Genomic DNA, 56,909 nt, shown 5'->3' with positions numbered 1-56,909 from the left:
TTCACCTGAAACGATTGACGAGGGTCAAACGATTTCGCCCGGTCTCGCACCAGAATTCTTTTACGTAATCCTCGCGAAGGGGTATTCGATGACCGATTTCCGCCAGCACCAGAAGTACGACGCGCTGATTGCGCGTTGCCGCTCGCTACGCCCGGTGACGGTCGCGGTTGCGCATCCTTGCGACGAGGTATCGCTGCGCGCGGCCGTCGCCGCCGCTCGGGCCGGTATCGTCGTGCCCATCCTGGTCGGACCGACGGCGCGCATCACGGCGCTTGCCGCGACGCTCGGCGTCGACCTGTCCGGCTACCGGCTCGTCGATGCGCCGCACAGCCACGCGTCGGCCGCGCGCGCCGTCGAGCTGGTGCGCGCGGGCGACGCGCAGGCGCTGATGAAGGGCAGCCTGCACACCGACGAGTTGCTGGAGGAGGTGGTGCGCGCCGATACGGGGCTGCGCACCGGGCGGCGCCTGAGCCACGTGTTCATCATGGACGTGCCGACTTACCACAAGCCGTTGTTCATCACCGACGCGGCGGTCAACATCCGTCCGACGCTCGAGCAGAAGGCCGACATCGTGCAAAACGCGATCGATCTCGCGCACGCGCTCGGCATCGGTCAGCCGAAGGTCGCGATCCTGTCGGCGATCGAGACGGTCAGCTCGAAGCTGCCGTCGACGCTCGACGCGGCCGCGCTGTGCAAGATGGCCGAGCGCGGCCAGATCACCGGCGCGCTGCTCGACGGGCCGCTCGCGCTCGACAATGCGATCAGCCCCGAAGCCGCGCGGCTCAAGCATCTCGGTTCGGCGGTCGCGGGCGACGCGGACATCCTTCTCGCGCCCGACCTCGAGGCGGGCAACATGCTCGCGAAGGAGCTGACGTTCCTGGCGAACGCCGATGCAGCCGGCATCGTGCTCGGCGCGCGCGTGCCGGTGATCCTGACGAGTCGCGCGGACAGCGAACGCACGCGCCTGGCGAGCTGCGCGGTCGCGGCGCTCGTCGCGGAGGCGGCGCGCACCACGGCGGCGCTCGCTGCCGCGCCGGCCGTTGCGGCCGACGCACACTGACGGGGCCGCGATGCGACATCCCGTTCTGGTACTCAATGCCGGCTCGTCGAGCCTCAAGTTCTCGGTCTACGACACGCGCGAGGATCGCTCGCTCGATGCGGGCCTGCACGGGCAGGTCGAGAACCTGCATGGCACCCCGCATCTGTTCGTGTCCGACGCGCACGGCGCGACGCTCGCCGACAGCCCCGTCGCGCGGCCGGGGCACCAAGGTGCGATCGAAGCGCTGCACGCGTGGTTCGCAGCTCACGTCGGGCGGGAGGCCGCGTTCGACGGCGTCGGGCACCGGGTCGTGCACGGCGGCCCGTATTTCACCGCGCCGGTGCGGATCGACACGCGCGTGCTCGATGCAATAGCGTCGCTTTCGCCGCTCGCGCCGCTGCACCAGCCGCATCACGTCGACGCGATCCGCGCGGTCGCCGCGGTCGCGCCGAACCTGCCGCAGGTCGCGTGCTTCGACACGGCGTTCCATTCGACGATGCCGGCGCTCGAACGGGAGTTCGCGTTGCCGCGCGCGCTGACCGAACAGGGGATCGTGCGCTACGGTTTCCACGGGCTGTCGTACGAATACATCACGACGGCACTCCCGGCGCTCGATCCGTCTTGGGCGCAGCGCCGGACCGTCGTCGCGCACCTCGGCAACGGCGCGAGCCTGTGCGCGCTCGCGAACGGCCGCAGCGTGGCGACGACGATGGGGTTCACGGCCGTGGACGGGCTGCCGATGGGCACGCGCACAGGCGCGCTGGACCCGGGCGTGATCCTTTACCTGCAGCGTCACGAGGGCCGGTCGCTCGACGAGGTCGAGCATCTGATCTATACGGAATCGGGTTTGCTCGGCGTGTCCGGCGTATCGAGCGACATGCGCACGCTGCTCGCGAGCGACGCGCCGTCGGCCGCACACGCGGTCGAGCTGTTCGCGTACCGCGCGGCTCGCGAACTCGCCGCGCTGGCCGGCGTGCTCGGCGGTCTCGACATGCTCGTGTTCACGGCGGGCATCGGCGAGCACGCGCCGCGCGTGCGTGAACGGATCTGCAGCCGCGCGGCGTGGCTCGGCATCGCGCTCGACGACGCGGCGAACGCCGCCGGCCTGCCGGTGATTTCGAGCGACGCGTCGCGCGTGACGGTGCGCGTGATCCCGACCGACGAGAACCTGATGATCGCGCGGCACACGCGCCGCGTGCTGGACGACGCGATCCCTTCCACGCCGTATCCGACCCGGTGAAACCTTCCATGACAGCACGCGACACGTCTTCCCCTGCCGTCAGCGCCCCCGCGCTGCCGATGTTCTGGCCGATGGCCGCCGCCACGGCGATGTTCGCGGCCGGCTCCGAGATCGCCGCGCGCAATCTCCGCTTCCTCGCGGAAGAGGAGAAGCTGCATTTCGAAGTGCATCCTGCGCTGGCATCGACGAACCGGCCGTTGCTGGAGCTGCGGACGATGACGTTTCGCGATTATTCGGCCGCGCCGGCGCACGGGCTGCCGACGATCGTCGATGCGCCGTACGCGGGGCACAGCGCGATGATCGCCGACTACCAGCCGGGGCAGAGCCTGATGCAGACGCTGCGCGAGCACGGCGTGACGCGCCTGTACCTGACCGATTGGCGCTCGGCCACCGAGGACATGAAGGACCTCGAGATCGACCAGTATCTGGCCGAGCTGAACGTGTGCGTCGACGAGCTCGGCGGCCGCGTGAATCTCGTCGGGCTGTGCCAGGGCGGCTGGATGTCCGCGATGTACGCGGCGCGTTTCCCGCACAAGGTCGCGAGCCTCGTGCTGGCTGGCTCGCCGATCGACACCGACGCGGGCGACGGCCCGATCAAGCGGATGGTGCACACGTATCCGACGTCGTTCTACGAGGAGCTCGTGGCGATGGGCGGCGGGCTGATGCGCGGGCGCTTCATGCTGCGCGGCTGGAAGAACATGCATCCCGACCAGCACTATCTTGCCGAGCACGTCGACCTGTACGAGCATCTCGACGATCCCGAATACCTGCGCAAGCGCGAGGTATTCGCGAACTGGTACGAAAGCCCGATCGACCTGCCGGGACGCTGGTACCTGCAGGCGATCGTGCAGATCTTCAAGGAGAACCGGCTCGCGAAGGGCACGTTCGTCGCGCTCGGGCGCACGCTCGACCTGAAGGACGTCGCGTGCCCGGCCTATCTGCTCGCCGGCGAGGCCGACGACATCACGACGCCGGAGCAGGTGTTCGGGGCGCGCGACCGGCTCGGGACGCCCGCGTCGCGGATCGAGAGCCGGCTCGTGCCGGGCGGCCATATCGGCCTGTTCATGGGGTCGCGCACGCTGAAGACGGTGTGGCCGGACATCGCGCGCTGGATCGCGGCGCAGCGCTAGGCCGGCGCGGATCGACACGGGGGGCGGCATGACGTTGCGACACAAGCGGGGGCTCGTCGTCGGCATCGCGAACGAGCAGAGCATCGCGTGGGGATGCGCGCGTGCGTTTTGCCGGGCGGGCGCCACGCTCGCGGTGACCTGGCAGTCGGAGAAGACCTTGCCGCACGTCGAGCCGCTGTTCGCGCAACTCGACGCGCCGATCCGGATGCCGCTCGACGTCGGGCGGCCCGACCAGATGGCGGCGGTGTTCGACGCGATCGCGATGCAATGGGGCGCGATCGACTTCGTGCTGCATTCGGTTGCGTATGCACCGAAGGCCGATCTCCAAGGCCGCGTCGTCGACAGCTCGCCGGAAGGCTTCTCGTTGGCGATGGATACCTCGTGCCATTCGTTCATCCGGATGGCGAGGCTTGCCGAGCCGCTGATGACGCAGGGCGGGAGCCTGATGGCGATGAGCTATCTCGGCGCGGAGCAGGTCGTCGCGAACTACGGGGTGATGGGGCCGGTCAAGGCCGCGCTCGAATCGAGCGTGCGGTACCTGGCGGCCGAACTCGGCGGCACGGGCATTCGCGTCAACGCGATTTCGCCGGGCGCGCTGCCGACGCGCGCGGCATCGGGCCTGCCGGACTTCGACCGCCTGCTCGACGACACCGCGCGCCGGGCGCCGCTGCATCACGCGCTGGACATCGACGACGTCGGCGCATTCTGCGCGTTCCTTGCGAGCGACGGCGCACGGGCGATCACGGGCGGCACGCACTATATCGACGCCGGCATGCACATGCTCGGCTAGCGTGCCGGCGGCACGCGGCGTCAGGTGCGCGCGAATGCCTGCACGAGGGCGGGGGGCGCGTGTGCGACCGCGACCTCCGGCGTGCCGTGCCACGCCGCGAGCTTCTTCACGGCCTTCGCGACGTCGGCCGCGAGCCCCGTGCCGAACCGCACGCCCGGCTCGACATGCACGGCCTTCAGTTCGAACGTGCCGAGCGAGCGGTGCGCTTTCGCGTCGACGCGGCCGACCAGCCGGCCGCGATGCAGCACGGGCAGGCAGAAATAGCCGTAGCGCCGCTTGTGCCCGGGCGTATAGCACTCGATCGTGTAGTCGAAACCGAACAGCGTCGATGCGCGCCGCCGGTCCCATACGACGGGATCGAACGGCGACAGCAGCGTCGTGACCGTCGAGCGCAGCGTGTCGGCCGCGGCGGCCGGCAGCAATGCGTCGAGCGAGCGATGCACGTAGGCCGGTTCCTTCCAGTCGTCGATCTGCACCGGAATCAGGTCGCCCGCATCCGCGAGCCGTTCCAGCTCGTCGCGATACGAACGGCGCGGCAGCCGATAGTAGTCGGCCACCCAGTCCGCGCGCACGACGCCGAGCGCGCGGCACGTGTAGTCGAGCAGCGCGGGCAGCACGGCTTCGCGCGGCGGCAGGTCGCGCGTGTCGTCCCAGCCGGGCAGCACGCGCTCGCGCACGTCGTACACGCGCTGGAAATTGCGGCGTTCCGACACCATCAGGTCGCCCGTCGTGAACAGCACTTCCAGGTGGCGCTTCTCGGGCTTGCGGTCCCACCAGCCGTTGCCCTTCACGCCATCTTCGCGGACGAAATCGGCCGATCGCACCGGGCCGTCGTCGCGAATCCGCGCGAGCAGCCGCTCGATCTCGTCGCGATTCTGCGCGTGCCACTCGGCCGCGTATTTCCAGCCCATCCCCGACGGATCGAGCATCTTGTAGCGCATCAGGCCGAACTGCTCGATCGGCAGGAAACACGCTTCGTGCGACCAGTATTCGAACAGGCGCGCCTCGGCGAGATGTTCGTCGAGCCACTGCGGCGAGAAATCGCCGAGACGGCTGAACAGCACGAGATACGGGCTGCGCGCGACGACGTGAATGGTGTCGATCTGCAACTGCGCCATCCGGCGGATCGTGTCGAGCACGTCGGCCTTGGTCGCCTTGCGGCGGGGCGGCGTCAGCAGACCTTGTGCGGCGAGATGCAGCGCGCGGGCGGCGGCGGGCGAGAGCGTAAGCATCGGAATGGCGGCTGAGGGTGGCGGTCGGCGATCACTTTAGCGCGAAAGCGGCGCGCGCGTGCGACGCGCCGATGCAACGCGTCTGACAATGCTTGACAGATGCGTTTCGCAAGTTTCCCTATAGTGCAGAGCATGGCGCGACGACAAGTGCGCGCAACGATTCCGCTTCCGACGCACATATGTCCATGGCACGCAGGAAGCGAATCCGGGATTCTCAACCCCCATCGGGAGACCCGGAGCCCTGAGCGGACATCCATGCGGCTGTGCACCGGCCCCGTGTGGATGTCCGCTGATTTTTTTGTTTTTCCGGTTTTTCGCAGGCTGCCGCGCGACGTGTGATGCCGCGGCGCGCGTTTCCCCAGGCCGTAGCGTGCGGAACAGGCCGTCGTGTCTTGCTGCGCCGCAACGCGGCGAACCGAAGTGCTTGCCGCTTATTGCCGCTTGCCGCGCGCGACTTCGTCGCCGGCGCCGGGAGGCAGCCGCCGCGTGATCGGAATCGACGCGAACGAGCACAGCCCGACCACGACGAACGCGGGCCAGAAATCCGACCAGACCATCGTCTGGTGGCCCTGCAGCCAGTGCGACACGTGCAGCACGATGCCGGCCACCGTCACGCCGAGCCCGAGCGACATCTGCTGCACGACGCTGCCGAGGCTCGTGGCACGGCCCGCGTCGCGCGGCGAGATGTCCGCGTAGATCATCGAGTTCAGGCTCGTGAACTGCAGCGCGGGGAAGATGCCGCCGACGAGCACGATCAGCCAGATCGCCCAGGTCGCCATGCCGGGATGGAATACACCGTACGCGGCGATCGCGAGCCCCGCGAATGCCGCGTTGTAGATCAGCACCGTGCGAAAGCCGAAGCGGCGCAGCGTGTGCGTGGCCGTCGAGCGGCTCATCGCGCCGCCGAGCGCGGACGCGCACGTGATGAGCCCCGAATGGAACGCGCTCATGCCGAGCCCTTCCTGCAGCGCGAGCGGCAGCAGGAACGGCACCGCGCCGAGGCCGATGCGGAACAGCGACCCGCCGACGACGCTCGCGTGGTAGGTCGGGATCTTCAGGAAACTGAGGTCGAGCACCGGGCGCTCCTTGCGGCGCGCGTACGGCACGTAGAGCGCGAGCAGCACGGTGCCGGCCACGCACATCACGATCGCGTTCGAGCGCGAGGTGAGCGAGCCGTCGAGCAGCGTGAGGCCCATCAGCAGCAATGCGGCGCCGCTTGCCGACAGCAGGAAGCCGAACCAGTCGAGCGGACCCGGATCGGGCTCGTGCGTGTTCGCGATGTGCTTGCTCGCGAGATAGATCCCGTAGATGCCGATCGGCACGTTGATGAAGAAGATCATCCGCCAGTGCAGGTAGGTCGTGATGAAGCCGCCGACGAGCGGCCCGACCGTGGGCCCGAACAGCGCGGGAATCGCGAGGTAGTTCATCGCGCGCACGAGATCCGAGCGCGGCACCGCGCGGAAGATGATGATGCGGCCGACGGGCACCATCATCGCGCCGCCGACGCCTTGGATGAAGCGTGCGAACGTGAGCACGCCGAGGGAACTGGAGGCCGCGCACATCAGCGAGCCGACGACGAAGATGCCGATTGCCGTACGGAAGACGGAACGTGCGCTGAAGCGGTCGGCGAGCCAGCCGCAGATCGGGATGAACACGCCGAGCCCGACCACGTAGGCCGTGATCGCAACGTTCAGCGTGACGGGGTTGTGCCCGAAGTCCCTCGCCATCGCGGGCAGCGCGGTGACGATGATGTTCGCGTCGACGCTTTCCATGAACAACGCACAGGCAACGATGAGCGGTGCTAGAAAGACGGGCGACATGGGCTGGGCGCGCGGTAAAGACGCCATTATGCCCATAATGTTGCCGATGCGTCACGCGCGACAACACTTGTTCCGCATGTTGCAACAGTCGTTCCTGCTGCCGCGCGCGAAAGAAGAGACGACCGCCGCGCCGGCTGCGGCGCATGACACGACACATGACATCACCCCGCCGCAGCGACCGCGAAACTTGCGTGCGGCGCACGTTTCATGCGACAGTCGGACCCACTCGCAACACAACATATGACGCGCATCGATCGAGGGCCATCGAGACGAGCGCGCGCGCGAACGAGACCTCGTGCCGAGCCACTCACCATCGAAAGGAGGGGACACGCCATGACGTCACGTCGTGCCGCATCGATTGCATCTCGCTTCTCACGTCGCTTCTCGCGTCATCATGCACCGCGTCATGCACCGCCCGCGCCGCGTCTGCGCTGGGCCGCCGCACTGGCCGTCGCGTATCTCGCCGTCGCCGGCTGCGCCGCGCAGGCCGACAATGCGAACCAGGCCGCCGTGCAAGCGGCCGCCCAGTCGGCCGTGCCGACCGCAGCCGCGATTGCCGGCCCCGCGTCGGGCACGCTGCTGCCGCCGCCGAGCCAGCTCTACGGCGACCTGTTCGTCGCGGTGCAGACCGCACAGATCTATCCCGACCAGAAGACCTTCGTCGACGCGACGCCCGATACCGATCCCGCGACGATCGTGCAGTTGTATCAGCAACAGAAATCGCAGCCGGGCTTCTCGCTGAAGACGTTCGTCGGCCAGCACTTCACGCCGCCCCCGGAAGGCGGTGTGACACCGCCGCCGAACCAGACGCTGCGCCAGCACATCGACTGGCTGTGGCCGCAGCTCACGCGCACCAGCGCAACGGTGCCGCAGTACAGTTCGCTGATTCCGATGCCGAAGCCATACGTCGTGCCCGGCGGCCGCTTCCGCGAAGGCTACTACTGGGATACCTATTTCACGATGCTCGGGCTGCAGGTGTCGGGGCGCGAGGATCTCGTCGACGACATGCTCGACAACTTCGCGCACCTGATCGACACGATCGGGCACATCCCGAACGGCAACCGCACGTACTACGCGAGCCGCTCGCAGCCGCCGTTCTTCGCGTATATGGTCACGCTCGCCGCGCAGGCCGAAGGCGACAAGGTTTACCAGAAATACCTGCCCCAACTGCGCAAGGAACATGCGTACTGGATGCAGGGCGAAACCACGACGCCGCGCGGGCAGGCCGCGCGCAACGTGGTCGCGATGCCCGACGGCGCGGTGCTGAACCGCTACTGGGATGCGAGCGACACGCCGCGCGACGAGTCGTATCTGGAGGACGTGACGACCGCGAAGTCGGCGCCCGGCCGTCCGGCGAACGACGTGTACCGCGACCTGCGCGCGGGCGCCGAAAGCGGCTGGGACTACAGCTCGCGCTGGTTCGGCGACGGCAAGACGCTCGCGACGATCCGCACGACGTCGATCGTGCCGGTCGACCTGAACAGCCTGATGTTCCATCTCGAGACGACGATCGTGAAGGGCTGCGCGGTCACGCGCGACGTCGCATGCGTGACCGATTTCGCGGGGCGCGCGGCGCGGCGTGCGGCCGCGATCAACCACTATTTGTGGAACCGCCGCGGCTACTACGGCGACTACGACTGGCAGTTGCGCAAGCCGCGCGACGCCGTGACGGCGGCCGCGCTGTATCCGCTGTTCGCGGGCGTCGCATGGCCCGAACGTGCGAAGGCGACCGCGCGCGAGGTGCGCAAGACGCTGCTGAAACCGGGCGGCCTCGCGACGACGACCGAGAATACCGGCCAGCAGTGGGACGCGCCGAACGGCTGGGCGCCGCTGCAGTGGATCGCGATCGACGGGCTGCGTCGTTATGGCGAACCGGCGCTCGCGAAGGACATCGGCACGCGTTTCCTGTCCGACGTGAAGCATGTGTATGCAACCGAAGGCAAGCTCGTCGAGAAGTACGTGGTCGAAGGCGCGGGCACGGGCGGCGGCGGTGGCGGCGAATATCCGCTGCAGGACGGCTTCGGCTGGACCAACGGCGTCACGCTGAAACTGCTCGGGCTGTACGGGGAGTGATGCGCGGAGAGTGATGCACCGCGACGCACCGCGCGCGGCAAACGCACGGGCCGGACTGTCGCGCAAGCGGCCGTCCGGCCCGTTTTCGTTTCCGCTTCCGTATGCGGCTTGCGTCAGAACGTGATCGTCGTGCGCACGCCGACCACGGTTTCGTCGCCGATGCGCGCACCCGCCGCGTTCGGGTTCGGGATGCCGCCGCCCGGACGGAAGAAGTGCTGCAGGTCGGCCTGCAATTGCCACCACGGTGCGACCTGGTACTGGTAAGTCGCCTCGACGACCGTCTCCGCCCGGCGCACCGGATAACCGGGCGTCGTGTAGGTGCCGGTGTCGCCGTCCAGGCCGCGCGCATGCGAGCCGATCTTCGCGTAGCCGACCGCGATGCCCGCGACGTCGTTGTCGCGCCCCTTGAACGGCGCCTTCAGCGTCACGCCTGCATTGGCGGCGAAATCGACGATATTGCGATCGCCCGGCGCGCCCATCACGCGCGCGAACACGCCGACCGACCGCGGGCTGTCGTCCGACGGCCGCCAGACCATCTGGTCCGCGACCGCATAGAACCCGTAGTTGCCGCGATGGGAGGCGGGAATGCCGTTGCTCGCCGGATTCGCGAGCGACAGGCCGTCGGTGCCGTAGCGCGGATCGTTCGCATGCTGCGACTGATACCAGAAGCCGAGCTTGTAGGTGCCCGGCAGGCCGGCCGGTTGCGGCGCCTTCGGGTCGTCCGGCGGCGCGTTCAGCGCGTACTGCACTTCGCCGATCACGAACGCGCCGCTGCGCAGGTTGAAGTTGGTGCCGTGCGCGTTCAGCACCTGCGCGTCGCCGTCGGTGCGGCCGGCCGGGTTGCCGTCGAATACGCCGACCATCGCGGTCCATGCATCGGCCGGCTTCACGCGCAGCCGCACGCCGAGCGACGACAGCGGATACGCGGGGCCGCCGGACGGCAGATCGGTGGAAGGCAGCACGGGCCAGCCGAACGTGGCGTTCATGAACGTCGCCGCGTTCTGGCTCACCATGAACTCCTGGTCGACGCTCTGCTGGCCGACCTTCACGTCGACCTTGCCGTCGAGCAACGACTGCTGGTACCAGAGCTCCCACAGGCGCGTGGTCGAATTCGCTTCGATGCCGGTCGCGGTCTGCAGCGTCTGCAGGTAGCGCTGCGTGGCGTTGGTGCCGTGGATCTGTAGCGCCGACACGTTGAAGGTGCCGCCCGGCAGGCCGATCGCCTTGCCGGTGTCGACGTTGAAGCCGAATTGCGTGAGCCCCTGGTAGGCGCCGCCGCGCTTCGTGCCGCCGGACGTGTTGTACAGGTACTCGCTGGTTTCCTGCAGGCTCAGCGTGACGCCGTGATCGCCGAGCAGGTCGCGCAGGCCGCCCATGTTGCCGAGCAGGTTCGAACGCTCCCACAGGCCGGTGGGAGCGGGCGCGGCAGCATCGGCGGCCTGTCGTGCGGGCGCGGCGGCGTCGCTCGCGCCGGCCGCCGGTTCGGCCGCGGCCGGCGGCGACGATTGCGCGAACGCGGGCGCGGCGGCGAGCGACAGCAGCAGCGCGGCGAGCGCATTGACGCGCGGCTTGCGCGGAACGGGTTCGAGATGGTTCTTCATGCGGATTCCGTTGGCGATTCGATTAGTTAGACTGAAGAAAAGAATACGTGATGCGGGAAGCGTGGCGAGGCGGTCGCGCGGCGGCACATGGCGCGTGGCGCCCCCGCGCGTCGAGGGCTTACGGCAGCCAGCCGCCGACGCGCCACACTTGCGCGAAGCCGAGGCGCGACGCAGCCGAGCATAGCAGCGCGGCGAGCGCGACCGCGGCCGCCATCGCGGCGACCAGCATGCAGTCGAGCGGGCGCGGTGCCGCCGGCACGTGGGCGAGTGCCGCGCCGCGCCAGTTGCCGAACGCATGGGCGAGCGGCGAGAGGCCGGCAACGAACGAGCGGTCGCACGCGACGTGCACGATGCGCTTGAGTTTCACCGCGAACGATTGAATGAACATGACGCTGCCTCCGTCTGGTCCGGCGGATGCCGGACGACGTGATCGAGCGCGGGCGCATGACATGGCCTGCGATCGGAGGTTGGAACATAACGGAGCGTGCGACTGACGAACCGGCGATGGCCGGCCCGGGAGGAAGCGCGCTAACCCGACGAATGCGAGCTAGCGGCGAAAGACATGCGTCTGGCTGCTATCTCGCGATGGCTTGGCCGGCCTGGACCGGCATCGAACTGCAACTAGAGCATGTGTCCACGGAGGGACTCCCGTGATGAATTGGGGCGGATTGTAGTCGCGACTTTTGCCGCGGTGCAAGTGAAAAACGCAGAAAAGACGACGTGTGTGGCGTGCGAGTCGCGGCGGCACACGGTCGGCAAGCAGAGGGCGCTGCCGGGCGCCTGCCGTTGTTCGCACGCATCGACGCGTGACCGCATCGTGACGTGCTGAAAGGTTTCGGCACGTCATTTCAAGGGCAAATCTTTCAGCGTCGCAAGGCGGGAAGTTTATTTCGGGAAATGGGGTTTGGAGGGGTTGACTTCACTTTCGGGCGGTTCATAGAATTCGGCATCTTCACTCTTGGGGCCGCCGCCTTGGACGCCTGCAGTAGTCGATCTTCGAACGAAATTTCCGCCTGAGCGACCGACGTCCGCGCCTCATCGAAGCCGCCGTTTGTCCCCCGGGCAAACGGTGCGCGCAGCAGTATTCCGCAGTATCTCCCTACGTGCACCCTGATTCGCGCCGGTTAGCGTGATGCGTTTTCGCATGCGTTGTCCGGCTTCACCGCCGCCTGGCAGGCGGCCGCGTTCGTGCATGCCTCGTTCAGGCATCGCGAATGCCGGCCCGCAAGCCGGACGGCGGTCAACCGTGTTCCCCGGAACACCGCACAGGAGCCGCCGTGAACGACAGTGACAGTTGTCCCATATGCCCGTTGCACGCACCGACCCTTTTGAACCCGGGTCGCAGGGACACTCCGGCCGACTAGCCTGACACGTCGTTCAGGCCCCGGACTGGCCCCGCGCCCACCACGCGGCCGGCACGCCTGCCGTCGCCGCACGGAGCCAGACCATGAACTTCGGCCTTCTGCTGTCGAACCTGCCGCACGTCGCGGAATCGCGCAAACAATACGATGCGATGCTGACGCTCGATGCCCGTCCGCGGGTGTTCTCCCGCCTGCTGAACCAGCTGAAATCGTTGATCCGCCACTGAAGAAGCGCCGAGCGCGCCTCGGCATGCGCACGCGCGGCTGCCTGCGGGCAGGCCCCGCGTACGCATCCCAAGGTCACACGCTCATCGAATAACCATTAGCCGTACGGAACAAATCATGTCCACGCCATCCAACGTCTCTCCACCGATCGCCGCGGAACGCAGCGCCGTGCTCGACGAAGCCCATGTCGGCGACATCCGCGGCGCGCTCGGCACGATCGCGCATCACGACACCGCCGCGCGCGGCACATGGTGGGCGCGGCTGCGCACGCTGCTCGCGATCATCGGCCCGGGCCTCATCGTGATGGTCGGCGACAACGATGCCGGCGCATTCGGCACCTACACGCAGGCCGGCCAGAACTACGGCACGACGCTGCTGTGGACGCTGCTGCTGCTCGTGCCCGTGCTGTACGTGAACCAGGAAATGGTGCTGCGCCTCGGCGCGGTCACGGGCGTCGGCCATGCACGCCTGATCTTCGAGCGCTTCGGCAAGTTCTGGGGCGCGTTCAGCGTGATCGACCTGTTCCTGCTCAATGCGCTGACGATCGTCACCGAGTTCATCGGCATCACGTTCGTGCTGGATTTCTTCGGATTGCCGAAGGTGGCCGGCGTGTGCGTGGCCGCCGCGCTGACGATGGCCGCGGTGAGTACCGGCGATTTCAGGCGCTTCGAGCGGTTTGCGATCGGGCTGTGCGTACTGAGCCTGCTGCTGGTGCCGGTGCTCGTGTCGATCCATCCGCCCGTCGCGCAGATGACGCGCGATTTCCTCGTGCCGAACTGGCCCGTGCACGCGAAGCTGTCGGACGTGATGCTGCTCGTGATCGGCATCGTCGGCACGACCGTCGCGCCGTGGCAGCTGTTCTTCCAGCAGAGCTACGTGATCGACAAGCGCATCACGCCGCGCTTCATGAAGTATGAAAAGGTCGACCTGTGGATCGGCATCGCATTCGTGCTGGTCGGCGCGGTCGCGATGATCGGTTTCAGCGCCGCGCTGTTCGGCGGCCATCCGGAAGCCGGCAATTTCACCGACGCGGGCGGCATCATCGCGGGCCTCGAGAAGTATGCGGGCCGCACGGGCGCGACGCTGTTCGCGGTGGCGCTGCTCGACGCGTGCATCATCGGCGCGGCGGCCGTGTCGCTGTCGACCGCGTATGCGATCGGCGACGTGTTCAAGATCCGCCATTCGTTGCACCGCGGCGTGTCCGACGCGAAGGGCTTCTATCTCGTGTACTTCGGCATCGTCGCGGCCGCGGCCACGCTCGTGCTGATCCCGGGCAGCCCGCTCGGCCTGCTGACCGAAGCCGTGCAGACGCTCGCGGGCGTGCTGCTGCCGAGCGCGACGGTGTTCCTGCTCGTGCTGTGCAACGACCGCCAGGTGCTGGGGCCCTGGGTCAACTCGACGAAGCTCAACGTGTTCACGGGCGCGGTGATCTGGGTGCTCGTGCTGCTGTCGATCATCCTGACCGCGTCGGTGATGTATCCGGACATCAGCGGCGAAGCGATCGTCGACGTGCTGGTGGGCGGCACCGTGCTCGCGATTGCCGGCTATCTCGCGACGGTGCTGATTCGCCGCCACAAGCGCGTCGTCGAACCGGCGCTCGATCGCTCGCTGCGCGACACGTGGCGCATGCCGCCGCTCGACACGCTCGAGCCGCAGAACATGACGCTCGCGACGCGGATCTGGATGGCCGTGCTGCGCGGCTATCTGGTGATCGCGGTCGGTCTCGTGATCGTCAAGGTCGTGCAGATGACGCTGCTGAAGTAACGCGGATCGTCTGCCAGGAAGCGGCACCGGACCCGGCACCGCGCCGCAACCCGTGCAAGCCGGCCCGTCGAGGCCGGCTTGTGCGTTTACGCGCGCCGTCGTCAGATCAGCTCGAGCTTCGACGTCAGGTACGTGAGCTGGATCCGGTTCGCGACGCCGAAGCGCTTGCGCAGCTTGCGCAGGTGATAGTCGACGTTGTGCGCGCTGGTGTCGAGGCGCCGGCCGATCTCCTTGTCGGATGCGCCTTCGGCGATGCCGAGCAGCAGTTCCTGCTCGAACGGCGTGAGCCCGTTTACCGTACGCTCGCGCGACGTCGCGATCAGTTGCGGCGACGCGAACTTGTGCACCGACAGCCCGATCGACAGCGCCTGCTCGATCGTCGCCGGCGTGATCCATTCGCGCGTGCGGCGCGGCGCGGTGAAGCTCATGAACGCATGCAGCCGCGTGCCGGGCACGGCCATCGAATACATGATGCCGCTGCACATCCCGTCGTCCTGCATCGTCTGCAGGAAACCGTCGAGCGCGGCCGGCGTCACGCACGGGCCGGCGTCGCGCTCGCGGTGTTCGCGGCGCAGCTGCTGCAGGTCCCACACGATCGGCATGTTGCACACGCGCGCGCCGAGCGTGCGCGGATCGACGTCGTGATGGTTGTGCCGCACATAGTCGCCGCGATAGGTGGCCGGCGTGAACGCTTCGTGCAGGTAGAGACTTTCGACACGCTCGCGCGCGAATTCGAGCGCGAAGTACGCGAACGTCGAGAAGCCTGTCAGGTGCAGCAGGCTCGTGACGATCCGGTTGCGCTCGGCGGTGCTCTGCGCATGCGCGAGCGTATCGGCGACGCCGAGCGTCGGCGCGTGCGGCTGCGCGACTTCGCCGCGCTTGACGTCGTCGCACCAGACGACCTGCACGGTACGCTCCCGCAGCGCGTCCGCGCATGCGCTCGACCCGCGCGACGGGCGGGAAAAGGTCGGGGCGACCGCTTCTTCATGCAATGCAATATCGGACATGAGCCATCCCTCGGAATCGACGCGCATCGCCTGGCGGCGGCCGTATCGTGTACGGCATTCGCGGCGGTGCGATCGAGCATCGTTTTTGATCTGCGCCGATCGTCATCCCTGACGAAACGCGGGGGCATTGTACAAAAAATGCCTGTGTGCGCGTAATATGCCGTAATACTAATTGCGGCGAAAGGTTCATATTCGCACGCATATAACAACGACCAGAAAATCATAAAGAAAAGACCAGATCGTGACGGGGCGCAGTTTCACATATTGGGAAAGGGCGGGCTCCTCATGACATATGCTGACGGCGCACCACGCGTCGAATGGTTTTCACAGGCCGATATAGCGGCCGCTGCCGCTTATTCGAACGAATATCAGGCAATCGACCGCGACGTTTTTACCGGCATTCAAATTGCACTCGGTAAAACCGACCTTGCTTCGGCCGATTTCGCGCAATGCCATGCGCGATTGCGGCAAATCGGTTTCAGTACCCTCGGTTACGGCGCCTATGAAATGATCGGGCGGCGCATCCTGTGCGCGCATCTGCTGCGCGACCTCGCGCCGGCGACGTTCATGCAGCCGTTTATCGAAGGGATGCTGTACGAGAGCGACCCGCGGTTCGCGCAGGTGCGGCAGAGCGGCTTTCCGGTCGCGTGGCGGCTCGACGAGATCGAGGCGGCCGCGCAGGGCAGCGGCGACCGCAAGGTGCTGGCGCTCGCCGGCCATCTGCGCGCGCACGCGATGAACAGCGGCGTGATCTTCAGCCTGTCGGCGCCGCGCCTCGACCTGCGCGTCGCGGTGAACGTGACGTCCGAGACGCACGGCACCGAATGGATCGACGATCGCGTGATCGGCGGCGCGCTGGCCGTGAGCCTCGCCGTGCATCGTGTCGCGCTGCCGTTCCTCGAGGCGCGCATCGCGCGGATGCGCGGCTTCGCGCTCGGCGACGAGCAGCAGCAGGTGCTCGACCGTCTCGTGCACGGGCTGTCCGACCAGGAGATCGCGAGCGCGCTGCGCACGTCGCTGCACAAGGTCGGCCACCATATCCGTTCGCTCGAAAAACTCTTCAACGTGCAGAACCGCGCGCAGCTCGCGTACCTCGCCGCGCGGCGCCTTCAGCCCTGACCTGACGCACGCGCCGGCGGCCCGCCGCGCGATGGAAGCGGTTCCGGCGGCGTGTGCCCGAGCGCGCCGCCGGGTTTCGTAGTCCGATCCGATCGCCGCCGGGAAACGCGCTTTCGCGCTACGAGGTGCATCCCTTTTTCCACCGGTTCGCGTCGCTACACTCGTCCCATTCAACGGTCCGTGCGGCACGGGGCAGGGTTGCCCGTGCCGGCCGGCGATAACGACGACAGGACACCGGCACGATGGCAGAACCGAAGGCGCTCCCCCGCGACTGGCAGCGGTTGTTTTCCGCTGGCCGCGGCGTGTCCGGACGGCGTCTCCGGGGCGCATCGCCGCGCGCCGACCTGTTCATCGCCGCGTTCATCGTCGCGGTCGTCGCGCTGTTCATCCTGCCGCTGCCGCAGGCCGCGCTCGACGGGATGATCTCGCTGAATCTCGCCGTGAGCGTGGTGCTGCTGACGGTATCGACCTACGTGCCGTCGGCGGTCAGCTTCTCGTCGTTTCCCGCGCTGCTGCTGTTTACGACGCTGTTCCGGCTCGCGCTGAACATCGCGTCGTGCAAGCTGATCCTGCTGCATGCGAACGCCGGCCACGTGATCGACGCGTTCGGGCGGCTCGTCGTCGGCAACAACGTGGTGGTGGGCGGCGTGGTGTTCCTCGTGATCGCCGTCGTGCAGTTCATCGTGATCGCGAAAGGGTCGGAGCGGGTGGCCGAAGTCGGCGCGCGCTTCTCGCTCGACGCGATGCCGGGCAAGCAGATGAGCATCGACGCGGACCTGCGCGCGGGCATCATCAGCGCCGACGAAGCGCGCGAGCGCCGCGAGAAGCTCGAGCAGGAATCGCAGATGCACGGCGCGATGGATGGCGCGATGAAGTTCGTGAAGGGCGACGCGATCGCGGGCCTCGTGATCGCGTTCATCAACATCGTCGCGGGGATCGCGGTCGGCACACTGATGCACGGGATGGATATCGGCGCGGCGCTGCAACGCTACGCGATCCTGACGGTCGGCGACGGCATGGCGTCGCAGATTCCGTCGCTGCTCGTGTCGATCGCGGCCGGCATCGTGACGACGCGCGTCGCGACCCGCGATGCGCGGCAGCGCCAGCTCGGCGAACAGCTCGGCGAGCAACTGGGCGCGCATCCGCGTGCGCTGCTGATCGCGGCGCTGGTGCTGGCCGGTTTTCTCGTCGTGCCCGGCTTTCCGAAATGGTCGTTCGCGCTGATCGCGCTCGGCCTCGGTGCGGTCGGGTTCTCGCAGATCAAGCACAAGACGACCGCGCCGAGCTTCAACCTGATTCAGATCGCGGGGCGCATCGGCACGGCCGACGACGGCCAGCCCGCGAAGGTGTCGCACGCAGCGGGCGTCACGTCGCTGATCGCGGTATCGCTGTCCGACGACCTGCGCACGAGCCTGAACCTCGCGCAACTGCAGGCCGCGCTGTCGAGCGCGAAGGCGCGCGTCGACGCGGATATCGGCACGGTGTTCCCGCGCATCACGCTGAACGACGACGAAGGTGCGGCGGCCGGCACGTACCGGATCTACCTGCAGGACGTGCTCGCCGCGCACGGCGCGCTGAAGCCGGGCTGGCTGCTGTGGGACGGTGTCGCGCCGCTGCCCGAACGCGCGGAGCGCCAGCCGGCCGAGGCGTTCGGCCCGTTCGCGACCGCGTTGTGGATCAAGCACGACGGCGCCGCGCCGGACGGCAAGTGGCTGTCGAGCGAAAGCGCGCTCGCCGCGCACGTCGAGCAGATCGTGCGCCAGCATGCGGACGAACTGCTGGGGATTCAGGAGACGCAGGCGCTCGTGCATCTCGTGCGCCGCGAACACCCCGAGCTCGTGGGCGAGCTGACGCGGCTCGTGCCGCTGCAGCGCGTGACCGAAGTGCTGCGCCGGCTGCTCGCCGAACAGGTACCGATCCGCAACCTGCGCGTGATTTTCGAGAGCCTGATCACGTGGGCGCCGAACGAACCCGACGACGTGATCGCGCTGGTCGAACTCGTGCGCGTCGACCTGCGCCGGATGATCACCGACCGCCATGCGGGCACGACGCGCCAGCTGCGGGTCGTGCTGTTCGAGCAGAACCTGCAGGAGCGGATCGAGAGCGCGGTGATGCGCACGAAGCAGGGCAATTTCCTCGCGCTGTCGAGCGCGATCAAGCAGGACATCGGCGAACAGGTACGCGCGATCGTGCAGGCCGCGCAGGCGGCCGGCCCCGGCGGCTACGGCAACGCGCAGGGCGCGGCGCGGCTCGCGGTGATGGTCGCGCTCGGCGCGCGCCGCTATGTGAAGACGATCCTGCAGCCGGTGCTGCCCGAACTGGCGGTGCTGTCGTACCAGGAGGTCGAGGAGGACGTGCAGCTGCACACGATCGGCTGGGTGAAGAACCCGCCGGACGACGGCTCGGTCGGCGCGGGCGCCGACGTGCGCGTGCCGGGAGCCGTGCAATGACGAGCTCGACGATCCTCGACCTGACGCGCCAGGCGCTGATGCTCGTGCTGCTGCTGTCGCTGCCGATCGTGCTGATCGCCACCGTCACGGGCCTCGTCGTCGCGATCCTGCAGGCCGTCACGCAGGTGCAGGACGCCAACATCGGCATCGCGGTGCGATTGATCGCCGTGATGGTCGCACTCGTGCTGCTGTCGGGCTGGCTCGGCGGCGAAGTGCTGCGCTTCGCGCAGCAGGCGCTGGAACGCATGTTCGTTTCTTCCACAGGAGTCCTTTGATGCGTCGACGCGTCGCCCCGATCCGGTTTCAACCGCGCAGCCTGCAACGGGCCGCGCTTGCCATGTGCGCGACCGCGCTGCTCACGGCGTCGCTGAGCATGGCGCCCGCGCAGCCGGCCCGCGCCGCGGACCTGCGCTGGCGCAACAAGCCGTTCACGATCGTCGCGAACGGCAAGAAGATCGGCGACTTCATTCGCGAACTCGCATCGTCGCAGGGCGTGACGGCGGTGGTCGACCCGAAGGTCGACGGCGTGATCAGCGGCCGCTTCTCGGGCACACCGCAGCAGACGCTCGACACGATCTGCTCGACCTACGGGCTCACGTGGTACTACGACGGCTCGTTCCTGTACGTCGATCCGGCCGACCAGTCGCAGACGCAGATGATCCCGATCCCGCCGAACGCATCCGGCGAAATCGGCCGCGCGCTGCAGGCGATGCAGATTCCCGACAAGCGCTACACGCTCGTGATCAACGATCGCGCGAACAGCGTGTACGTGGCCGGCCCGCGCCGCTACGTCGAGCTCGTGCGGCAGGCGGTCGGCTCGGTCGGCGATCCGGCGGCGAACGGCGCGCATGCGGACATCCGCGCGTTCCGGCTGAAGTACGGCTGGGCGTCGGATTTCACGATCAACCGCTCGGGCAAGGAAGTGACCGTGCCGGGCGTCGCGACGATCCTGAGCCGGCTGTTCGGCAAGGGCGGCGGCACGAACGCGCTGCCGTCGAGCACGTCGCTCGGGCAGGCCGCGCGCCAGGTGAAGCTCGGCTCGGGGCTGACGATCGCGGTGCCGCGCCTCGATTTCCCCGATATCTCCGGCGGCCCGCGTTCGGGTGGCTATGCCGGCGACGGCAGCGCGACCGGCGGGTTCTCGCCGTTCTCGAACGGCGGCGGCGGCGACGCGCTGCCGCAGATCGTCGCCGATCCGGCGATCAACGCGGTGATCGTGCGCGACCTGCCGGAGAACATGTATCGCTACCAGTCGCTGATCAACCAGCTCGACGAGCGGCCGCGCATCGTCGAGATCAACGTGACGATCATCGACATCAACGAGGATTCGCTCGACAGCCTCGGGATCGACTGGCGCCTGCACACGACGCACGGCGACGTGCAGATCGGCAACGGCGCGAATCCGCTGAACGGCAACACGCAGTACAACGGCTCCGGCAATCCGCCGCTGACGTTCGGCGTCGGCACGTCGGAAACCGGGCAGACGGGCGCCTTCCTGCCGACGGGTATCGCGCTGACCGCATCGATCGGCGGCTCGCTGCGCAACTACCTGCTCACGCGCGTGAACGCGCTCGCGCAGAAGGGGCAGGCGCAGTTGCGTTCGAAACCGAAGGTGCTCGCGCTCGACAACACCGAGGCGATCCTCGAGAACCTCACGCAGTTCTACGTGCAGGTGCAGGGCTACCAGGATTCGTCGCTGTACAGCGTGACGACCGGCACGAGCATCAAGGTGACGCCGATGATCGTCGACGAGGCGATCCGCAACGCGGCCGCCGTATCCGCGGTAGCCGTTCGCAATCCGCAGAGCGTGATGATGTCGATCGACATCCAGGACGGCAACGTCGTGCAGGGGCAGGCCGTGTCGAACATCCCGGTGATCCAGCAGCGCAATATCGTCACCAAGTCGATGATCGACGAAGGCAAGAGCCTGCTGATCGCCGGTTTCAACGACGACGAGGTGAAGCTGAACAAGAGCGGCGTGCCCTGGCTGTCCGACATCCCGCTGATCGGCAACCTGTTCAAGTACACCGACAAGTCGGGCAACCACATGGAGCGGTTCTACCTGCTGACGCCGCGCGTGGTGACGACCGCGTCGATGTACGCGCCGGACGGCTCGCCCGTGAACCCGGGCGCCGACGGGCCGGCGAACCAGGAAGGCATGTCGATGTATCGGCCGCCGGACAACGACGTCGCGGTGCCGCTGACGCCGAAGCCGCTGCCCGGCACGAAGTTCGGCCCGCCGGCGCTGCCGCCGCCGCCGAAGGATGCGGCGTCGCAGCCGGCGGCGACGACCGCAGGAGCCACCACCCATGTCGACGACCATCATTGACCCGCACGGCGACGGCGCATTGCCCGGCGGCGCGGGAGGCGCGGGGGCGGGCGCTGCCGCGCTCGCGTCGCCGTGGAACCTGTGCTTCCTGAGCGGGCCGATGTACGGCCGCACGATGTCGCTTGCGCGCGGCGCGAACTGGGTCGGCACGGCGGCGGATTGCGAAGTGATCCTGCCCGATCGCGAGATCGGCGCGAAACAGGTGTGCCTGCAGGTCGGCGCGCTCGCGGTGACCGTGCAGAACCACGGCGGCGACGCCGGCGCGCCGGTGCTGTTCAACGACGAACCGCTCGGCAGCGGCCGCCGCTCGATGACGCCGCACGACGTCGTGACGGTCGGCTCGATCCGGCTCGGCATCGCGCGGCACGCGCAGGCGAGCGTCGCGGTGCCCGACGAAACCGACGCGCCGGATGCCGCGCGCGAGGCCGCGTGGCTCGGCTGGCTCACAGGCGGGCTGCGCCGGCTCGGCAGCCGTCGGCTCGTGATCGCACTGGTCGCGCTGTGGATCGGCGTGCTGCTCGGCGCGCTCGGCTACGGCTTCGTCGCGTGGTCGGGGCGCCTGCCGTGGCAGCACGAATCGGTGCTCGCGCGCACGCACCGGCTGCAGCAGCTGCTGCACGCGTATCCGGAGCTGGCCGTCGCGCCGCGCGACGACGGCGTGATCGTGTCCGGCTACGTGAGCGACCCGGCCGCGCGCGAACGCGTCGCGCAGATCGTCGCGGGCGTCGACAACGCGGCGCTCGGCAACATCTACGTGGTCAGCGATCTGGTGGCGACCGCGCAGACCTATTTCAGCGATACGGCGCTGACGGTCGCGTATCTCGGCCGCGGCCGGATCGAGCTGACGGGCGCGGCCGCGCGCGCGCAGATCGAGCCGCGCATCCGCAACTACATGAAGGACGCGCGCCCGGCGCTCGAAGTGGTCGATCACGTGCGCGATGCCGATCCGGCCGCGCCGCGCACGACGACGACACTCGGCGGGACGGCCGGCATTCCGGAGATCACGACCGTGTTCGCCGGCGACGGCGACCAGCGCTATATCGAGACGGTCGACGGCAGCCGCTATTTCGAGGGCGCGCGGCTGAAGGACGGGCCGACCGTCGTGTCGATCGGCGCGGACGAAGTCGTGTTCGAACGCAACGGCCAGCGCATCACGATGCCGCTCGGCGGCGCATCGGCGAACGCGCCCGAGCAGGCGCCGGCGCCGCCCGTGGCACCGCTCGCGAGCGGTGCGGCGGCCGGGGTCGCGCAGCCGGTGCCGGGGCCGACGCTGTTGCCGGGCGCACCGCAAGCGGGTGCCAAGGCGGCCGGTGCGTCGACGAAGGAGGCGGCGCACTAGCGCCGCGACAGGTCATGCGCATCGCTCGACAGGCGGTGCGCGCATTACGCGGGGCGTCGCATCGGTGCGGCGGCTCACGTCGCCGGCGGGGCATGGGGCCATCGCCGGAAGGTGGATGAAGTTCACGTTAAGGAGCGAAACATGGGTACCCAGGCCGCAGGTGGTGCAACCAACACGAACCAGGTCCAGCAGCAGGCCGACGACCTGACCAAGACGCAGCTCGAACTGACGAAGATCAACTTCCAGGTCCAGCAGTCGACCGCGACGTTCGAAACCAGCAACGCAGTGACCGCGCAGGAGGGGACGGCGAACGCCCAGGTTGCGCAACACCTGAGCTCGGCCGGCCGCGCATGACGCCGGTCGCCGGCCGCGCCGCGTGCCGATGCGCGCCGGGTTTGCCCGCGAAGGGCGCCCGGCCGCGGATGCGCGTGTGCCGGCCGGCCTGTTCCGGGCGGGCCCGACCGATCCGGTCCGGCGCCTGCCAGCCAAGGAGGGCATGAATATGTCAGTGACAGGCGTAGGCGCGGCGCCGCCGGGCGCGGCCGCGCTCGCGGGTGCCGTGCAGCAGACGGGCTCGGCGTCCGATCCGGCGCAGGTGCGCCAGTTCGATGCGTTGATGCAGCCGGGCGCATCGCCGGCGGCGTCGTCTTCGTCGGGCGTCGCGATGTCGCGCGCGCCGGCGGACGCGGCGCCGGCCGTGCAGATGACGCCCGCGCAGGCGAACCAGTCGTCGCTCGTCGAGCGGTTGCGCACCTACGGCAACGATCTCGACACGCGGTACGCGAACATCGACAAGCATCGCAGCGAAATGCTGACGTCGATGGCGGACAGCCGCAGCGATCCGATGATGACGATGGTGAAGGCGATGGATTTCCAGTGGACGGCGACCACCACGATTTCGGAATACCAGTTGAGCCTGTCGGTCGCGCAGGCGGCGAACGGCTTCACGCACACGGTGCTGAAGACGCAGGAGTGAAAGCGTGCGTGCAGGCTGAATTCGGCCTCACGCACCCTGAAGCGGACAAACGATGACGACGATCGATTCGACGCCGCGCGCGCATGCGTGGCGCAGCCGGGCGGCGCGCGCGCTGCTCGCGGGGCTGCTCGTGCTGTTGGCCGGGTGCCAGAAGGAGCTGTACTCGGGCCTGTCGGAGCGCGATGCGAACCAGATGGTCGCGGTGCTCGGCGACGCGGGCATCAGCGCGTCGAAGGACAACGACGCGCGCGACACGTCGGACCGCAACGCATGGCTCGTGAGCGTAGCGGACGGCGACATGCAGTCGGCGCTCACGGTATTGCAGGCGAACGGGCTGCCGAAGCCGAGTTATGCGAGCCTCGGCGAGCTGTTCCAGAAGCAGGGCCTCGTGTCGACGCCGGCCGAGGAGCGTGTGCGCTATCTGTACGGCGTATCGCAGGACCTGTCGCGCACGCTGCAGGACATCGAGGGCGTGGTCGTCGCGCGCGTGCAGGTCGTGATTCCGGAGAACGATCCGCTCGCGGACAAGATCAAGCCGTCGTCGGCGGCCGTATACATCCGCTATCGGTCGGGCGTCGACCTGCGCGCGATGGCGCCGATGGTCAAGGATCTCGTCGCGCACAGCATCGAAGGGCTGCAGTACGACAACGTGTCGCTGTTCCTGCAGCCGGCCGCCGCGCAAGCAGCGCGCGTGGACGGGATCGGCAGCGCGGTGACCGATATCGTGCGGCTGCGCTCGCCGCTCGGCTGGCTCGTGTTTGCGCTGATCCTGCTGACCTGCGCGGTGATCGCGCTGTCGGCGGCGCGGCGCGGAATGTTCGGCGCGCGGCTCGCGGGCCTGCTCGGCGCGCCGCGCGGCGCCAATGGCGGCGCGTCCGCGCAGCCGGCATCCGGGCAGCCGGCCGGCGGCGGTCTGCGCACGCCGGACGGCGCGCGCGATGGCGCATGAGCGATCCGCATGCACCACCGGCTGACGCGGCCGCCCCGTCCGATACGGCGCCGCTGCCGTGGCTGCAGCCGCTCGCGCCGCCGCCAGCCGCGCGCCGTGCCGCGTTTCATGCGCTCGTCTGCGACTTCAACCTGCGGCCCGACCGTTATCTGCACGTGACGCGCGTGCCAGCCGACTGGCCCGCGCGCTACCGCTCGCCGGACGCGTTCGGCGCGGCCGGCCGCAAGCTGCTCGCGCGGCACCTGCTCGACGTGCACGGCGTGGCCGACCGGCACGACTTCGACGTCGCGAACCCGTGCGCGCGGCTCGCGCTGCTGCCCGGCGCGGCGCTCGAGCAACTGGCGTCGTATGCGGGGCTGCTGCTGCATCGCAACTGGCTGCGCGATGCGCTGACCGTGCGGCGCATCCGCGCGGAAATCGCGGCCCGGCTCGGCGGCGACGCGCTGGAACTCGCGCTCGAACGCGCGCCGGAATTCGGCGCGCTCGCGGATACGCTCGAACCGTGGCGCGCTGATCCCGCCGCGCTGCCCGTCGTGATCCGCGCACGCGGCGGACGGCTGCTCGCGGATTTCATCGGCGTGGCAGGCGACGCGGTCGCGCGGCGCACGCGCCTGAAGTTCAACCGCGCGATTGACGACGAAGCGCCGTACTGGCTGAACCGCGCGCAGCGCGACCAGTTCGGCGAACTGATGTTTCTGTTTCTGATTCCCGAGAGGCTTGCGTCATGGGACTGGCTTTTCTGATCACGAGCGACAACCTGCAGCTGCTGTCGGAGCGCAAGGTGCTCAAGGAGCGCGAATACGCGGCGCTGCTCGACGCGTCCGCGGTGATCGCGACCGCGCACGACGAGGCCGCGCGCATCGTCGCCGACGCGCAGCGCGAATTCGACAAGCGGCAGGCGGCCGGCTACGACGAAGGGATGCGCCGCGCGCAGCGCGAGCAGGCCGCGCAGGCGTACACGCAGGCGCTCGCCGCCGCGCGCACGATGGAGACGATGAAGGACGCGATGGCCGATATCGTCGTGAAGGCCGTGCGCGCGATCGTCGGCGAGATGAGCACGCAGAAGCTGTACGAGGCCGCGCTGGCGCGGATCGCGCCGCTCGTGCGCGACGAGGCGTTTCTGGTCGTGCATGTCGCGCCGGGCCGCAAGGACGAGATGCGCGACGCGCTCGACGGCGCATTCGCGGGGCAATCGAACCGGCAGAAGATCCGCATCGTCGAGGATGCGCAGCTCGAACGCCATGCGTGCACGGTCGAGACGCCGTCCGGGCGCATCGACGCGAGCCTCGACCTGCAGATCGACGCGCTGCGCCAGGCGATCCGCCGCGACGCGCTGAAGGGCGCCGCGCGATGAACGCGCCGCTCGACGAAACGCAGCCGTTCGGCAGCGGCGACGACGACGGCGCGCCGTTCGATCGCGGCCGCCTCGTCGGCGAACTCGACGCGGGGCTCGCGTTTTTCTCGCCGGTATCGGTGCAGGGCCGCGTCAATCACGCGGTCGGTCAGATCTTGAATGCGACGGGCATCCGCGCGCGGCTCGGCGAGATCTGCGAACTTCGCACGCCGAACCAGCCGACGCTGCTCGCCGAAGTGGTCGGCTTTTCGCGGCAGACGACGCTGCTCACGCCGCTCGGCGACGTGGCCGGGCTGTCGCCGGAAACGACCGTCGTGCCGTCCGGGCGCGAGCATGTGTTTCCGGTGGGAGAAGGGTTGTTCGGCCGCGTGCTCGACGGGCTCGGCCGGCCGCTCGACGATCGCGGGCCGGTGACGGGCGCCGCGTGGGTGTCGACGCAGCAGGACCCGCCGAACCCGCTCGCGCGCCGGATGATCGACACGCCGTTTCCGACCGGCGTGCGCGTGATCGACGGGCTGATGACGCTCGGCGTCGGGCAGCGCGTCGGCATCTTCGCGCCGTCGGGCGTCGGCAAGAGCACGCTGCTCGGGATGATCGCGCGCGGCGCGCAGGCCGACGTGAACGTGATCGCGCTGGTCGGCGAACGCGGCCGCGAGGTGCGCGAATTCATCGAGCACAGTTTGTCGCCCGAGGTGCGCGCGCGCTCGATCGTCGTCGTGTCGACGTCCGATCGCCCCGCGATGGAGCGCGTGAAATCCGCGCTCGTCGCTACCGCGATTGCCGAGCACTTCCGCGATGCGGGCAAGCGCGTGCTGCTGCTGGTCGATTCGCTGACGCGCTTCGCGCGCGCGCAGCGCGAGGTCGGCCTCGCGAGCGGCGAGCCGCCGACGCGGCGCAGCTTCCCGCCGTCGACGTTCGCGGTGCTGCCGCGCCTGCTCGAACGCGCGGGGCAGGGCGCGAGCGGGTCGATCACCGCGCTCTACACGGTGCTCGTCGAAGGCGACGAGGAATCGGACCCGATCGCCGAGGAAGTGCGCTCGATCCTCGACGGCCATATCGTGCTGTCGCGCAAGATCGCGCTCGCGAACCGCTATCCGGCGATCGACGTGCTCGCGAGCCTGTCGCGCGTGATGCCGCTCGTCGCGAGCCGCGCGCACCAGCAGGCGGCCGCGCGCGTACGCGAGCTGATCGCGAAGTACCAGGAGATCGAACTGCTCGTGCAGATCGGCGAGTATCGCGAAGGCAGCGACCGGCTCGGCGATCTCGCGCTGCGTGCGCGCGACGCGATCGGCGCGTTCTGCGCGCAGGCGTCGCACGAGGACGTGCGCTTCGACGCGCTGCTCGCGAAGCTGACGAAGCTGGCGAACGATCATGTCTGAAGCCGACGACCGCCTCGTGCTCGTCACGCTCGCGCGCCTGAAGCGCGTGCGCGAGATGCGCAGCCAGATCGCGCGCGTCGCGGCCGCGCGCCAGCAGGGCATCGCCGCGCAGAGCCGCCGCGCGCTCGACGCCGCGCACGCGCAGCTCGCGCAGCAGGTGGCCGCGAAGGCCGCGATCCAGACGCGTCTTGCCGACGACGTGCGCGAGGCGCGCGTGCTGCAGAACGCGGCGGCCGATACGCGCACGTTCGACCGGCACATCGGCACCGCGAACGCGTCGGTGAGCGAGGCCGCGCACGTGCATCGCGGCCACGAGGCGACGCTGGCCGACCTGCAGCGCGCCGCGCGCAAGGCGAAGGCCGCCGAGGACAAGCTCGACAAGGCCGGCGAGAAGGCGCTGCACGCGCGTGCCGCGCGGGTCGAGCGCGATGCCGACGAAGTCGCGGACGGCTACGCGGTGCGGCGCTTCGCGACGGCCGGGGTATGGTCAGGCGCGGCGGGCGACGTGGCCGGCCACGCGGCCGCGCAGCCGGAAGCGGCCGCCGCGTTCGACGCGGAGATGGCCGCCCGGCCGGCCGATGCGGAAGCCGGCTCGGCCGACGTGACCGACATGGGCGACACAGCCGCTTCAACCGCCTCAACCGCCCCGGCCGACGACCCCGAGCCGCCCGCCGCCGCGGAGCGCCGATGCTAGACCAGGCCGCGGGTTTCAACGACGTCGCGGGTACGCTGCGGCCGCTGCTCTACGTGATGCCGCGCCTGTTGCCGATCATGTTCGTCGTGCCGGTGTTCAACGAGCAGATCATCACGGGGCTCGTGCGCAACGGGATCGCCGTCGTGATCGCCGCGTTCGTCGCGCCGGCGATCGACTCCGCGCAGGTGGCCGCGCTGCCGTTCCTGATGTGGTGCCTGCTCGTCGCGAAGGAGGCGGTGGTCGGCATGCTGCTCGCGGGCGCGTTCAGCGCGGTGCTGTTCGCGATCCAGGGCGTCGGCTACCTGATCGACTTCCAGACGGGCAGCGGCAGCGCCGCGTTCTTCGATCCGATGGGCGGCCACGAGGGCGGACCGACCTCGGGCTTCCTCAATTTCGTCGCGATCGCGCTGTTCGTCACGGCCGGCGGCCTGCAGGTGCTCGTGCAACTGTTCGCGCAGTCGTATGCGTGGTGGCCGATCGGCTCGCTCGGCCCCGATTTCTCGTCGATGCTGCAGACCTTCATCGTGCGGCAGACCGATACGATCTTCGAATGGATGGTGAAGCTCGCCGCGCCGGTGACGATCGTGCTGGTGCTCGTCGAGCTCGGCATCGGCCTCGTCGGGCGCGCGGTGCCGCAGCTCAACATCTTCGTGTTCTCGCAGCCGCTGAAGAGCGCGCTCGCGCTGCTGATGATGGTGCTGTTCCTGCCGGTGGTGTACGCGGCGCTGCATTCGCTGCTGAGCCCCGACAGCGGGCTGATGGCGCTGCTGCGCGCGCTGTTCGCCGCGCACGGCGGCGCCTGAGCGCGCGACGGAGCCGACATGGCCGAAAAGGACCAGAAGCCGACCGCGAAGCGCCTGCGCGAGGCGCGCGAGAAAGGCGACGTGCCGAAGAGCGCGGAAACGATTTCGTCGGCGTTCTTCGTCGGCGTATGCGTCGCGCTCGCGGTCGGAATCGGCGCGCTGTTCGCGCGGCTGCAGTCGCTGTTCCGGCTCGTGTTCGACGCGATCGGCGCGGCCGACCCGTCGGCACGGATCGCGGTGCTGATCGACGGCGCCGCGCGCGACTGGGCGACGCTGTCCGCGCAGATCGTCGCGGCCGGGCTGCTGGCCGGCCTGCTCGCGGGCTTCGTGCAGGTCGGCGGCGTGATGGCGTGGAGCCGCCTCATGCCGCAACTGTCGCGCCTTAATCCGGCCGCGGGGCTGAAGAACCTGTGGTCGATGCGCAACCTCGTCAATCTCGCGAAGATGCTGCTGAAGACGGTGCTGCTCGCCGCGACGCTCGGCTGGCTGATCGTCGAGTCGCTCGACCCGTCGGTGCAGTCGGGTTTCACGCGACCGATCTCGATCCTCGCGCTGATCGTGAAGCTGCTGATGCTGCTGTTCGGCTGGGCCGCGCTGATCTACATCGTGATGGCGCTGATCGACATCGTGCATCAGCGTCACGAGTTCAACCAGAAGATGAAGATGTCGATCGACGAAGTGCGACGCGAGCACAAGGAGGACGAGGGCGACCCGCACATCGAGGCGAAGCGCCGGCAGCTCGCGCGCGAAGCGCAGTTCGCGTCGCTGCCGGACCGGATCGGTTTCGCGTCGGTGGTCGTCTATTCTCCGCGCGTCGCGGTCGCGCTCTATTACGGCGGGATCGGCACGCTGCCGTGGGTGCTCGCGCGCGGCGAAGGCGAGGCGGCCGAGCGGATCGTGCGGCTCGCGCGCGACGCGCTGCGCCCGACGCTTGCGAACGTCGGGCTCGCGCAGGCGCTGTACGAGACGACACCCGAGAACGGCACGATCCAGCAGCAGCATTTCCGCGAGGTCGCGCAGTTGCTGAAATGGGCGACCGGCGCTGTCTGACGCACACCGCGGCGGGCATATCCCCATGCCGTCCCCTTTATTCAGGACAGCGGGCCTGCACGGCCATCCGTTCCAATTCAATATGGCCCTTTGCGCGGTCATGCGCGCGCGGCGCTTGACGTCATTTTTTTCCGGTCGTCGCCGGAATTCACCGGTGAATTATTGCTGAATTATTTCTTCGTAATATGGCTCGACCGTTACGCCTGACGGCGGGCCGCGAGGTTGCGCCATGCGTGACGGAACAGGTCAACAGGGGCAGACAAATCAAATGTGCGGAATCGACGGCTTTCTGAATAGCGTCGCCTGCGATGAGGAGACAGCGCGCGGCACGCTCGCGCGAATGACGGCGAGCCTCGCGCATCGCGGGCCGGACGGGCAGGGCATCTGGGTCGATCCGGAAGCCGGCATCGCCCTCGGCCACCGGCGGCTTGCGATCGTCGACCTGTCGGTGCATGGCCGACAGCCGATGGCATCCGCGTGCGGCCGCTACGTCATGGTCTTCAACGGCGAAATCTACAACCATCGCGAACTGCGTGCCGAGCTCGAGCGCGCGGGTCGCGCACCGGCGTGGCGCGGCCACTCCGACAGCGAGGTGCTGATCGCGGCGATCGTCGCGTGGGGCGTCGAGGCGACGCTGCGGCGCGCGACCGGCATGTTCGCGTTCGCGCTGTGGAATCGCGAGTCGCGGGTGCTGACGCTCGCGCGCGACCGGATCGGCGAGAAGCCGCTCTACTACGGCCGGATCGGCGACGCGCTCGTGTTCGCGTCGGAGCTGAAGGCGCTGCGCGGCTATCCGGGCTTCGACGGCACGGTCGACCGCGATGCGCTGTGCCTGTATCTGCGCCAGTCGAGCGTGCCCGCGCCGTACACGATCTATCGCGGCATCCGCAAGCTGCCGCCCGGCACGTACATCCAGTTCGAGCATGCGCGCGACACGCCGCGCGTGCGCGCGTACTGGACGCTCGAACAGGCGATCGAGAACGGCCGCGAGCAGCCGTTCGAGGGCAGTGCCGACGAGGCCGTCGGCCAGCTCGACGCGATCCTGCGCCAGGCCGTCGCGCGGCAGATGGAAGCCGACGTGCCGCTCGGCGCGTTCCTGTCGGGCGGCGTCGATTCGTCGGCGATCGTCGCGCTGATGCAGGCGCAATCGGCGACGCCGGTCGACACGTTTACGATCGGCTTCCATGAAGCCGGCTACGACGAAGCCGGTTACGCGAAGGCCGTTGCGCGCCATCTCGGCACGCGGCATACCGAGCTTTACGTGACGGCCGACCATGCGCTCGGCGTCGTGCCGAAGCTGCCGTCGATCTACGACGAGCCGTTCGCCGATGCCTCGCAGATCCCGACCTTTCTCGTGTCGGAGCTGACGCGCCGGCATGTGAAGGTGAGCCTGTCCGGCGACGGCGGCGACGAGCTGTTCGGCGGATATACGCGCTACTTCCTGACGCCGCGCCTGTGGCGCAAGCTGCATCGAGTGCCGGCCGCCGTGCGCGCGCGGATCGCCGCCGCGCTGCATGCGCTGCGGCCCGATCACGCGGACCAGCTCGCGGCCGTCGCACAGGGTGCATGGGGCGGCGTGGAGGCGCGCGAATCGGCGTCGCGCATCGGCGACCGCCTGCACAAGCTCGGCCATGTGATGACGGCCGAGAGCCGCATCGGCCTGTACCGGCTGCTGATGTCGTCGGTGCATCATCCCGAGCGCATCGCGCTGTCGGGGCAGGAGCCGCCGACGCCGCTCGACACGGTGTCCGCGTGGCCCGCGCACCTGAGCTTCGCCGAGCAGGCGATGGCGATCGACACGCTCACGTATTTGCCGACCGACATTCTCGCGAAGGTCGACCGCGCGGCGATGGCCGTGAGCCTCGAGACGCGCATGCCGTTTCTCGATCATCACGTCGTCGAATTCGCGTGGCGCGTGCCGGCGTCGGTGCGCTTGCCGGAAGGGCAGTCGAAGGCGCTGCTGCGCCGGCTGCTCGACCAGTACGTGCCGTCGGCGCTGATCGACCGGCCGAAGCAGGGCTTCTGCGCGCCCGTCGATCACTGGCTGCGCGGCTCGCTGCGCGACTGGGCCGAGGCGCTGCTGCGGCCGTCGCGGTTGCGCGAAGAGGGTTTCTTCGATGCGGCCGCGGTCGAGCGTCTGTGGCGGCAGCACCAGACGGGGCGGATGAACTGGCAGCATCAGTTGTGGACGGTGCTGATGTTCCAGGCGTGGCTGGAGGCGCAGCGGGCGGGGTGACGCGGCGTTCGACTTGCTGACGACGGCCCGCGCACACGCCCGCGCCGCACCCGGTCACTGATCGAGACACCGCACGCACAGCCGCTTCGCCTGGTTCGCCGGCAGCCCGCGGCACATCATCACCACCGGGCGCGCGTGACACGAAGGCGCATCGGCGGACGCGGCGGGCGACGCCAGCCGGCGCGCGTGTTCGGGTGGCGTGACGGCGGCGGCTTCCGTGCGCCGGCGGCGCTCGGGCGGCGGCGTGTCGCTTACGACCGGAATCGGTTCGACGCCGCCTTCGCGCGCGTTGCGTTGCGCGCTCGCGACGACGCGGCTCACGTAGCCGCTCGAGAAGCCGGTCGTGAAGTTGCCGCTGTAGTAGCACGACAGCGCCGCGCGCAATGCGGCCTGCGCGGCGCGGCCGGTGCCCGACGAGCGCGCGAAGCATTCGGTCAGGATCGCGCCGCCGGCCCGCAGGTTGCGGCACGGCTCGAACATCGTCGCTTCGTCGAGCCCGTATTTCGAGAAATTTCGTTCGTTCACCTGCGCGAGGCCGACGCTGTAGCTGAAGCCGCGCGACGCAAGCTCGCGCGCGGTCGCGCGTGCCTCGTCGAGCGACGCGGGCTGGCGCGCCAGGTGGCCGCCGACCACGCCGATCGCGTACGGATTGAAGCCCGATTCGGTGCGCACGAGCGCGGCGAGCGTGTCGGGATCGACGTTCGGCGCACACGCGCGAGCGAGTTGCGCGAAGCCCGCGCCGCTGGCCGCATGCGCGATGCGCGGCTGCATGCCGGCGAATGCGAGCACGAGCAGCCCGACCAGCGCGCACAGGTGCACGGCGGCGGTTCGCAGGCCGCGCGCATTCATCCCGCGCCCGCCACGCGGTACGACAGCACGAGCCCGTGCACGAGCAGCGACCAGCCGTCGAGCGCGACGAACAGCAGCAGCTTGAACGGCACCGAGATCGTCGTCGGCGAGATCATCTGCATCCCGAGCGCGAGCAGGATGTTCGCGACCAGCAGGTCGACGACGATGAACACGATATAGATCACGAAACCGATCTGGAACGCCTTCGTCAGCTCGGCGAGCGTGAAGCTCGGCACCAGCACGAGCAGGTCGTCGTCCTTGATGCCGTCCGCGCGGTTCTTCGGCCAGACCGACGTCGCGGTGCGCACGAAGAATTCGCGGTCGCGCTGCCGCGTATGCGACACGAGGAAATCCTTGATCGGCGGCAGCGCGGCATCGGCGAGCGCGCCGACGTCGGCGGTCGACAGCTGCCCCGATGCGTCGAAGTGGCGCGCCTGCAGCGCGTCGCGGATCGACATCCCGACGGGCGCCATGATGAACAGCGACAGGATCAGCGCGATGCCGTTCAGCACGAGGTTCGGCGGCACCTGCTGGATCCCGAGCGCGGAGCGCAGGAGGCCGAGAACGACCACGAGCTTCGTGTAGCTCGTCACCATCAGCGCGGCGAACGGCGCGATGCCGAGCGCGGCGATCACCGCGATCAGCGCGACCGGATTCGGCAGGTTGCCCATCGCTCAGCGCTCGCGCGGCGCGGGTTGCGTCAGCGTGACGACCCGCACGCCGAGTTTCTGGCCGACTGCAATCAGATGGCCGGTGCCGATCAGCATCCCGTTCGCGACCAGATGGATCACGCTCTGGTTGATGCCTTGCTGCAGTTCGATCACGGCGCCCGGCTGCAGCGCGCTCAACTCGCCGAGCGGCATCGACGTGGGCGGCAGTTCGAAGCGCAGGTCGACCGCGAGGCCGTCGAGCGTGCGCGGCGCATCGGCGGGCGGCGCGTCGTGCGCCGTCGCGGGCGCGGTGTCGGTGCGGGTCGGTTCCAAAGGCATCTCCCTGATTCGTTCGACGGTCAGCCGGTTGCCCGACGGCCGTCCGGTGATCTCCCACGCCGGCGCGGCAGGCAGCCGCGCGACGCACAGCAGGTTCTGCTCGTGCGCCTGCCAGCGCTCGATCGCGATGATGTCGCCGCCGACGACGTCGGCCAGTTCGGCTATCGTCAGCTCGGTGCGGCCGATCTCGAACACGAGCGGCACGGGCAGGTTCGCGTAGGCCGCGCGCGTGCCGGCGAGCGCGGCCGGCGCGGCCGCGAAGAACACGGCCAGCGCATCGGGCGCGTCGAACAGCAGTGCGCCGTGGCAGCGCCATGCGCCGTCGGCGCGCCGCAGTTCGAAGCGCAGCGCGGCCGGCGATGCACGCCACGCGGGCGCGCTCGCGGGCGGCGGCAGCAGTTCCACGCGCTGCCGCGTCGCGGCCTGCAGCACGGCCGTGAGCGGCGCGCACAGGTCGGCGAGCAGCGCCGCGCGGATCACGGCCGGCACGGCCGGGTCGGCCGCGTCGCCGAGCCATTCCGTTTCCGCGACCGGATCGATCCATAGCGTGCCGGTGGCCGGGCCGACGACGAAGCGATATGCGTGCGCATCGGCGGCCGGCTCGGCCTCGATGCGCCAGCGCAGCTCGTACGCATGCTCGCCGAGCGTGACCGGAACGGCGCCGGTCGCGCAGTACGCGTGCGACAGCCCGCGCGCGGCGGCGGCGGACAGGCGCGGCAGGTAGGGCGACGCGTCGAGCGCGACCGCTGCCGGAGCAGCGGCGGGCGGCACGGAAGCGGCGGGCATGGCCCGGTTCGCGGCGTCGCCGGCGTCGGCATTCGTCAGGAACTGCGCAGGCACGGCGGGATCGGGGCGGATTCGGCGTCGGTTCGACGGGTTGTTATGGGGCCGGTGGCGCGGACGGGCACGCGGCTGCTGCGTCGATTGTAGGGACGGCCATGGCCGCGTGCCGCGCCGGAATCCGTAGTCGCGTGCATCGCGCGGCGACGGCGAGCGCGGGGCGCTACGAAGCGTGACGCCGCGTGATGGAATGCCGCGCAGCGCGATGCGCGGCGGCGTGTGGCCGCATCCGGCTGGCGGGACGCGAAGCGCTGCGAACCTGCACAGCGCGGTGGGGGGAGTGCTGCTGGCGCGCCGCGAGCGGGCGGCGCGCGGGTGAATCGTCAGGCGTAGTCGGCGGCCATCACGGCCGGCGGCGCGGCACGCAGGATCGGCGCCGCTTCGTGGCGCTCGACGTGCGTCATGGCCGCACCGAACAGCACGAGGCGATAGCCGACCGCATAGATCGGGATGATCCGCAGGTTCTTGTCGTGTTCGAGCTGCAGTTTCGAGCGGATCCGCGAGATATGGGTATCGAGCGTGCGCGACGACACGGCGAGTTCCCGGCCCCATACGGCTTCCTGGATTGCCTGCCGCGGCACGACCTTGTTCATGTTGTCGAGCAGGAATTCGACGACGTCGAATTCGCGCGGCGTAACGTCAACGACCTTGTTGTCGATTTCGATCGTGCGGCGCACGAAGTTGATTTTTATGTTGTCGATGTACAGGTATTTGCAATCCATGGTGGCCCTCGCATGTCCATAAAGGAGTGTTTGCGGGTCATGTACTGCAACTTCCGGGCCAGGGGGGGGAAGGTCAGGCGCCGACGGGGGAGCGCGCCGGGGCAGGCGGCGTGAAGCCTTGAATTCAAAAGAATTTTTAACGCGGCGTGCGGGGCGGGTGCGGAAGGGGGCGGAGCAATTTTGAAGAATTGTTACGTAGCATCGAGGGGCGACGTTACGGGCGTTACGTCTGACGTAACGTGTGGGGGAGGCGGGAAATGGCTGGTAACGCGCTCACCGTCTGGATAAGGGGCGGGCAAGACAAACTCTACATGGAACCCTACATGGAACCCTACACTGATCGAGTGAAAGTCTATATAAATCAGTATGATAAGTGGCTATAATTGCCGACATCAAACCCTACATGGAACCCGACAGCGAAGTATGACGACCGTCGCTACCTTCGAACCGTTGTTTCCCGAGGATCGCGTACTCGATCCGCTGCTTGAGCAGGCCGCCGAGCTCATCGACTCTTCGCAGCGGTTGCTGGCCGTACGCGATACTCCGCTGGCCAGCGCGCTCGTGCCGCAGTTGCGCGCCATGAATTCGTACTACACGAACAAGATCGAAGGCCAGCATACGACGCCCGCAAAGATCGAGGCTGCGCTGCATCGGGATTATTCAACCGATATCGTCGAGCGCAAGAAGCAACGCTTCGCGGTCGCGCATATCGCAACGGAAGCGGCGCTTGAGAAAGAGTGGCATGCGCTTCCGGTTGCCGCGCTATTCGAACCGGCACGAATTTCGGCCATTCACGATCGCTTCTTTTCCGGCTTGCCCGACGATGAGCGACTCACCGGTGAGGGGGATGTCATCGTCCCAGGCGAATTTCGTCGGTTGGATGTAACGGTTGGGCGTCATCTGGCACCGGAGCCGGAGATGATCGACCCGTTGCTTCAGGCCTGGGCCGCACGTTATGCCCGCATTCGCGCCAAGGAATATCAACTGATCGGTATCGCCTGTTCGCATCATCGTCTGACCTGGGTGCACCCGTTCATGGACGGTAACGGCCGGGTGGCACGTCTGCATTCGCATCTCGGATTACGCGCTGCCGATCTGACCCACGGTCTCTGGTCGCCGCTTCGAGGGCTGGCGCGAGAGCATGAGCAGTATTACGCCCGGCTGAGCGAGGCCGACCAGACACGGCGTAACGATCTGGACGGTCGGGGCAATCTATCCCAGGAAGGGCTGGTCAAGTTCGCGCGGTTCTTTCTCGACTGCTGCCAGGACCAGGTCGGTTTCATGGTGCATATGACGGAGTTCGACGGGGTGACGGGGCGTTTGCTGGATTTGCTGCGATACCTGGAAGCCAATCCGTGGACCATCCGTTCGGAAAAATCGGTCATCAAACCGGAAGCCGCGGCACTGGCCATGGAGTTTGTGGCACTGCGCCGAACGGTAACGCGGGCGGAATTTGCCCAGATGCTGGGCGTGAGCGACGTACTGGCGCGCCGAATCGTTCGGTCGCTGCTGGATTGCGGGCTGCTGACTTCGCCTTCGCATCGAGGCGAGCTTTCCTTTGGATTGCCGCTGAGTGGCCTCCGGTTTCTCTTTCCGAGGCTTTGGCCAGAGGTCGAGCAGGAGTGAGCGCGGCTGGCGGGGCGTGCCATGAGGCCTCTGCTCGAATGAGCATAAGGTCTTCGGCGACGCGTTGAAAAGCGCTGGCCGCAGGGCAACTTTCGCCCCGCGGCCAGCGTCGTCACCCCCCCATCAAGCCTTCGCGCTATCCGCCGAATCGAACGGCAGCACGTAATGCCGCTTGCCCGTCGCCGCGAAGATCGCGTTCGCGACCGCCGGCCCGATCGGCGCGACGCCCGGCTCGCCGACCCCGGTCGGCGCTTCGGCCGACGGCACGATATACACCTCGACCTTCGGCATCTCGGCCATCCGCAGCACGTTGTAGCCGTCGAAGTTGCGCTGTTCGACCTGGCCGTCCTTCAGCGTGATCGCGCTGTGCAGCGCCGCACCGAGCCCGAAGCCGATGCCGCCTTCCATCTGCGCGGCGACGATGTCGGGATTGATCGCGATCCCGCAATCCACCGCGCACACCACGCGCTCGACCTTCACCTTGCCGTCCGCGTCGACCGACACCTCGGCCACCTGCGCGACATAGCTCTTGAACGCCTCGGCGACCGCGATCCCGCGCCCGCGGCCTTTCGGCAGCGGCTTGGCCGGATCCCAGCCGGCCTTCTGCGCGGCCAGCTCCAGCACCGCGCGCATGCGCGGCTCCTTCGCGAGCAGGTCGCGGCGGAACGCGTACGGATCCTTGCCGGCCGTGTGCGCGGCTTCGTCGATGAACGCCTCGACCGCGTAGGCCGTGTGCGAGCTGCCGACCACGCGCCACCACAGCACGGGCACGCCCGTCTTCGCGGTGGTGAGCTCGACCGACACGTTCGGCACTGCGTACGGCAGGTTCGCCGCGCCCTCGACCGACGTCGCGTCGATGCCGTTCTTGACCATGAACGCCTCGAACGGCGTGCCGGCGAGGATCGACTGGCCGACGATCCGGTGGCGCCAGCCGACCAGCTTGCCGTCCGCGGTCAGGCCCGCGTCGAGCTTGTGGAAGTACATCGGCCGATAGAGGCCGCCCTGGATGTCGTCCTCGCGCGTCCACTGCAGCTTGACGGGCTTGCCGTCCGCGCCGAGCGCCTTCGCGATCGACACGGCCTCGACCACATAGTCCGACCACGCGTTCGCGCGCCGGCCGAAGCTGCCGCCCGCGTACAGCGTGTGGATCTTCACCTGCTCGGGCTTCAGGCCCGCGACCTTGGCGGCGTTCGCCTGGTCGATCGTCTGGAACTGGTCGCCGGCCCAAATTTCGCAGCCGTTGCGCGTCAGCTTGACGACCGCGTCGAGCGGCTCCATCGGCGCGTGCGCGAGATACGGGAATTCGTATGTCGCGCTGAGCTTGCGCGCGGCGCCGGCGATCGCCGCGTCGGCGTCGCCGTCCTTGCGCGCCGACGTGCCCGGCTTCTCCGCGAGCTGCCGGTATTCGCGCATGATCTCGGCCGAGCCGCGCTTTTCGGCGTTGCTTTCGTCCCATTCGACCTTCAGCGCGTCGCGGCCCTGCTTCGCGGCCCAGAAGCCCGTCGCGACGACCGCGACGCCGCGCGGCACCTGCACGACCGACACGACACCCGGCACCGCCTTCGCGGCCGTCGCGTCGAACGACTTGACCGTCGCGCCGAAGCGCGGCGGGCGCTGCAGCAGCGCGACGCGCATGCCGGGGAAGGTCGTGTCGAGCGTGAAATGCGCGGTGCCGTTCGATTTCGCCGATGCATCGACGCGCGGAATCCGCTGGCCGATCAGCTTGAAATCGGCCGGCTGCTTCAGCACGACCTTGTCCGGCACGGGCAGCTTCGATGCGTCGGCGACGAGCGTGCCGTAGGCGGCCGTCTTGCCGCTCTTCGCATGCGTGACGACGCCATTGGCCGTCGTCAGCTCGCCGGCCGGCACCTTCCAGCGGGCCGCGGCGGCCGACACGAGCATCGCGCGGGCCTTGCCGCCCGCTTCGCGCAGCTGCTGCCACGAGTTCGCCATCGCCGAGCTGCCGCCCGTGCCCTGCATCGTGCCGAACGCGAGGTTCGCATAACGCTTCGCGTCGGCCGGTGCGCTTTCGACGCGCACGCTCGACCAGTCGGCGTCGAGTTCCTCGGCGACGATCGTCGCGATGCCCGTATACGCGCCCTGGCCCATTTCGACGTGCTTCGCGATGACCGTGACGGTGCCGTCGGGCGTGATGCGCAGGAACGCGTTCGGCGCGAAATCGGCGGCCGGTGCGGTCGCGGCGAGCGCGCGGCGGCCGAGGCCGGCCCATTCGAAGCCGATGGTCAGGCTGACCGCGGCTGCGGAGCCCGCGGCCTTCAGGAACGTGCGGCGCGACGGACGCACCGAATCGCGGTTGTCGAGTTCGATCGTCATGGTCAGGCTCCCAGCGTCGCGGCCGCGTCGTGGATCGCGGCCCGGATGCGGGCGTAGGTCGCACAGCGGCACAGGTTGCCGTTCATCGCGGCGTCGATGTCCGCGTCGGTCGGTTTCGGGTTCTGTTCGAGCAGTGCGGTGGCCGACATGATCTGGCCGGACTGGCAATAGCCGCATTGCGGAACCTGCTGCTTGACCCACGCGGCCTGGACGGCCTGCGCGGGCTTGCTCTGCAGGCCCTCGATCGTCGTGACGTGCTTGCCGGCGATACCGGCGAGCGGCAGCACGCACGAGCGGACGGCCTGGCCTTCGAGATGCACCGTGCACGCGCCGCACTGCGCCATGCCGCAGCCGAACTTCGTGCCGGTCAGTCCTGCGTGTTCGCGAATCGCCCAGAGGACGGGCATCGACGGATCGGCGTCGAGCGTAACGTTCTTGCCGTTGAGGACAAACGAGGTAGGCATTTTGGTTGTCTCCGTGGGGAAAACCCGGCATGCGCCCGGTTAGCGGGCAGTGTGCGCGAGCAGCCGGTTTTTGCGTCTACCCAATCCTGCAAATTTATTGAACAATCCTGCAAATCCCGGGCACGCCGTGGGCCGTTTCGCTATGCTCCCGCGACATGGGGAAATCAATCGAGGATTCGTCATGGACATGACCGATATCGCGGCGTCGCGCGAATCCGGGCGGCGCGAGCTGGCGTCGCTGATCGGCCGCTTCGCGCCGGCGGACGGCTCGCATTCGACCGCTGTGCCGGGCCTGATGCTGCATCGGCACACGCGTCCGGTCGATCTCGGCTGCGGCGTGTCGCGTGCCGCGCTCGTGATCGCCGCGCAGGGCGCGAAGCGCGTGATCGTGGCCGGCCAGGCCTACGAATACGACACGCAGAATTGCCTGATCACGTCGATCGACTTGCCGATCCTGTCGCGCGTGACGCGCGCGTCGCCGGATGCGCCGTACCTGTGCCTGTCGCTGACGCTCGATCCGCAGCGCATCGTCGAGCTCGCGGCCGAGATGCGGCTGCCCGAGCCCGACGCGGGCCCCGAAGGCGAAGGCATCGCACTCGCCGAACTGACGCCGCCGCTGCTCGACGCCGCGCTGCGGCTGTTGCGATTGCTCGATACGCCGGCCGACATTCCGGTCGTCGCGCCGCTGATCGAAAAGGAACTGCTGTACCGGCTGATGACGAGCGGGCAGGGCACGCGGCTGCGGCATATGGCGATCGCGGGCAGCCAGACGCACCGGATCGCGCGTGCGATCGAATGGATCCGCGATCACTACGCGGAGCCGATGCGCGTCGAGACGCTCGCGCAGGCGGTCAACATGAGCGTGTCGTCGCTGCACCACCATTTCAAGCACGTGACGACGCTGAGCCCGCTGCAGTACCAGAAGCAGTTGCGGCTGCACGAGGCGCGGCGGCTGTTGCTGCGGCAGGGCGGCGACGTCGGGTCGGTGGCTGCCGTGGTCGGCTACGAGAGCGCGTCGCAGTTCAGCCGCGAATACAGCCGGCTGTTCGGCGCGCCGCCGATGCGCGACGTCGTGCACCTGCGGAAGAAGGAACTGCTCGGCTGACGCGGCGGCGGCCGGCCCGAACGCGCGGCCGGTGCGTCGCCGGGCCGTGGCGCCGGTCGTCGCTTGGCGACCAGCGGCTATTCCGAGACGACCGCGCCTGCAGGACGTCGCTGCCGAAGCGCAGCGTGCCGCGTTCGACGTTGCGCGTGACGCGAGCGCCGCTCGATCGGTGGTGATCTTCATCGCCTTTTCCCCCGACACGTCGTTAGACGAGCGGCCGCCATCCGCAATCCGTTTGCCGTGGCGTGCCGCTCGGTGAGAACCGGAAATCAGGCAATCGGCACGCCGTAAACGACGCAAACCCGCGGTGCGCGGGCGAGGGCGTGAAATTGCCGCGCGATATGCGCGCTTTTGTTTCACGAGTGAATGATGGGGACAGGAAAATACCTCGGGCGATGGCCGGATCGGTGTGGTTCGATACGAATAAAATTTCGGTAAATCAGGCGTTTGTGGGATTTTTTGACGCGAAATCGCGCGTTGAATCGGTGTGTTTCAACGATGAGAAAAGCGTGGGTGGCTGCTTGAAAAATGTTTCTTCGATGTATTGCCCGTCGGGTGGATCAAGGTGTGAAGGGGGTGAATGAAAATGAAAAACTGCTGAGCCGGCTTCGGCCTGGATTGCGCGTTTGCATTTGTTTTAGTTATTACGCCGGGAATGGTCTGGATGACAAAATCATGTCACGTGATCGCGTCGGCATTTTCAAAGTTGAATCAAAATCATTTCGCCGGTCGGGACGAATGCGTGTCGCAGGCACATCGGAGGCGGCCGCGCGGGCTTGCAGAACGGGGCTCCGCACGCTTCGATTCCCGTTCGTCCGGGCATTGGAGGCCGGTCGAACGTGTCGCGACGCACGGTTCGCAAGCGAAAAAAACGGATGCAGCGGGCGATGCGTGACAGCGCGCTTCTCAAGTTTGAAACACTCGTTCTCCTGGCCGTCCGGCGAGGGCCGGCGCGCCGGATTCGTCCGTCAAATCGTGGCATTGCTTCGCGATGCGCAACGATCGGCGCGTGTGCCCGACCGTTGTCGCGATACATTCCTGAAACAAAAAGTTACGTTCCCGGCGATTCGAGCCGGCGCGGCGGCCGTTCGGCGCGCGCAATGAGCGGTGGAATAACGCGTGGCACGCTGCTTGCGCTACTAGACGCACCGGCGAGCGGTCGACACGATGCAACAACGATGTGGGGGCGGCCAACTCGTCAATAAGCCAGTCGGGGAAACGGCGATGAAGACTATAAGCAGTGGCTTGATCGGCGCGTTCTTTGCGCACCAAAGGGGTAGTCGGAAAGTTCGGGGTATCGCTTGCGACGCAGTGCCAGCGTCGCGGGTCGCGCCTTGCCGATTTCCCGCCCTCCGCACGCTCCGCGTGCTGGAGCGGTTGTCGCTCCGTGCGGCAACCTGGCGACAGCGGTGCTCGCCATCATTCAGTTCACCCGGATGGGTCAGCCTGTTCGTGCCGGACAGCGTGACGCCGATTCGTCTTCAACCGTGCAAGGCAGTTTCGATCGCGCCGGGTCAATACCGGTGCCGGCCGGATTAGATCGAACGCCTGTCGGCCGGATTATCCGGAAACCTTTCGTCGCTCCCTCAGGGAGCAGACATGCCGTCTGGCTGCAATGCAGGCCATTTTTCGCTCGGCTAAAGAGCGCATTTTGAGCGGCGCTGCATTTTGCGGTGGTAAATGTATTCGCGCATTTTCGATTCCGGAAACGGGTGCCGGTGCCGGCATTTGTTTCAGACGGGGTGTCGAAAATCGCGGGCCGGCAATGTGTGTTCGTCATTCCGGTTAATCGAATTGGCGTGTTTTCGTGAAATATTCAATATTCGTAAAAATAATGGAAAGCACGCGATCATAAGTTTTGGACAACTTAAAAAACACAAAACTAAACTTAACCTGGACAAAAAATCCAAAAGACCTGGATTTCAAAGAAAACAGGAATCTCGTAATTTGATAGTGATCCTTATTTTTTAGGATTGCTCAAGTCAGGAAGATTGATGGCGTGCAATCTTCCCGGCTCATTTCGTCCACGCCGTTATGGAGTCGACCATGAAGAAGCTTCTCATTGCAGCAGCAGTTCTGGCCGTTTCGGGTGCAGCGTTCGCAGCCAGCGGCACGGTGTCGAGCAGCAACTCGACGAGCGGCGGTTCGACGATGGCCGGTGTTGCCGGGTTCGGTCATTTCACCGCGACCGATTCCGGCGCGGCACTCGGCGCAGCCGCTGCGGTTGCCGGCGGCCCGGGCAGCGGTTCGATCTCGTACACCAACCACACGCAATCGTCGTCGGTCAGCGGCTTCGGCTTCGGCGGCGCACAGGCTGGTGGCACGAGCGGCGCGAATGCCGGTTCGATCGGCTGGACGATTCACCACTAAGCCGCGGCGCGTAGCGTTCGTCATTGGCTGGCGGTACGGATGCCGGGTTTCGCTGTATGCGGGCAGGCCCGGCTCCGCCACCGCCGAACTTCCTCACAGCAAGGGATTGCTATGAAAGCCAACGTCATATTAGCGACAGCGCTCACCGTCATCTCGTCGGCTGCATTGGCCGCCGGTTCGTTCACCACCAACCAGACGCAATCCGTTGCAGCGGGTGTTTCCGGTTCGGTGCTGGTCGGGTCCGGCAGCTATACCAGCAATTCGACTTCGACGGCGGGCGCGAATGCAGGAAGTACCGTGACACCCGCCGGTTCCGCCGGCACGGCATCCGCCTTCCACAACTCGACCTCGACGGCCAGCGGTTCGGGCACGAACGGGGGCGCGTTCGCGGCAGGCGGCGGTATCGGTGCCGCAGGCTCGTTCGGTGGAAACGGCAGCACGAACGAGAACGCGAATGCGCTGTCGGGAGGGGTGACCGCCACGATCGTACTCGGCGCGAACCACTACACGGCTACGGGTGCGAACGACCAGGGCATTGCCAACGCGGGTGCTGCCGGGTTGACGGGCAGTGGCGGGTCAGGCGCGATCGCGGGTTCGAATCACTACAACTCGTCGACCGTATGGAGTACCGGTCCGGCCGGCTCGCCGTCCGCATCGGGCGGAAGCCAGGGCAGTTCGAGCGCGACCGGAAGCAGTCATTAGTCAGGTGTGGGGGGGACCAGTTTCCCAGCGACGCTGGTCTCTTTTCCCGCATTGTTGTCACGTAAGGAGTTGGCATGAAGCAGAAACTGATTGCCGCCGCTCTGATGCTCGCGTCTCTGACGGCGTATGGCGCTGACCGTGCTGCCGATGGTGTGCAATCGAATATGCAGACGTCAAACAACCCTGACCAGACAATCAAACCGTCAGAACGACAAACGCTTTCGTCGGGCAGTGCCATCGGCGGACCGGGCGCCCAGCAGTGGCAGGGCATGTCGGCCGGCTCGTGGTCCCAGCTGGGCAGTGGCTGGAAGCAGTTCGGGGAAGCAGCAAAGACTGAAGTCATTCAGGGGAATTAGTACGGTTGCCTGGGTGGGAGGTCAAAACCTCGTCCGGAGAGTGAAATGAACAGCAACAGGATCAAGGTGGCATGTGCGGCGATGTTCGCGATGACCACGATCGGTGCCCAGGCACAAACCGCGGATTCGACTTCGAGCGCGCAGTCCTCGACGTCGTCGACGGCGATCAGCCAGGGCGGCGGCTCGAGCATGAACACCAACACCACGAGCTCGCGCGGCGGCAATGCCGCCAGCAGCAGCGGGGTTCGCGGCAGCGGCAATTCGAGCGTGAATGTGAACGTGACGATGCCGTCCAGCACGAGCGGCGGCTCGAACGTGACGCCGCAGAGCGTGAGCTCGCTCCAGGCGCCCGGCTCGCCCGGCACCAACCCGTACAACACCCAGATATCGGAAAACGTCAACTACTCGGGTACGCAGACGATCAAGACGAACCCGTCCATCCAGGCGCCCGGCCTCACGACCACGTTGTCCGACACCTGCATGGGGTCGGTGAGCGTCGGCGTGTCGTTCCCGGGGTTCGGTGCGACGGGCGGCACGACGCTGGTCGACCAGGCCTGTGTCCGTCGTCTCGATGCGCGCGAATTCCGCGCGATGGGCCTGACCGACGTGGCGCTCGCGCTGCTCTGCCAGAGCGACGCGAACCGGCGCGCGGTGGAAGCGACCGGGCACCTGTGCCCGGGCACGACCGCGCCGCTCGCACGTTCGAATGTCGCGCCCAGCGTCGAAGCGACCGTCGCCGACGACGTGAAGTATCACGATCCGATCGTGCGCAACCGCATGGGCCTGCCGCCGCTCGACGCTGCCGCGCCTGCGCCTGCGCCTGCGCCGGCGCAGGCGCAGGCGCAGGCGCAGGCGCGCCCGGTGGCGACGACCGCGGTGCAGGCGGCGCCGATTCCGGTTCCGGTGCCCGTGCCGGCGATCGCCGCGCCGACCGTCGCCAGCAAGGTGCCGGATGCCGCGCAGGCGGCTGCCGCGAAGGCGTCGCAAGCGGCGGCCGTCGTGCCCGCTGCTGTCGCACCGGTTGCCGCGGCAGTACCGGCGGTTGCCGCCGCGCCGGCTGTCGCTGCAGCTGTCGCACCGGCCGCTGCTGCGCCGGCCGCGATGAGTGCGGTGCCCGCCGCGGCCATCGTCGCTGTGCCGGCTGTCGCCGACAAGCTCCCCGAGCCTGCGCCGGCTGTAGCCGACAAGGCCTCCGAGCCTGCGCCGGCTGTCGCCGACAAGGCTCCCGAGCCTGCGCCGGCTGTCGCCGACAAAGCTCCCGAGCTCGCGCCGGCTGTAGCCGACAAGGCCTCCGAGCCCGCGCCGGCCGTCGCCGACAAGGCTCCCGAGCCTGCGCCGGCTGTCGCCGACAAGGCGCCGGAGCCGATGCCGGTCGCGACCGACAACGCAGCGCAAGCCGCTGTCGCGCCGGTTGCCGAACCGACGCCGGCTGCTGCCGTCGTCGCGGCGCCCGCGGCCGATGCGAAGGCCGCCGAGCCGGCGCTGCAAGCAGCTGCCGAAGCGCCCGCGCCGCAAGCTGCGCAGCCTGCCGCTGCCGCACCGGCAGCCGACATGCCGGCCGCCGACGCGAAGGTGCCGGACGCGGTCGAATCCGCGGCCGCACCGGCGCAGCCTGCCGACATGTCGGCGTTGACCGATCCGGCGAAGGCGTTGCCGCCGGCCACGGTCGACCAGCGGGCCGCACCGGCTGCACCGGCCGCGCCGGCGCCGGCGGTCATCTCGACGAGCACGTCGTCGTGAGTACGCGGGTCGGGCAGCCGTGCGACCGGAACGCCGGACGCACGGCTGCCGTTCGGACCCGATGCGCGACGGCCGTTCCCGGTTTGACGGGTGTTGGTCCGATCCCCGAGGTCAACACCTCTTTTTGCGTGACGAGGATGCAAGGAGGCCTCAATCATGAGGATCTTTTTGGTCGCTTTGCTGCTGGTCAGCGTGCAAGCCGCTGCGCAGTCGGTTTTCCAGAATCCGGCGGTCTTCGTCATCCTGAGCGAGCAGACCCTTGCGAACGCCGCGAGCGTCCAGCAGGCACTGACGACGCTAGGCCGACCCGACAACACGGCATGCGTGCCGATGATGATGGTCGGCGACCCGCAGATGATTTACATGATGCCCGAGGAAGGTCACGCGCCGTCGTGGCGATCGCCGGTGTACGGCCGCGGCGCGCCGTTCGAAGCGCAAAACGGGCCGACGCCGACGGGCAAGACGGTCGGCGCGATGCAGCACGCCGAGGACATGCAGACGCAGCCGTGGAGCGACGGCAGCGCGATCACGCAGAAGATCGCCGGCGAGTCGAGCATGTCGGCGGCTGGCAGGGTGAGCGAGTGGCAGCGCAACGGGCTCGACAGGATCGAGACGGCCCGCGCGACGGACGTGACGGTAAACGGCAAGACCTACCGCGCCTATCGCGACGATCTGAACCGGGCGGCGAAGCCGGTCGTCGAGCCGCAGATCTACATGCAGCGTGTCGTTTTCTGCCGGTAACGAAACATCAATCCGAGGACAGGCCGGCGCCGCGCCGCGGGACTACGAGACCCCGTCACACGCGAACCGGCAACGGCCGTCCCGACATACAACCCAAAGCGGCGAGGCCATCGTGAACCATAGCTGCCAGATCAGGGTGTCAGGCCCGCAGGATGTCGAACGCGAGGCCGGCACGATGCCGTTCCTCGCGATCCGGTGCAACCATGTCGTGCCGTCGCGGCCGCTCGTCTACCTGTCGCAGCGGCACGATGCAGCGCTCGCCGACTGTCTCGCGTTGCGCGGCTGGGACGTGTGGTGCGCTAAAACCGTTGCGGACGCACTGAATCTCGTCAAGGCGAACCGCCCGCACGCGGGCATCGTCGATTTCGCCAGCTTCGCGTCGCCCGACGCCGCGTCGTTCGAGGCGCTGCTGCGCGACCCGCGCGTCGGCTGGGTTGCGCTCGCCGACAGCGAGCGGCTGCGCGACATTTCCATCGCACGCCTGATCCGCCATTGCTGTTTCGACTACGTGCGCAACACGACGGCCTATACGACGATCGGCTATCTCGCCGGCCATGCGTACGGGATGCTGAAGCTTGCGGACGGCGACCCGGCCGCGGAGGCGCCGCCGCCCGACGGCACGATGATCGGTTCGTGCGATGCGATGCGCCGGCTGTTCGCGACGATCCGCAAGGTCGCGAACACGGATACCACCGTGTTCATCGCCGGCGAATCGGGCACCGGCAAGGAACTGACGGCGGCGGCGATCCACCGGCAGTCGGCGCGCGCCGCGGCGCCGTTCGTCGCCGTGAACTGCGCGGCCATTCCGTCGACGCTGCTGCAGGCCGAACTGTTCGGTCACGAGCGCGGCGCGTTCACGGGTGCACACCAGCGCAAGGTCGGCCGCATCGAGGCCGCGCATGGCGGCACGCTGTTTCTCGACGAAATCGGCGACATGCCGTTCGAGAGCCAGGCGAGCCTGCTGCGGTTCCTGCAGGAAGGCAGGATCGAGCGGCTCGGCGGGCACGCGTCGATCCCGGTGGACGTGCGGATCGTGTCGGCGACCCACGTCGATCTCGAGGCCGCGATGCAGGCGGGGCGGTTCCGCGCCGACCTGTACTACCGCCTGTGCGTGCTGCGCATCGACGAGCCGCCGCTGCGCGTGCGCGGCCGCGACATCATGCTGCTCGCCGATGACATGCTGCGACGCTATCGCGGCGACAGTGCGTACCGGATTCGCGGCTTCATGCCGTGCGCGGTCGAGGCGATCCACAACTATCCGTGGCCCGGCAACGTGCGCGAGCTGATCAACCGGATCCGGTTCGCGGTCGTGATGACGAACGGCCCGATGATCTCGGCCGCCGATCTCGAACTGCACCAGTACACGTCGCGGCCGCTGCCGACGCTCGCCGAAGTGCGCCGGCAGGCCGAGCGGCGCGCGATCGAGGAAACGCTGCTGCGCCACCGCCACCAGCATGCGGACGTTGCGGCGGAACTGGGCATTTCGCGCGCGACGCTGTACCGCCTGATGACCGCGCACGGGCTGCACGGCTGACGCGCGGTGGCGCGTGAGCTCAAGACCGTGCGGCGGCGGCCGTTAAAGCATGAAATGGCCCGTCCGGACCGCCGGCGCATCGATGCGCGCGCGGCCGGCACGCGGCGTATCACGCTTATCCGGGGTTATCGTGGCAGAGTGCAGTCACTGCGGCAGGACGTTCCTGGTCGGCGGGCAGTCGATCGACGGCCGCCGCTATTGCAGTCCGGCGTGCGCGCACGCGCATCCGATCGTCGTCGAGGCCGAGCGGGTGCCCGACGCGAAGGTCCGGCAGTACGTCGACGACTGGCGGTATGGGCCGTGCCCGATTTGCCTGCGCGAAGGGCATCCGGTCGACGTCCACGCGTCGCATCGCGTCGTATCGCTGGTGTTCGTCACGCGCTGGGCGACGCGGCGCCACGTGTGCTGCCGCCGCTGCGGCCGCAAGAAGCAGGCGGTCGCGCTGCTTGCATCGGTCACGCTCGGCTGGTGGGGCTGCCGTGGGGCATCGTGCTGACGCCGATCCAGCTCGCGCGCAACGCGCTCGGGCTGGCCGCGCGCGATCCGGAGGTCGCGACGCAGCAGTTCGAGCAGCTCGTGCGGCGCAAGCTGGCGGAGCGCCGGCTGCAGCGCGCGCGGCAGGGCGCCGGCGCCTGAGCGCGCGCCGCCGCCCGGTCAGGCCGGCCGTTCGAAGCCCGACGCGACCCAGCGCTCGGCGCTGGCCTTGCTGAGCTTGAACCCGGCCGATACCTTCGCGTCCGCCAGCAGCTCGCCGTACGGATCGAACGCCTTGAGTTGCGCGTACGGCTCGAACTCGTCCGGCACGATGTCGAGCGTCACCGATACATCCTGCCCGGCTTCGTCCTGGACCGACACTTCCTTGTGCAGCATCGCGCGCCGTTGCTGCTCGTGCCGCATCAGCACCTCGGTCGCGGTCTTCACGAGCGTGCGGAACGCGTTCGCGTCCATCGGCTTCGGATTCTTCTTGTCGCGGCCCATGGTCCACGGCCCGACGAGCGCGGGTTCGGACTCGCCGTCCTTGATCATTTCGACGGCCCAGCCGTCGTCGTCTTCGTTCTTGATGATGCGGGCGGTCCAGCCGTTGTCGCGCCAGAGGCCGTCTTCGTGGATGGAGGTGTCGTCGGATTGCAGGTCGGATTCGGTCATGGGGAAAGCTGGGAGTACGGGCAGCCGGAGTACGGGCAGCGGGCAAAAGGGCCGTGGCGCGCGGCCGTCATCGGCGCGTCGCTCGCCGCCGGGTGCCCGGAGTGGCATGCAAACGCCGCAATTTTACCTGCTGGCCGGCCGCAAGGGCTCAATGCCGGCCGTCTGGCCGATGCCGGGCGCCTGAATCGACGCAAATATCAAACTCGTATTACGTCTCCGGCGGCCAATCCCGATGCCGTCCGATATCCCGCCCGCGCGCAGCTTCATAGAATCGATCTTCGGGATAAAAATATCCCGGACATCCTTTCAACGCCAAACCGGCCGCGCGCGTTCCGCGCCGCGCGGCCGGTGAACCACCTGGAACTGCGCATGAGGAAATTCAATGTTCGCATCGTTTTCGCGTACGACTGGCCGTTGACGCTGGCCGGCATCGAGCAGATCGCCGGCAGCGCCTGCGCCATCGAGCTCGTCGCGGTCTACCGGAGTGCGGCCGAGCTGGTCGCGTCGCTCGGCGGCGTCGACTGCGACCTCGTGCTGGTCGATTATTCGATCCGCGGCGACGAGCAGATGGACGGCCTAGCGCTGTTCGACTGGCTGCGGCGCACGCGCCCGAACGCCGGAATCGTCGCGCTGGTCGGCAACGAGAACCCGCTGATTTTCCGGTCGATCCTCGCGATCGGCGGCGTGAGCATCGTCAGCAAGTTCGACGAAATCGGCCATATCGTCACGGCGATCCATTCGAGCTACAGCGGCGGGCGCTACCTGTCGCCGTGCGTCAGGCGCGCGGTCGATGCGATCGGCGAGCGCGGCGAGGCGCCAGTGAAGCTGTCGGCGCGTGAGATCGAGGTGATTCGCCTGTATCTGTCGGGCGTGTCGATCAAGACGATCGCGCAGCGCCTGAGCAAGGGCAAGCAGACGGTCAGCGCGCAGAAGATCAGCGCGATGAAGAAGCTCGGCGCGAACAACGACGTCGAGCTGATCCAGCGGGCGGCGGGGCTGGGGCTCGGCATCGGTGCAGCGGTGCCGCGGGCCGGCGACGCGGCGTGAGCACGGGTGTGTGCGTGCGGGGGCGTGTCGGCGCCGTCAGGCCGGCAACGCGAACCGCGTAACGGCGTCGCGCAGCGCTTCGGCCTGATCGCGCAGCGAATGCGCGGCCGCCGCCGCCTGTTCGACGAGCGCCGCGTTCTGCTGCGTGACCTGGTCCATTTCGCCCACCGCGCGATTGACCTGCTCGATCCCGGCGCTTTGCTCGCGCGACGCATGGCTGATTTCGTCGAGGATCTCGTTCACGCGCCGCACCGACTGCACGAGCTCGGCCATCGTCTCGCCGGCGTGCGTGACGAGCGTCGCGCCGTGCTCGACGGTCTCGTTCGACGACACGATCAGCGACTTGATCTCCTTGGCGGCCGTCGCCGAGCGTTGCGCGAGCGAGCGCACTTCGGCCGCGACCACCGCGAAGCCGCGGCCCTGTTCGCCCGCGCGCGCGGCTTCGACGGCCGCGTTCAGCGCGAGGATGTTGGTCTGGAACGCGATCCCGTCGATCACGCCGATGATGTCGCCGATCTTGTGCGAGCGGCCGGTGATCTCGTTCATCGTGCGCACGACGTCGTCGACCACCGCGCTGCCGCGCGTCGCGACCTGCGCGGCCTGGCCGGCGAGCGATGCGGCCTGCGCGGCGCTGTCCGCGTTCTGCTTCACGTTCGCGGTCATCTGGTCCATGCTCGATGCGGTCTGCACGAGCGCGGCCGCCTGTTCCTCGGTGCGCTGCGACAGGTCGGTGTTGCCGGACGCGATCTCGCTTGCGCCGACGTTGATGTTCTCGGTGCCCATCCGCACGCGCGACACCATGTCGATCAGCCCGCCCTGCATCGTGTGCAGCGCATGCAGCAGGCTGCCGCGATCGTCCTGCTTCACGGCGACGCGCGCGGTCAGGTCGCCCTGCGCGATGCGCTGCGCGGCGTCGAGCGCGACTTCGAGTTCGCCGCCGAGGCTCGCGCGCACGCTTTTCAGCACCAGCACCATCACGGCGGTCGCGATCGCGCCGAGCACGGCCGTCATCGCGAGCCAGCGGCCGACGCTTGCGAGCACGGCCGAGTGCACGTCGTTCATGTACATGCCCGTCACCAGATACCAGTCCCACGGCGCGAAGCGCTGCACGGCGCTGGTTTTCTCCTGCGGCTTGTCGGCGCCCGGCTTCGGCCACAGATACTCGACGAAGCCCTTGCCGCCCTCCAGGTTGCCGGCCTTCACGATCTCGACGAACAGGTGCTTGCCGTTCGGATCGGTGAAGTTCGACATGTCCTTGCCGTTGAGCTCGGCCTTGATCGGATGCATCACGATCGCGGGCTTCGAGTCGTTGATTGAGATATAGCCGTCGGCGCCGTAGCGCATCGCGGCGATCGCCTCGAGCGCCTTCTGCTTCGCGTCGGCCTCCGGCATCGCGTTCTGCTGCGACAGCTTGTAGTAGTGGTCGGTCACGCTCGCGGCCTGCGCGACCAGCGACGCGAGCTGGTCGCGGCGGTCCGCGATCATCGATGCGCGCGTCTGCCACGCGCCGAGCCCGGCGATCACGAGCAGGCCGAGCCACAGGATGACGATCATCGAGGCGAGTTTCTGATTCAGGGAAAGGTTGCGCATGGTATCGGGTCGGTCAGTCGAGGATGCTCGCCGGAAAGGCGTGACGGGATAAGTGTCTTGACGGCAGGCGACGCGCGTCGCCGTAGGCGGGAAATCCCTTAGAAAGGGTGCGACCGCTCATGCCTTCGACGTCGGCACGGGCATCTATGCATATGCATAACGGGCATCGCTATACTGTCGGAGCGATTGCGCGCGCCGGGCGCCCGCACGCCTGGGCGGGCGGCGGCGCGGCGCGGAATGAAACCGAAAGGGGGCAACGATGCGAATTCTGGTGGTAGGGGCCGGCGCGGTCGGCGGATACTTCGGCGGCCGGCTGGCCGCGGCGGGGCGCGACGTGACGTTCCTGGTGCGCGACGGCCGCGCGGCCGCGCTGGCGCGCGACGGGCTGCTGATCCGCAGCCCGCGCGGCGACCTGACGCTCGCGAACGTGCAGACCGTGCGCGCGGGCGATGCCGGCACCGGGGTTGCGCCGTTCGACCTCGTGCTGCTGAGCTGCAAGGCGTACAGCCTCGACGATGCGATCGCGTCGTTCGCGCCGTTCGTCGGCCCGCAAACGCTGATCCTGCCGATGCTCAACGGGATGCGTCACGTCGACGTGCTGCGCGACCGGTTCGGCGCCGCGCAGGTGCTCGGCGGGCTGTGCGTGATCGCGGCCACGCTCGATCGCGAGCAGCGCATCGTGCACCTGAACGACACGCATGGCGTGTCGTTCGGCGAACTCGCCGGCGGCGAATCGCCGCGCGTGCGCGCGGTGGCCGACGTGCTCGGCGGCGCGGGCTTCGACGCGACGCTCAGCGACGACATCGCCGCGCGGATGTGGGAGAAGTGGGTATTCCTCGCGACGCTCGCCGCGAGCACGTCGCTGTTCCGCGGCTCGATCGGCGACATCCTCGCCGCGCCGGACGGCCGCCGCCTGCTCGAGACGATGCTCGGCGAATGCCGCGCGATCGCCGAATACAACGGCCAACGGCCCGACCCGGCGGCGATCGAGCGGATGGAGCGGATGGTGCTGACGCCGTCGCCGCTGACCGCGTCGATGCTGCGCGACGTCGAGAACCATGCGCGTGTCGAAGCCGATCACGTGATCGGCGACCTGCTCGCACGCAGCGACCCGCAGGCGGCCGATGCGCTGTCGCTGCTGCGGATCGCATACAACCACCTGAAGGCGTACGAGGTGCGTACGGCGCGCGAGCACGCAGCCGCGTAAACCATCGGTGCGCGCGCACCGCACCGGCCCGGCGGCTGGCCGCCCGGTGCCGTTGCGCGCTGCACAAATTTGCCATCCGGCGCCGTTTTCGGCCGGAAAGCGCAAAAAAGTATCGGAAATCAGGCGTAAAGTTGGTGGAGCCGCGCGCGCGATCGACCTACATTGCTTCCCATGCGACCGGTCGGTGTCGCCGCACGAAACACGAGCAACACGCGGCGCACGAGCGAACAGCCGAACAGGCCGGCCAGCGATACATGGGAATGGAGACGCCAACATGATGCATCCCGATCTCGAAGTGGTCGAAGTGCGACGCGACGAGTCGTTCAAGGTCTGGTCGCACGGTTATCCGTATCGCACGATCCGCTGGCATTTCCATCCCGAATTCGAACTGCACCTGATCGTCGCGACGCGCGGCAAGTATTTCGTCGGCGATCACATCGGCTCGTTCGGCCCCGGCCATCTCGTGCTGCTCGGCCCGAACCTGCCGCACAACTGGGTCAGCGACATGGCCGAAGGCGAAACCGTCGAGCGCCGCAACCTCGTGATCCAGTTCGACCCGGCGTTCGTGCGCCGCTGCATGGATGCGTTTCCCGAATGCCGCGATGCGCAGGCGCTGCTCGACGACGCGCGGCGCGGCGTCGGCTTCGACGATGCGACCAGCGCCGCGATCGCACCGCTGTTCGACGAACTGCTGGCCGCGCGCGGCATGCGCCGCATCGCGCTGTTCATGATGATCGTCGAACGGCTTTGCGGCGCCGACGAGCGCACGCTGCTCGCGAGCCCCGCATACTACCAGGCGGACGTCACGCCGACGCGGCTCAGCCACGCGCTGTCGTATATCGGCAAGAACCTCGCATCCGAGCTGCGCGAGTCCGAACTCGCGCAGCTGACCGGTCAGAGCGTCAGCGCATTCTCGCGTGCGTTCCACCGCCACACGGGCATGCCGTTCGTCCAGTACGTGAACCGGATGCGGATCGAATCCGCGTGCCAGATGCTGCTTGCCGACGACGCGAACATCACCGACATCTGCTTCCAGGCCGGCTTCAACAACGTATCGAACTTCAACCGCCAGTTCCGCTCGGTGAAGGGGATGGCGCCGTCCGAATTCCGTGCGCTGCAGCGCCTGAACGCGCGCAGCCGCGAGCTTGCGCTGCACGCGGCGCCCACCGGCAACCCGATGCCGCCGCGCGTGCTGACGCCCGGCGTGCCTGAACTCGCGCCGCAGCCCGGATGATCGCCGGGCCGCCGCCCGCCTGAACTTTCCACACCGTTTCACCCGGCCGATCGCGTCGCTCACGTCGCGAGGGGCTCGTTCAACCTCGAAAAAGCCGCACATAAATGGAGACACCGTCATGACGCACGCATCGCCCGCTTCATCATTCAGCCGCGCCGCCCGGATGGCGACCCTCGCCGCGTTCGCGGCCTTGCTGCCCGCAGCCGTCGCGCATGCCGCGCCGCTGCGGATCGGCATGACGTTCCAGGAACTGAACAACCCGTATTTCGTGACGATGCAGAAGGCGCTGAACGATGCGGCCACGTCGATCGGCGCACAGGTCGTCGTGACCGACGCGCATCACGACGTCAGCAAGCAGGTGAGCGACGTCGAGGACATGCTGCAGAAGAAGATCGACATCCTGCTCGTGAACCCGACCGATTCGACCGGCATCCAGTCGGCGATCACGCAGGCGAAGAAGGCTGGTGCAGTGGTCGTCGCCGTCGATGCGAACGCGAACGGCCCGGTCGATTCGTTCGTCGGCTCGAAGAACTACGACGCGGGCGTGATGTCGTGCGAATACCTCGCGAAGGCGATCGGCGGCAGCGGCGAGGTCGCGATCCTCGACGGCATTCCGGTCGTGCCGATCCTCGAACGCGTGCGCGGCTGCAAGGCCGGGCTCGCGAAATTCCCGAACGTGAAGCTCGTCGACACGCAGAACGGCAAGCAGGAGCGCGCGACCGCGCTGTCGGTCACCGAAAACATGATCTCCGCGCGTCCGAACCTGAAGGGCATCTTCAGCGTGAACGACGGCGGCTCGATGGGCGCGCTAGCGGCGATCGAGGGCTCCGGCAAGGATATCAAGCTGACCAGCGTCGACGGCGCGCCCGAGGCGATCGCCGCGATCCAGAAGCCGAACTCGAAGTTCATCGAGACGACCGCGCAGTTCCCGGCCGACCAGGTGCGCATCGCGCTCGGCATCGCGATCGCGCGCAAGTGGGGCGCGACGGTGCCGAAGGCGATTCCGGTCGACGTGAAGGTCGTCGATCGCAGCAATGCGAAGGGCTTCAGCTGGTGAACGACGTGCGATGCGACGCGAAGGGCGGCGGCATGGCCGGCGCTCTTCGCACGGAGAAGTCGATGGAAACGATACTCAGGCTCAGCCACATCACGAAAAGCTTTCCGGGCGTGAAGGCGCTGTCCGACATTCACCTGGACATCGCACGCGGCGAGATCCATGCGCTGCTCGGCGAGAACGGCGCGGGCAAGTCGACGCTGATGAAGATCCTGTGCGGCATCCATCAACCGGATACCGGCACGATCGAAATCGACGGCACCGCGCGCCATTTCTCGAACTATCACGAGGCGGTCGCGGCGGGCGTCGGCATCGTGTTCCAGGAATTCAGCCTGATCCCGCACCTGGACGCCGTCGACAATCTGTTCCTCGGTCGCGAGCTGCGCACGCGCTGGGGCGCGCGCGACCGCACGCGGATGCGCCGCGCGGCGGCCGGCATCTTCGCGCGGCTCGGCGTGTCGATCGATCTCGATGCGCCGATCCGTGCGCTGTCGGTCGCGCAGCAGCAGTTCGTCGAGATCGGCAAGGCGCTGTCGCTCGATGCGCGCATCCTGATCCTCGACGAGCCGACCGCCACGCTCACGCCGGCTGAAGCCGAACACCTGTTCGCGATCATGCGCGAGCTGAAGCGGCAGGGCGTCGCGATGATCTTCATCTCGCATCACCTCGACGAGATCTTCGCGGTATGCGACCGCATCACGGTGCTGCGCGATGGCCAGTACGTCGCGACGACCGACGTCGCGCGCACGGACGTCGAGCAACTCGTGCGGATGATGGTCGGCCGCCGGATCGAGAGCAGCTTTCCGCCGAAGCCCGCGCTGCCGGCCGACGCGCAGGCCGTGCTCGAAGTCGATGCGCTGCAGATCGAGCGCGACGGCCCGGTGAACCGTTTCGCGCTGCGGGCCGGCGAGATCCTCGGTTTCGCCGGGCTCGTCGGCTCGGGCCGCACGGAAACGGCGCTCGCGGTAATCGGCGCGACGCGTGCGCACCGCAAGGACGTGCGCGTGCGCGGCGCGGCGGCGAAGCTCGGCGATCCGGCCGACGCGCTGTGCGCGGGCATCGGCATCCTGCCGGAAAGCCGCAAGACGGAAGGGCTCGTCACGTCGTTCTCGATCCGCGACAACATCTCGCTGAACAACCTCGGCAAGTACCGGTCGATGCGCTGGCTGATCGACCGCCGTAGCGAGGCGCGCGCGACGCACGACGTGATGCGGCGCGTCGGCGTGAAGGCGCCGTCGATCCATACCGAGGTCGCGACGCTGTCCGGCGGCAACCAGCAGAAGGTCGTGATCGCGCGCT

General features: G+C 68.2%; 50 protein-coding genes and 1 pseudogene (1 of these 51 only partly in view). 37 read left to right on the top strand and 14 right to left on the bottom strand.

All coding sequences use genetic code 11. The annotated features are described in order from the left end of the window. Positions 1-88: 88 nt before the first annotated feature. From MRS60_RS22450 to fabI, 4 genes are read left to right on the top strand one after another with little or no spacing between them, the layout of a single operon-like run. Entirely contained in the window at positions 89-1,060 is a 972-nt protein-coding gene (locus MRS60_RS22450; protein ID WP_034180525.1) for a phosphate acetyltransferase, read from the top strand. A gap of 10 nt (positions 1,061-1,070) precedes the next feature. Continuing rightward, positions 1,071-2,279, top strand: coding sequence for an acetate/propionate family kinase (locus MRS60_RS22445; RefSeq protein ID WP_131948430.1), 1,209 nt, complete (start codon positions 1,071-1,073; stop codon positions 2,277-2,279). An 8-nt stretch (positions 2,280-2,287) separates the two neighbouring features. Further along, a complete protein-coding gene (locus MRS60_RS22440) occupies positions 2,288-3,409 on the top strand; it encodes an alpha/beta fold hydrolase (RefSeq protein ID WP_034180523.1) in 1,122 nt (373 codons plus the stop codon). 28 nt (positions 3,410-3,437) lie between these two features. After that, positions 3,438-4,199, top strand: a complete 762-nt coding sequence (fabI, locus tag MRS60_RS22435; RefSeq protein WP_034180522.1) for an enoyl-ACP reductase FabI — start codon at positions 3,438-3,440, stop codon at positions 4,197-4,199. 20 nt (positions 4,200-4,219) lie between these two features. On the opposite strand, the gene MRS60_RS22430 is transcribed toward fabI, so the two are convergent. After that, the gene (locus MRS60_RS22430; protein WP_105391134.1) at positions 4,220-5,431 is read right to left on the bottom strand and encodes a winged helix-turn-helix domain-containing protein; all 1,212 of its coding nucleotides are present in this window, start codon (positions 5,429-5,431) and stop codon (positions 4,220-4,222) included. A gap of 431 nt (positions 5,432-5,862) precedes the next feature. After that, complete coding sequence (locus MRS60_RS22425; RefSeq protein WP_051983669.1) at positions 5,863-7,251, bottom strand: MFS transporter; 1,389 nt, start codon at positions 7,249-7,251, stop codon at positions 5,863-5,865. Between MRS60_RS22425 and MRS60_RS22420 the strand changes: the two genes are divergently transcribed. Together MRS60_RS22420 and treA are read left to right on the top strand one after the other, a co-directional pair. After that, a complete protein-coding gene (locus MRS60_RS22420) occupies positions 7,202-7,495 on the top strand; it encodes a hypothetical protein (RefSeq protein WP_165948027.1) in 294 nt (97 codons plus the stop codon). The genes MRS60_RS22425 and MRS60_RS22420 overlap by 50 nt on opposite strands. 89 nt (positions 7,496-7,584) lie before the next feature. Then, positions 7,585-9,324 carry an alpha,alpha-trehalase TreA gene (gene treA / locus MRS60_RS22415; protein WP_243566710.1) on the top strand — a complete coding sequence of 580 codons (1,740 nt, stop codon included), beginning with the start codon at positions 7,585-7,587 and terminating at the stop codon, positions 9,322-9,324. A 113-nt stretch (positions 9,325-9,437) separates the two neighbouring features. On the opposite strand, the gene MRS60_RS22410 is transcribed toward treA, so the two are convergent. Together MRS60_RS22410 and MRS60_RS22405 are read right to left on the bottom strand one after the other, a co-directional pair. Beyond that, positions 9,438-10,925, bottom strand: coding sequence for a carbohydrate porin (locus MRS60_RS22410; protein ID WP_243566709.1), 1,488 nt, complete (start codon positions 10,923-10,925; stop codon positions 9,438-9,440). A 118-nt stretch (positions 10,926-11,043) separates the two neighbouring features. Beyond that, on the bottom strand, positions 11,044-11,313 hold the full coding sequence (locus MRS60_RS22405; protein WP_243566708.1) for a hypothetical protein: 270 nt from the start codon (positions 11,311-11,313) through the stop codon (positions 11,044-11,046). 1,059 nt (positions 11,314-12,372) lie between these two features. Here MRS60_RS22405 and MRS60_RS22400 point away from each other — a divergent pair. Both MRS60_RS22400 and MRS60_RS22395 read left to right on the top strand, forming a co-directional pair. Next, positions 12,373-12,513, top strand: a complete 141-nt coding sequence (locus MRS60_RS22400; RefSeq protein ID WP_243566707.1) for a hypothetical protein — start codon at positions 12,373-12,375, stop codon at positions 12,511-12,513. A 115-nt stretch (positions 12,514-12,628) separates the two neighbouring features. Next, a complete protein-coding gene (locus MRS60_RS22395) occupies positions 12,629-14,275 on the top strand; it encodes an NRAMP family divalent metal transporter (RefSeq protein WP_034180516.1) in 1,647 nt (548 codons plus the stop codon). A gap of 101 nt (positions 14,276-14,376) precedes the next feature. On the opposite strand, the gene MRS60_RS22390 is transcribed toward MRS60_RS22395, so the two are convergent. Then, entirely contained in the window at positions 14,377-15,282 is a 906-nt protein-coding gene (locus tag MRS60_RS22390; RefSeq protein WP_034180984.1) for a helix-turn-helix transcriptional regulator, read from the bottom strand. Positions 15,283-15,567: 285 nt separating this feature from the next. On the opposite strand from MRS60_RS22390, the gene MRS60_RS22385 reads away from it, so the two are divergent. The 15 genes from MRS60_RS22385 to asnB all read left to right on the top strand — a co-directional run bounded on the left by MRS60_RS22385 (position 15,568) and on the right by asnB (position 31,960). Then, a complete protein-coding gene (locus MRS60_RS22385; RefSeq protein ID WP_034180515.1) occupies positions 15,568-16,401 on the top strand; it encodes a helix-turn-helix transcriptional regulator in 834 nt (277 codons plus the stop codon). A gap of 242 nt (positions 16,402-16,643) precedes the next feature. Beyond that, the gene (gene sctV, locus MRS60_RS22380; protein WP_243566706.1) at positions 16,644-18,851 is read left to right on the top strand and encodes a type III secretion system export apparatus subunit SctV; all 2,208 of its coding nucleotides are present in this window, start codon (positions 16,644-16,646) and stop codon (positions 18,849-18,851) included. After that, complete coding sequence (sctS, locus tag MRS60_RS22375; protein WP_006480854.1) at positions 18,848-19,126, top strand: type III secretion system export apparatus subunit SctS; 279 nt, start codon at positions 18,848-18,850, stop codon at positions 19,124-19,126. The genes sctV and sctS overlap by 4 nt, the downstream gene beginning before the upstream one ends. Beyond that, entirely contained in the window at positions 19,126-21,180 is a 2,055-nt protein-coding gene (gene sctC / locus MRS60_RS22370; protein ID WP_243566705.1) for a type III secretion system outer membrane ring subunit SctC, read from the top strand. Before sctS ends, sctC begins: the two co-directional genes overlap by 1 nt. Next, complete coding sequence (gene sctD / locus MRS60_RS22365; RefSeq protein WP_217587823.1) at positions 21,161-22,519, top strand: type III secretion system inner membrane ring subunit SctD; 1,359 nt, start codon at positions 21,161-21,163, stop codon at positions 22,517-22,519. The genes sctC and sctD overlap by 20 nt, the downstream gene beginning before the upstream one ends. A gap of 141 nt (positions 22,520-22,660) precedes the next feature. Further along, positions 22,661-22,873 carry a hypothetical protein gene (locus MRS60_RS22360; RefSeq protein ID WP_034180511.1) on the top strand — a complete coding sequence of 71 codons (213 nt, stop codon included), beginning with the start codon at positions 22,661-22,663 and terminating at the stop codon, positions 22,871-22,873. A gap of 148 nt (positions 22,874-23,021) precedes the next feature. Next, positions 23,022-23,495 carry a hypothetical protein gene (locus MRS60_RS22355; protein WP_034180983.1) on the top strand — a complete coding sequence of 158 codons (474 nt, stop codon included), beginning with the start codon at positions 23,022-23,024 and terminating at the stop codon, positions 23,493-23,495. Between the two features lie 52 nt (positions 23,496-23,547). Further along, the gene (gene sctJ / locus MRS60_RS22350) at positions 23,548-24,444 is read left to right on the top strand and encodes a type III secretion system inner membrane ring lipoprotein SctJ (protein WP_034180510.1); all 897 of its coding nucleotides are present in this window, start codon (positions 23,548-23,550) and stop codon (positions 24,442-24,444) included. Further along, a complete protein-coding gene (locus MRS60_RS22345; protein ID WP_034180509.1) occupies positions 24,441-25,187 on the top strand; it encodes a SctK family type III secretion system sorting platform protein in 747 nt (248 codons plus the stop codon). The genes sctJ and MRS60_RS22345 overlap by 4 nt, the downstream gene beginning before the upstream one ends. Continuing rightward, entirely contained in the window at positions 25,169-25,798 is a 630-nt protein-coding gene (gene sctL / locus MRS60_RS22340; RefSeq protein WP_034180508.1) for a type III secretion system stator protein SctL, read from the top strand. The genes MRS60_RS22345 and sctL overlap by 19 nt, the downstream gene beginning before the upstream one ends. Beyond that, positions 25,795-27,177, top strand: coding sequence for a type III secretion system ATPase SctN (gene sctN, locus MRS60_RS22335; RefSeq protein WP_243566704.1), 1,383 nt, complete (start codon positions 25,795-25,797; stop codon positions 27,175-27,177). The genes sctL and sctN overlap by 4 nt, the downstream gene beginning before the upstream one ends. Then, positions 27,170-27,871, top strand: coding sequence for a hypothetical protein (locus tag MRS60_RS22330; RefSeq protein ID WP_243566703.1), 702 nt, complete (start codon positions 27,170-27,172; stop codon positions 27,869-27,871). Before sctN ends, MRS60_RS22330 begins: the two co-directional genes overlap by 8 nt. Then, a complete protein-coding gene (gene sctT / locus MRS60_RS22325; protein ID WP_034180505.1) occupies positions 27,865-28,674 on the top strand; it encodes a type III secretion system export apparatus subunit SctT in 810 nt (269 codons plus the stop codon). Before MRS60_RS22330 ends, sctT begins: the two co-directional genes overlap by 7 nt. Before the next feature lie 18 nt (positions 28,675-28,692). Further along, positions 28,693-29,724 (top strand): EscU/YscU/HrcU family type III secretion system export apparatus switch protein, encoded by a 1,032-nt coding sequence (locus tag MRS60_RS22320; RefSeq protein ID WP_105391123.1) that lies wholly within the window; start codon positions 28,693-28,695, stop codon positions 29,722-29,724. A gap of 268 nt (positions 29,725-29,992) precedes the next feature. Next, on the top strand, positions 29,993-31,960 hold the full coding sequence (gene asnB, locus MRS60_RS22315) for an asparagine synthase (glutamine-hydrolyzing) (protein WP_034180503.1): 1,968 nt from the start codon (positions 29,993-29,995) through the stop codon (positions 31,958-31,960). Positions 31,961-32,014: 54 nt separating this feature from the next. Here the strand turns inward: asnB and MRS60_RS22310 are convergent, their stop codons facing one another. The 4 genes from MRS60_RS22310 to MRS60_RS22295 form a co-directional block, all read right to left on the bottom strand. Further along, entirely contained in the window at positions 32,015-32,809 is a 795-nt protein-coding gene (locus MRS60_RS22310; protein ID WP_243566702.1) for a lytic transglycosylase domain-containing protein, read from the bottom strand. Next, the gene (gene sctR, locus MRS60_RS22305; protein WP_034180501.1) at positions 32,806-33,480 is read right to left on the bottom strand and encodes a type III secretion system export apparatus subunit SctR; all 675 of its coding nucleotides are present in this window, start codon (positions 33,478-33,480) and stop codon (positions 32,806-32,808) included. The genes MRS60_RS22310 and sctR overlap by 4 nt, the downstream gene beginning before the upstream one ends. A 3-nt stretch (positions 33,481-33,483) precedes the next feature. Beyond that, the gene (sctQ, locus tag MRS60_RS22300) at positions 33,484-34,638 is read right to left on the bottom strand and encodes a type III secretion system cytoplasmic ring protein SctQ (protein ID WP_243566701.1); all 1,155 of its coding nucleotides are present in this window, start codon (positions 34,636-34,638) and stop codon (positions 33,484-33,486) included. A 323-nt stretch (positions 34,639-34,961) separates the two neighbouring features. After that, positions 34,962-35,360: a winged helix-turn-helix domain-containing protein gene (locus MRS60_RS22295; RefSeq protein WP_105391120.1), complete on the bottom strand. Its 399-nt coding sequence runs from the start codon at positions 35,358-35,360 to the stop codon at positions 34,962-34,964. A gap of 423 nt (positions 35,361-35,783) precedes the next feature. Between MRS60_RS22295 and MRS60_RS22290 the strand changes: the two genes are divergently transcribed. Beyond that, positions 35,784-36,986, top strand: coding sequence for a Fic family protein (locus tag MRS60_RS22290; protein ID WP_105391119.1), 1,203 nt, complete (start codon positions 35,784-35,786; stop codon positions 36,984-36,986). A 123-nt stretch (positions 36,987-37,109) separates the two neighbouring features. Here MRS60_RS22290 and MRS60_RS22285 read toward each other — a convergent pair whose 3' ends face one another. Further along, on the bottom strand, positions 37,110-39,320 hold the full coding sequence (locus MRS60_RS22285; protein ID WP_175747378.1) for a xanthine dehydrogenase family protein molybdopterin-binding subunit: 2,211 nt from the start codon (positions 39,318-39,320) through the stop codon (positions 37,110-37,112). A 2-nt stretch (positions 39,321-39,322) separates the two neighbouring features. Continuing rightward, entirely contained in the window at positions 39,323-39,784 is a 462-nt protein-coding gene (locus MRS60_RS22280; protein WP_034180497.1) for a (2Fe-2S)-binding protein, read from the bottom strand. A gap of 181 nt (positions 39,785-39,965) precedes the next feature. Between MRS60_RS22280 and MRS60_RS22275 the strand changes: the two genes are divergently transcribed. From MRS60_RS22275 to MRS60_RS22260, 4 genes are all read left to right on the top strand, one after another. After that, positions 39,966-40,889, top strand: coding sequence for an AraC family transcriptional regulator (locus MRS60_RS22275; protein WP_034180496.1), 924 nt, complete (start codon positions 39,966-39,968; stop codon positions 40,887-40,889). Between the two features lie 2,046 nt (positions 40,890-42,935). Next, on the top strand, positions 42,936-43,259 hold the full coding sequence (locus tag MRS60_RS22270) for a hypothetical protein (RefSeq protein WP_034180982.1): 324 nt from the start codon (positions 42,936-42,938) through the stop codon (positions 43,257-43,259). A 111-nt stretch (positions 43,260-43,370) separates the two neighbouring features. Then, on the top strand, positions 43,371-43,961 hold the full coding sequence (locus tag MRS60_RS22265) for a hypothetical protein (RefSeq protein ID WP_034180495.1): 591 nt from the start codon (positions 43,371-43,373) through the stop codon (positions 43,959-43,961). 74 nt (positions 43,962-44,035) lie between these two features. Next, positions 44,036-44,317: a hypothetical protein gene (locus MRS60_RS22260; RefSeq protein WP_034180494.1), complete on the top strand. Its 282-nt coding sequence runs from the start codon at positions 44,036-44,038 to the stop codon at positions 44,315-44,317. Here the strand turns inward: MRS60_RS22260 and MRS60_RS22255 are convergent. Next, positions 44,314-44,616 carry a hypothetical protein gene (locus MRS60_RS22255; RefSeq protein ID WP_233344627.1) on the bottom strand — a complete coding sequence of 101 codons (303 nt, stop codon included), beginning with the start codon at positions 44,614-44,616 and terminating at the stop codon, positions 44,314-44,316. The two genes, MRS60_RS22260 and MRS60_RS22255, sit on opposite strands and share 4 nt — an antisense overlap. On the opposite strand from MRS60_RS22255, the gene MRS60_RS22250 reads away from it, so the two are divergent. The 4 genes and pseudogenes from MRS60_RS22250 to MRS60_RS22235 all read left to right on the top strand — a co-directional run bounded on the left by MRS60_RS22250 (position 44,603) and on the right by MRS60_RS22235 (position 48,968). Then, positions 44,603-46,057, top strand: coding sequence for a chemotaxis protein CheA (locus tag MRS60_RS22250; RefSeq protein WP_243566866.1), 1,455 nt, complete (start codon positions 44,603-44,605; stop codon positions 46,055-46,057). The two genes, MRS60_RS22255 and MRS60_RS22250, sit on opposite strands and share 14 nt — an antisense overlap. Before the next feature lie 156 nt (positions 46,058-46,213). After that, complete coding sequence (locus MRS60_RS22245; RefSeq protein ID WP_034180492.1) at positions 46,214-46,798, top strand: hypothetical protein; 585 nt, start codon at positions 46,214-46,216, stop codon at positions 46,796-46,798. A 112-nt stretch (positions 46,799-46,910) separates the two neighbouring features. Next, entirely contained in the window at positions 46,911-48,332 is a 1,422-nt protein-coding gene (locus tag MRS60_RS22240) for a sigma-54 dependent transcriptional regulator (protein WP_243566700.1), read from the top strand. Between the two features lie 130 nt (positions 48,333-48,462). After that, positions 48,463-48,968: pseudogene (locus MRS60_RS22235) on the top strand (hypothetical protein). Between the two features lie 18 nt (positions 48,969-48,986). Here MRS60_RS22235 and MRS60_RS22225 read toward each other — a convergent pair. Then, entirely contained in the window at positions 48,987-49,478 is a 492-nt protein-coding gene (locus tag MRS60_RS22225; RefSeq protein WP_105393902.1) for a hypothetical protein, read from the bottom strand. Between the two features lie 369 nt (positions 49,479-49,847). On the opposite strand from MRS60_RS22225, the gene MRS60_RS22220 reads away from it, so the two are divergent. Further along, on the top strand, positions 49,848-50,525 hold the full coding sequence (locus tag MRS60_RS22220; RefSeq protein ID WP_034180981.1) for a response regulator transcription factor: 678 nt from the start codon (positions 49,848-49,850) through the stop codon (positions 50,523-50,525). A gap of 36 nt (positions 50,526-50,561) precedes the next feature. Here the strand turns inward: MRS60_RS22220 and MRS60_RS22215 are convergent, their stop codons facing one another. Beyond that, on the bottom strand, positions 50,562-52,115 hold the full coding sequence (locus tag MRS60_RS22215; RefSeq protein WP_217587813.1) for a methyl-accepting chemotaxis protein: 1,554 nt from the start codon (positions 52,113-52,115) through the stop codon (positions 50,562-50,564). Positions 52,116-52,374: 259 nt separating this feature from the next. On the opposite strand from MRS60_RS22215, the gene panE reads away from it, so the two are divergent. The 4 genes from panE to MRS60_RS22195 all read left to right on the top strand — a co-directional run. Continuing rightward, positions 52,375-53,322 (top strand): 2-dehydropantoate 2-reductase, encoded by a 948-nt coding sequence (gene panE / locus MRS60_RS22210; protein WP_243566697.1) that lies wholly within the window; start codon positions 52,375-52,377, stop codon positions 53,320-53,322. Between the two features lie 274 nt (positions 53,323-53,596). Next, positions 53,597-54,556 (top strand): AraC family transcriptional regulator, encoded by a 960-nt coding sequence (locus MRS60_RS22205; RefSeq protein ID WP_243566696.1) that lies wholly within the window; start codon positions 53,597-53,599, stop codon positions 54,554-54,556. 118 nt (positions 54,557-54,674) lie between these two features. After that, complete coding sequence (locus MRS60_RS22200; protein ID WP_105392615.1) at positions 54,675-55,613, top strand: substrate-binding domain-containing protein; 939 nt, start codon at positions 54,675-54,677, stop codon at positions 55,611-55,613. Between the two features lie 62 nt (positions 55,614-55,675). Next, positions 55,676-56,909, top strand: partial view of a sugar ABC transporter ATP-binding protein gene (locus MRS60_RS22195; RefSeq protein ID WP_034180980.1) — the 5' portion only. 287 nt of this gene lie beyond the right edge of the window; 1,234 of the gene's 1,521 nt are visible here — the first part of the coding sequence; it begins with the start codon at positions 55,676-55,678; its stop codon lies off the right edge, out of view.

The sequence above is a fragment of the Burkholderia pyrrocinia genome, from assembly GCF_022809715.1.
In the GTDB taxonomy this organism is placed as follows: domain Bacteria; phylum Pseudomonadota; class Gammaproteobacteria; order Burkholderiales; family Burkholderiaceae; genus Burkholderia; species Burkholderia pyrrocinia_C.
The sequence above is the reverse complement of the archived record's forward strand: the minus strand, read 5'-3'. Positions and strand labels throughout refer to the sequence as shown.

Bases quoted from the DNA above. Each gene is read 5' to 3' on its own strand.
- sctJ (WP_034180510.1), top strand. From the start codon at position 23,548: ATGACGACGATCGATTCGACGCCGCGCGCGCATGCGTGGCGCAGCCGG.
- MRS60_RS22205 (WP_243566696.1), top strand. From the start codon at position 53,597: ATGATGCATCCCGATCTCGAAGTGGTCGAAGTGCGACGCGACGAGTCG.
- MRS60_RS22360 (WP_034180511.1), top strand. From the start codon at position 22,661: ATGGGTACCCAGGCCGCAGGTGGTGCAACCAACACGAACCAGGTCCAG.
- MRS60_RS22440 (WP_034180523.1), top strand. From the start codon at position 2,288: ATGACAGCACGCGACACGTCTTCCCCTGCCGTCAGCGCCCCCGCGCTG.
- MRS60_RS22320 (WP_105391123.1), top strand. From the start codon at position 28,693: ATGGCCGAAAAGGACCAGAAGCCGACCGCGAAGCGCCTGCGCGAGGCG.
- MRS60_RS22280 (WP_034180497.1), bottom strand. From the start codon at position 39,784: ATGCCTACCTCGTTTGTCCTCAACGGCAAGAACGTTACGCTCGACGCC.
- sctN (WP_243566704.1), top strand. From the start codon at position 25,795: ATGAACGCGCCGCTCGACGAAACGCAGCCGTTCGGCAGCGGCGACGAC.
- sctV (WP_243566706.1), top strand. From the start codon at position 16,644: ATGGCAGAACCGAAGGCGCTCCCCCGCGACTGGCAGCGGTTGTTTTCC.
- MRS60_RS22395 (WP_034180516.1), top strand. From the start codon at position 12,629: ATGTCCACGCCATCCAACGTCTCTCCACCGATCGCCGCGGAACGCAGC.
- MRS60_RS22345 (WP_034180509.1), top strand. From the start codon at position 24,441: ATGAGCGATCCGCATGCACCACCGGCTGACGCGGCCGCCCCGTCCGAT.
- MRS60_RS22355 (WP_034180983.1), top strand. From the start codon at position 23,022: ATGTCAGTGACAGGCGTAGGCGCGGCGCCGCCGGGCGCGGCCGCGCTC.
- fabI (WP_034180522.1), top strand. From the start codon at position 3,438: ATGACGTTGCGACACAAGCGGGGGCTCGTCGTCGGCATCGCGAACGAG.
- MRS60_RS22330 (WP_243566703.1), top strand. From the start codon at position 27,170: ATGTCTGAAGCCGACGACCGCCTCGTGCTCGTCACGCTCGCGCGCCTG.
- MRS60_RS22270 (WP_034180982.1), top strand. From the start codon at position 42,936: ATGAAGAAGCTTCTCATTGCAGCAGCAGTTCTGGCCGTTTCGGGTGCA.
- MRS60_RS22425 (WP_051983669.1), bottom strand. From the start codon at position 7,251: ATGTCGCCCGTCTTTCTAGCACCGCTCATCGTTGCCTGTGCGTTGTTC.
- MRS60_RS22445 (WP_131948430.1), top strand. From the start codon at position 1,071: ATGCGACATCCCGTTCTGGTACTCAATGCCGGCTCGTCGAGCCTCAAG.
- MRS60_RS22250 (WP_243566866.1), top strand. From the start codon at position 44,603: ATGCCGTCCAGCACGAGCGGCGGCTCGAACGTGACGCCGCAGAGCGTG.
- MRS60_RS22215 (WP_217587813.1), bottom strand. From the start codon at position 52,115: ATGCGCAACCTTTCCCTGAATCAGAAACTCGCCTCGATGATCGTCATC.
- MRS60_RS22390 (WP_034180984.1), bottom strand. From the start codon at position 15,282: ATGTCCGATATTGCATTGCATGAAGAAGCGGTCGCCCCGACCTTTTCC.
- sctC (WP_243566705.1), top strand. From the start codon at position 19,126: ATGCGTCGACGCGTCGCCCCGATCCGGTTTCAACCGCGCAGCCTGCAA.
- MRS60_RS22260 (WP_034180494.1), top strand. From the start codon at position 44,036: ATGAAGCAGAAACTGATTGCCGCCGCTCTGATGCTCGCGTCTCTGACG.
- sctD (WP_217587823.1), top strand. From the start codon at position 21,161: ATGTCGACGACCATCATTGACCCGCACGGCGACGGCGCATTGCCCGGC.
- MRS60_RS22385 (WP_034180515.1), top strand. From the start codon at position 15,568: ATGACATATGCTGACGGCGCACCACGCGTCGAATGGTTTTCACAGGCC.
- MRS60_RS22245 (WP_034180492.1), top strand. From the start codon at position 46,214: ATGAGGATCTTTTTGGTCGCTTTGCTGCTGGTCAGCGTGCAAGCCGCT.
- sctT (WP_034180505.1), top strand. From the start codon at position 27,865: ATGCTAGACCAGGCCGCGGGTTTCAACGACGTCGCGGGTACGCTGCGG.
- MRS60_RS22420 (WP_165948027.1), top strand. From the start codon at position 7,202: ATGAACAACGCACAGGCAACGATGAGCGGTGCTAGAAAGACGGGCGAC.
- MRS60_RS22225 (WP_105393902.1), bottom strand. From the start codon at position 49,478: ATGACCGAATCCGACCTGCAATCCGACGACACCTCCATCCACGAAGAC.
- MRS60_RS22290 (WP_105391119.1), top strand. From the start codon at position 35,784: ATGACGACCGTCGCTACCTTCGAACCGTTGTTTCCCGAGGATCGCGTA.
- MRS60_RS22265 (WP_034180495.1), top strand. From the start codon at position 43,371: ATGAAAGCCAACGTCATATTAGCGACAGCGCTCACCGTCATCTCGTCG.
- MRS60_RS22310 (WP_243566702.1), bottom strand. From the start codon at position 32,809: ATGAATGCGCGCGGCCTGCGAACCGCCGCCGTGCACCTGTGCGCGCTG.
- sctR (WP_034180501.1), bottom strand. From the start codon at position 33,480: ATGGGCAACCTGCCGAATCCGGTCGCGCTGATCGCGGTGATCGCCGCG.
- treA (WP_243566710.1), top strand. From the start codon at position 7,585: ATGACGTCACGTCGTGCCGCATCGATTGCATCTCGCTTCTCACGTCGC.
- MRS60_RS22430 (WP_105391134.1), bottom strand. From the start codon at position 5,431: ATGCTTACGCTCTCGCCCGCCGCCGCCCGCGCGCTGCATCTCGCCGCA.
- MRS60_RS22275 (WP_034180496.1), top strand. From the start codon at position 39,966: ATGGACATGACCGATATCGCGGCGTCGCGCGAATCCGGGCGGCGCGAG.
- MRS60_RS22450 (WP_034180525.1), top strand. From the start codon at position 89: ATGACCGATTTCCGCCAGCACCAGAAGTACGACGCGCTGATTGCGCGT.
- MRS60_RS22220 (WP_034180981.1), top strand. From the start codon at position 49,848: ATGAGGAAATTCAATGTTCGCATCGTTTTCGCGTACGACTGGCCGTTG.
- sctL (WP_034180508.1), top strand. From the start codon at position 25,169: ATGGGACTGGCTTTTCTGATCACGAGCGACAACCTGCAGCTGCTGTCG.
- asnB (WP_034180503.1), top strand. From the start codon at position 29,993: ATGTGCGGAATCGACGGCTTTCTGAATAGCGTCGCCTGCGATGAGGAG.
- sctS (WP_006480854.1), top strand. From the start codon at position 18,848: ATGACGAGCTCGACGATCCTCGACCTGACGCGCCAGGCGCTGATGCTC.
- MRS60_RS22295 (WP_105391120.1), bottom strand. From the start codon at position 35,360: ATGGATTGCAAATACCTGTACATCGACAACATAAAAATCAACTTCGTG.
- MRS60_RS22200 (WP_105392615.1), top strand. From the start codon at position 54,675: ATGACGCACGCATCGCCCGCTTCATCATTCAGCCGCGCCGCCCGGATG.
- MRS60_RS22400 (WP_243566707.1), top strand. From the start codon at position 12,373: ATGAACTTCGGCCTTCTGCTGTCGAACCTGCCGCACGTCGCGGAATCG.
- MRS60_RS22410 (WP_243566709.1), bottom strand. From the start codon at position 10,925: ATGAAGAACCATCTCGAACCCGTTCCGCGCAAGCCGCGCGTCAATGCG.
- MRS60_RS22285 (WP_175747378.1), bottom strand. From the start codon at position 39,320: ATGACGATCGAACTCGACAACCGCGATTCGGTGCGTCCGTCGCGCCGC.
- panE (WP_243566697.1), top strand. From the start codon at position 52,375: ATGCGAATTCTGGTGGTAGGGGCCGGCGCGGTCGGCGGATACTTCGGC.
- MRS60_RS22405 (WP_243566708.1), bottom strand. From the start codon at position 11,313: ATGTTCATTCAATCGTTCGCGGTGAAACTCAAGCGCATCGTGCACGTC.